The organism is Pseudomonas fungipugnans (assembly GCF_029955235.1).
GTDB classification, from domain to species: Bacteria; Pseudomonadota; Gammaproteobacteria; order Pseudomonadales; family Pseudomonadaceae; genus Aquipseudomonas; species Aquipseudomonas fungipugnans.
On record NZ_JARBWL010000002.1, the window covers coordinates 1,996,249 to 2,053,919 of the forward strand.

A 57,671-nucleotide genomic window follows, 5' to 3' on the forward strand; every position below is an offset into this window, starting at 1 on the left:
ACACCACCGACGGCAAGCCGGCGCAAGCCGATGCCGGCGTCAAGCTGGTGTCCGGGTTCCTTCAGTCGAGCAACGTCAATGCCGTGGAAGAGATGACCTCGGTGCTGGCCTTGTCCAAGCAGTTCGAGCTGCACATCAAGATGATGAACACCGCCAAAGACGATGACCAGGCCATGGCTCGGGTCTTGCAGATCAGCTAATTATCAGAACGTCGCGCCGTAAAACAGGCGCACGAGGAGAATCGAATGCTTCCGGCTCTATGGGTTGCCAAAACAGGTCTGTCCGCCCAGGACACCAACCTGACCACCATTTCCAACAACCTGGCGAACGTCTCGACCACGGGTTTCAAACGTGACCGCGCCGAGTTCCAGGACTTGCTGTACCAGATCAAACGCCAGCCTGGCGCCCAGTCGACCCAGGACAGCGAACTGCCGTCCGGTCTGCAATTGGGTACCGGTGTACGCATCGTCGGCACCCAGAAAAACTTCACCGCCGGCAGCCTGCAAACCACCGAACAGCCACTGGACCTGGCGGTCGACGGTCGCGGTTTCTTCCAGATTCTGCAACCGGACGGCACCACGTCCTACACCCGTGACGGCACCTTCCACCTCGACTCCAACGGCCAGATCGTGAACGCCAGCGGTTTCGCCCTGGAGCCGGCCATTGTCATTCCGAACAATGCCCAGAGCTTCACGGTCGGTACTGACGGTACGGTGTCCATTACCGTTCCCGGCAACGCAGCCACCCAGGTGATCGGCAATCTGCAAACCGCCGACTTCATCAACCCGGCCGGTCTGCAGGCAGTGGGTAACAACCTGTTCCTGGAAACCGCCGCCAGCGGCGCGCCGCAAATCGGCACGCCAGGCCTGAACGGTTTCGGCACCACGCTGCAGAACACCCTGGAAGGCTCCAACGTCAGCACCGTTGAGGAGATGGTCAACATGATCACCACTCAGCGCGCCTACGAGATGAACTCCAAGGTGATCTCCACCGCCGACCAGATGCTCTCGTTCGTAACGCAGAATCTGTAATCAAGTCTATGAGGCGGCATGAAGCCGCCTGCAGCACCGTGAGGTAGGGTCATGAAACGCTTTGTATCTGTTTTGGCACTGAGTGGGGTGGTCTCGCTCGCGGGCTGCGTCGCGCCGACGCCCAAGCCCAATGACCCGTACTACGCCCCGGTGTTGCCGCGAACGCCGCTGCCGGCTGCCGCCAACAATGGCTCGATTTATCAGGCCGGTTTCGAACAGAACCTGTACAGCGACCGCAAGGCATTCCGGGTCGGTGACATCATCACCATCACCCTGAACGAGAAGACCCAGGCCAGCAAGGGCGCCAACTCGCAGATCGACAAGACCAGCAAGACCAGCATTGGCCTGACGTCGTTGTTCGGTGGCGGCCTGACCACCAATAACCCGGTGGGCAGTGGTGACTTGAGTCTCAACGCCGGCTACAGCGGCGACCGTGCCACCAACGGCGCCAGCAAATCCGGGCAGAGCAACAGCCTGACCGGTTCGATCACCGTGACCGTCGCCGACGTGTTGCCCAACGGCATCATCGCCGTGCGTGGCGAGAAGTGGATGACGCTCAACTCTGGTGACGAACTGGTGCGCATCGCCGGTCTGGTTCGCGCCGATGACATTGCAACCGACAACACCGTTTCGTCGACTCGCGTCGCCGATGCGCGCATCACCTACTCGGGCACCGGTGCGTTTGCCGATGCGAGTCAGCCAGGCTGGTTCGACCGTTTCTTCCTCAGTCCGCTGTTCCCTTTCTAGGTGGCTACGTTGAATCTTAAACACCTGATGGCGGCCGCGCTGTTGATGTCTTTGTCCCTTGGCGCTCAAGCCGAGCGGCTGAAAGACATCGCCAGTATTTCCGGCGTGCGGACCAACCAATTGATCGGTTACGGCCTGGTGGTCGGGCTTAACGGCACCGGCGACCAGACGACGCAGACCCCGTTCACGCTGCAGACCTTCAACAACATGCTCTCGCAGTTCGGGATCAAGGTGCCGGCGGGTTCGGGCAACGTGCAGTTGAAAAACGTCGCGGCGGTATCGATCAGTGCCGATTTGCCGGCGTTCGCCAAGCCGGGGCAACTGGTGGACATCACCGTGTCGTCCATCGGTAACTCCAAGAGCCTGCGCGGCGGCACCTTGCTGCTGACGCCACTTAAAGGTATCGACGGCAACGTCTACGCCATCGCCCAGGGCAACCTGGTGGTCGGCGGTTTCGATGCCGAAGGTCGCGACGGTTCGAAGATCACCGTCAACGTTCCGTCGGCCGGCCGTATTCCCGGTGGTGCGTCGGTCGAGCGTTCGGTGCCGAGCGGCTTCAACCAGGGCAACAGCCTGACCCTGAACCTCAACCGTTCAGACTTCACCACTGCCAAGCGCGTGGTCGACAAGATCAACGACATGCTCGGCCCTGGCGTGGCCCAGGCCATCGACGGCGGCTCGATCCGCGTCAGCGCGCCACTGGACCCAAGCCAGCGGGTCGACTACCTGTCGATCCTGGAAAACCTTGAAGTCGATCCGGGTCAGGCGGTGGCCAAAGTCATCATCAACTCCCGTACCGGCACCATCGTCATTGGCCAGAACGTGAAAGTGTCGCCGGCCGCCGTGACCCACGGCAGCCTGACCGTGACCATCACCGAAGACCCGATTGTCAGTCAGCCGGGCCCGCTGTCCAACGGCCAGACCGCCGTTGTGCCGCGCTCGCGGATCAATGCCCAGCAGGAAGCCAAGCCGATGTTCAAATTCGGCCCGGGCACCACCCTCGACGAAATCGTGCGTGCGGTGAACCAGGTCGGCGCGGCGCCGGGTGACTTGATGGCCATCCTCGAAGCACTGAAACAGGCCGGCGCGTTGCAAGCCGACCTGATCGTGATCTGAGGACGGCGACCATGGACATGCGCAAGGCCGGCACGCTCAGTACCAGTGATTCGGGGTCCTATTCGGACCTCAATCGCTTGAACCAGCTCAAGGTTGGCGACAAGAACAGCGATGCGAACATGCGCAAGGTGGCGCAGGAATTCGAATCGCTGTTTCTCGGTGAAATGCTCAAGTCCATGCGTTCGGCCACCGAAACGCTGGGCAAGGACAACCCGCTGAACACGCCGGCAGCCAAGCAGTATCAGGAAATGTACGACCAGCAGTTGGCTGTTTCCATGTCTCGCCAGGGCGGTGGTATCGGTCTGGCCGACGTGCTGATGCGTCAGATGTCGAAGAACAAACCGCTGGCGCCGGGTGAAGCAGCAGCGGCATCCGCTGCCAAGCAGGAGGCGGCGAAAGCGGCCGTGCAGACGCCGATTGCGGCCGGCACGACAGCCACCAATGGTCCGCTGTCGCGCCTCAATGGCCAGCGTCCGCTGTGGGCGTCGCGCTCGGGCAGGGTGCCGGCGCACGCCGCCGATCACACCAATGATGTGGCGATGCTCAATCAGCGGCGGCTGGCTTTGCCGCCGAAACTGGCGGACCGTTTGCTCGCCGGGCTGGTGCCGTCGGTCACGAACACGGCGGCCACCGCGCAGAACAAAATCCAGGTGCCGCAGAGCGGCAAGACCGGTGTCGGTTCGCTGTACAACGGCGACTGGCTGGCCTTGCAGACCGACACTTCGTCGAGCGGGCAGATGCAGATTTATGGCCGCGCCATGGCGCAGATTCCGCTGGCGCCGGCGAAGAAAGCCTTCAGTTCCGCCGACGACTTCGTCAACACCATGCTGCCGCTGGCCAAGGAAGCCGCCGACCGCATCGGCGTCGATCCGCGTTATCTGGTGGCTCAGGCGGCGCTGGAAACCGGTTGGGGTAAATCGGTCATGCGCGCCCAGGATGGCAGCAGCAGCCACAACCTGTTCGGCATCAAGGCGACCAGCAGTTGGACCGGTGATTCGGCGCGGGCGATCACCAGCGAGTTCAGGGATGGCGCGATGGTCAAGGAGACGGCGCAGTTCCGTTCCTACGCCTCGTACAAGGACAGCTTCCACGACTTGGTGACTTTGCTGCAAACCAATAATCGCTATCAAGATGTCGTGAAGGCGGCCGATAACCCAGAACAGTTTGTACGCGAGTTGCAGAAGGCCGGTTACGCAACCGACCCGGACTACGCAAGCAAGATTTCGCAGATAGCCAAGCAGATGACGAGTTACCAAAACTACGCTGCGGCGGGCGCTTCCACCACGCCTCTATAAGGCACCAGGAATAAGGTCTGAACCATGAGTTTGCTCAATATCGGGATGTCGGGTCTGGCGGCTAGCCAGTCCTCTTTGGCCACGACAGGCAACAACATTGCCAACGTCGACACCGCCGGTTATTCACGCCAGCAAACCGTGCAGAGCACCAAAGGCTCGCAGCAGGTCGGTAATGTATTTATCGGTACGGGCACGACCCTGGCCGACGTACGCCGTGTGTACAACTCCTACCTTGATTCCCAACTGCGCACCGCCACATCGCTGGACAGCCAGGCGTCGTCGTACCTGGCCCAGGCCACTCCGCTGGACTCGACGCTGTCCGACACCAACACCGGCATGACCGGCGTGTTGCAGAAGTTCTTCACCTCGATGCAGGGCGTCTCGACGTCGGCCACCGACGACACCTCGCGCCAGTCGGTGCTGACCGGTGCCCAGGCGCTGACCAGCCGTTTCAACACCATTGCCCAGCAGTTGAACGACCAGAACACCACGCTCAACGGCAGCCTGACCGACATGGCGTCCCAGGTGAACAAGCTGGCGACTTCGATTGCCCAGCTCAACCAGAAGATTGGCGAGATCACCACCAGCGGCGGTCAGCCTAACGACTTGCTCGACACCCGCAGCGAAGCACTGCGTCAGTTGTCTTCGCTGGTTGGCGTGCAGGTTGAGAGCAGTGGCTCCAGCGTCAACGTCAACCTTGGCAGCGGCCAGCCGCTGGTCATCGGCAATACCGCCAATAGCCTGAGCACCATGCCGAGCAAGGACGATCCGTCGCGCATGGGGTTGCAGATGAACCTCGGCTCCAGCTCCCTTGACGTCACTTCGGTGATCAGTGGCGGTCAAATCGGTGGTTTGCTCACCTATCGCAACGATGTACTCAATCCCTCGCTCAATGAGCTGGGGCGTGTTGCGCTGGTGATGGCTGATCAGGTCAACAGTCAGCAGGCTCAGGGCATCGACAAGAACGGTGATTTTGGCGCGCCGATTTTCAGCAATATCAACAGTGCCGCCCTGATCAGTCAGCGCAGCATTGCCCAGTCGGGCAACAGCGTGGGTTCAGGCAACCTGAATGTCACCATCAACGACACCGGCAAGCTGACCACCAGCGATTATCAGGTGACGTTCAGCAGCCCGACCGACTACAGCGTCAAGCGTTCCGACGGCACTGACATGGGCTCGTTCAGCACCACCACCACGCCACCGCCGGTGATCGACGGTATCAGCCTGGCCCTCGACGGCAGCGGCCCGATGGCTGCCGGCGACAGCTTCAAGGTGACCCCGACCCGTGGCGCGGCGGCCAGCATCCAGACCGTGCTCACCGACCCGAAAAAGATCGCGGCAGCCGCCCCCCTGACGGGCGTGACCAGTGCCAACAACACCGGCACCTACACCCAGCCGGCGCTCACCAGCACCATCGACATCTACAACCCGGCCTCCCAGGCTGAGATGCAGACTGCGCTCAAGTATTCGACGCCGGTCAAGATGATTTTCGGTGCCGCCAGCGGTGGCAGCCAGAGCTATAACCTGGTCGATGCCCAAGGCAACCCGTTGGGCAGCGGCACGATTGTTCCAGGCCAGAGCAACACCGTGAACCTGAACGTCGGCATGGTGGATGCCAGCGGCAACAAGGTCATGGACAACAGCGTCACACCGCCGGTGCAGAAAACCTTCACCGTGCAGACCACGGTGGGCGGCACCCCGGCTACCAATGAGAGCTTCACCATTTCCATGACCGGTGCGGCGTCTTCGGACAACCGTAATGCGCAAGCCCTGGTCGGACTGCAAACCAAGCAGACGGTGGACACTGGTTCGGCGAGCAAGGGCATCAGCCTGGTCGACGCCTACGGCACCCTGGTCACCAACGTCGGCACCAAGGCCGCCCAAGGCAAGTCCGACAGCGACGCGACCACGGCGATTCTGACGCAAGCCAAAGGTGCCCGCGATTCTCTGTCCGGGGTCGACCTGGATGAAGAAACCGGCAACCTGGTCAAATACCAGCAGTACTACACCGCCTCTTCGCAGATCATCAAGGCTGCGCAGGAAACTTTCAGCACGCTGATCAATAGCCTTTAAGGAGTCGTAATTCATGCGCATTTCTACCGCCCAGTATTACGAGACAACCGCTGCCAACTATCAGCGCAACTTCAACAATGCTATCGCCACCAGCGCCGAAGCCAGCAGCATGCAGCGCATCAACACCGCCGCCGATGATCCGATTGGTGCCGGGCGTTTGCTGAAATTGGGTCAACAGAGCGCGGCGCTTGATCAGTACAGCACCAACATTGACAACACCAAGAGTTCGTTGAGCCTGCAGGAAACGACCCTGACGTCCATCGGCACCGCCTTGCAGCGCGCCAAGGAAATTGCCCTGAGCGCCTCCAGTGGCAACGCCACCGATGCCGACCGTAAAGCCTATGCAGCGGAACTGGGTCAGTTACAGCAGCAAGTCGTGGGGTTGATGAACTCCAAGGACTCGAACGGCAACTACCTGTTTTCCGGCTCCAAGACCGACACACCACCGTACGCGCAAAACTCCGACGGTACCTACACCTACACCGGTGATCAGACCAGCATCAACCTGGCCATTGGCGATGGTCAGTCGATGGCCACCAATACCACGGGCTGGGACGCTTTTCAGCAGAGCATCAATACCAGCCGCACGCAGGTCAGCATGACCTCGCCGGCAGTGGATGATGGTCGGGTCGTCCTGTCCAATGGCGAGGTCGGCAGCAGCACGACCTACAATGCAAAGTTTGCCTCAGGCCAACCGTATACCGTCAGTTTCGTCAGCAGCACTCAGTTGAAAATCACCGACGCGTCGGGTAACGACGTGACCGCCGAAGCGACTCAGGGCGGTGTGGTCAGCAACACCAACAACTCGAGCCAGACCGTCAGTTTCCGTGGCATCGACATGAACCTGAACATCAACCTCAAGTCGGGTGATACCAACCCGGATGCGGCGATTGCAGGTCATAGCTTCCAGCTGACGGCCAAGCCGGACACCTTCAACACCGCGCGCAGCCCGGGCAACACGTCGACGGCGGTGATCACCGGCTCGACGGTCACTGATCCGGTGGCTTACAACAATGCGTTTCCTGCCGGCGGAGCGGTGCTCAAGTTCACCAGTGCCACCAACTTCGACCTGTACGCGGCGCCGGTCACATCGGACAGCCGGCCAGTGTCCTCGGGCACCATGGTCGGCGGTAACGCGACCGCCGCGGGCGTAACATTTGCGGTGGGCGGTACTCCGGCGGCTGGCGATCAGTTCACGGCCCAGTCCAACAACCACCAGACCCAGAATGTCCTCGACACCCTGGGGCAGATGGTCACCGCGATGAGCGTGCCGATCGACAATGATCCGCTGGCCAAGCAGAAGTTTCAGGCCTCCATCGATTCGGGGCTGAACAACCTGACCAGCGCCACCGATCAATTGGGTACGGCAATCAGCTCAATTGGTGCACGAGGCGCAACGCTCGATGATCAGACCACCACCAACCAGAGCCTGAGTCTGGCGAACACCACGACCCAGTCGTCGATTCGCGATTCCGATCCGGCCGAGGTGATGACCCGCCTGACGTTGCAGCAGACCATGCTGCAAGCCGCGCAACTGGCGTTCAGCAAGATCACTTCGCTGGGTCTGTTCAACAAGATCTGATGCTGTTCGGGCGCGCCAGCGCCCGTTTGCCCTGATCCTCAATTCGATTTGTCTTTTGCGGTTTCAAGGGCTCGCTTCTCTGAGCGGGCTCGCACCGCCTGTGAGCCCGCCGTGAATTCACTCCCCCTCGTCAGCCTGGTCATTCCCGCCTTCAATCCGCGTTTTTTTGATGATGCGTTGCGCAGTGCCGTAAGCCAGAACTACAGCAATCTCGAGATCATTGTTTGCGACGACAGCCGCGGTAACGAGATCGAAAACATTGTCATGACGGTGGTCGAGCAAACAGGGCGTGCGGTGCGCCATGTGCGCAACCCACGTACGCTGGGGTTGGTTGGCAATCTGCGAGCCTGCCTGGAGGAGGCGCAAGGCGAGTTCATCAAGTTTCTTTGCGATGATGATCATCTGTTCAGCGCGTGCATCGAGCAACAGGCTCAGGTGCTGATTGATCACGATGAGGTCAGCCTGGTGCTGGCCCAGCGGTTGTTCTGGGATGCCGACGATATGGTCTTGCCGTCGCGCCTGGAGAACAGCCCGTTTTCCCCTGAAAGCGGCCTGTTCAAAGGTGATGACCTGCTGGCCATTTTCGAGAAGTTTCCGGTCAACATCTGCGGTGGCTTCAGCAACGCCCTGTTCCGTCGGGCGGACGTGGCGCAGTTGTTGCCGGCATTGACTCAGCCGGGCCACTGCTTTGTAGCGACCCTGGATTTCGCCTTGTATGTCTGCCTGCTGCGCCGGGGCAATCTGGTGATGTCCAACAACATTCTCGGTGTCGAGCGCTTGCATCCGGAGCGTTTGAGTTCGCAGCAGTCGATCAAGGATGTGGTGGAGGTCGAGCGCGAATGGATCTTGCAGATGCTCAAGGCTCGCAGTGGCGAGTCCGCGCCAGCGTCAGGCTGGGTACGCCAGGTGTTGTTGACCGAGGCCGGCACGTTGCCTCGTGTCTGGAAAGAGTTGCCGCTGAGCCGGACCCTCGGCACAAAACAGGCCACTCAGCAGTGGTATGTCGGCGCGACCAGCGAGAGTTTTGCCCAGGTCTACGCCCAATGGCTGGCGTGCCGTACCCTCACCGAAGACCAGCGCACGCTATTGCCGGACACGCTGGCGAACTGGCCGCGCCAGCCCAAGATTGTTCCGGTCATCATTGACGAGCAAGGCAGTCGTTCCGCGCTGGAGCTCACCTTGCAAGCGCTCGCGGCACAGGATTACGCGCCTGAACTGACACTGGTGCTGTCCGCCGCCTGTACCGAGGCCGAGCTGGATGGGCGGGTATTCCGTTTACCGCTGCAGGATGACGGGCTGGCGCAGATCAATGCACTGCTGCCACAACTCGATGGCGCTGACTGGTTCTACCTGTTGCGCGCCGGCGATCATCTGGTGGCGTCGGCCTTGCTGGTGATGGCGGAGCGCATTGCCTTCGCACCCACTCTGGCGTGTCTGTACAGCGACGAAGGCAGCCTGCATCAGGGGGAGTCGGCAAGGCCGGCATTCAAGCCTGATTTCAATCTCGACCTGATGCGCAGTTATCCCTACGTCGGGCGAGCCCTGGCATTCGAGCGCGAGCGCTTTCTGGCGTTGGGCGGTTTTGATTCGGCGTTTACCGAGCTGGCCCCCCACGATGTGCTCTGGCGCATGGTCGAGAGCGATGGCACTCAGGCAGTGGGGCATATTGCAGAAGTGTTGCTGGAGTCGGCGCTTGATTTGTCCGCATGGCTGGCCCTGCCTGACGTCGTGGAGAACAGCTCGCGGCTGCTGGAGGCTCACCTGCAGCGCCTTGGCATCGCCCACACCCTTCGCAACGGCAGTTCCGAGTTGCTCAATCGGGTGGATTACCACCATGAAGATCGGCCGTTGGTGTCGATCATCATTGTCACCAAAGATCAGACGGCTGCTTTGCAGCGCTGCGTCGAGAGTCTGTTGGAGAAGACCGCTTACGGCCACTACGAACTGTTGCTGGTCGATAACGGCAGCGAAAGCGCCGAGGCCCGCGCCTGGCTGAGCGCAATGACGCAATTGGGCAGCGAACGCATTCGCGTGCTGGCATACCCACAACAGGGGAATGGCGCAGCGGTGCGCAATTTCGCCGTCGGGCAGGCCCATGGCGACTATGTCCTGTTACTGGATCCCTATACCGTCATCACCCAGAGCGATTGGCTGGATGAGTTGCTCAATCATGCTCAGCGCCCGGAAGTCGGCGTGGTCGGTGGCTTGCTGTTCAATCCGGACGGTCGGGTACTGCACGCGGGTCTGATTCTCGGCTTGCAGGGACCGGTCGGTGCGCCGTTTTATGGCACGTCCCTGCAGACTGCGGGTTACATGTTCCGCTTGCAGGTGGCGCAGGACCTGAGTGCGGTCGGCGGCGATTGCCTGATGATCCGCAAGGCCGTGTTTGACGCGGTGGGTGGCCTGGATGAGCAGAACCTGGCGCGGACCCTGAACGAGACAGACCTGTGTCTGCGGGTCGGCCAGGGTGGGCACCTGGTGGTGTGGACGCCTTATGCCAGGCTCGCGCTGGGCGCACGACCGGCTGTGCCGATGCAGGAGGCTGAACAGGCATCCTGCGATCAGGAAAGGGACGTGTTCTATAAGCGTTGGTTGCCGAGCATCGCCCGTGATCCTGCCTACAATATCAACTTGTCATTGCAGGGGCCGAGTGGGTCGAGCTTCGGGCTTGAACCGGGCCTGCGTACCGGTTGGCGTCCATTTGCCACCGCGCAAATGCCTGAGGTCCTGGTCCTGCCGATCAATACCTCTGCTGTCGCGCACTACCGCATGACGCAGCCCATGATCGAGTTGGAGGCCGCGGGAAGGGCGCAGGGCATTATTCGCTACAACATGCCGACGATCATTGAGGTCGAGCGGCAGTCCCCCGACGTGATTGTTCTGCAGGGGCGTTATTCCGAAAGCTCCATCAAAGACATTCCGCCGATTAAAACCTACTCCAATGCCCGGCGGATCTACGAGCTGGATGACTACGTCATCAACGTTCCCCATAGCAATGCGCATATTCGCAACATGCCGAACGGGGACGAGATGGAGCGTCTGGTACGCCATGCCATCGGCATGTGCGACCGTGTGGTGGTCTCTACCCAGCCGCTGGCCGATGTGTTGTCGGACATGCACCACGACATTCGTGTCGTACCGAACATGCTGTCCAAACACCTTTGGAACGACATGGGCAGCCGGCGCCGCACCTCGAAAAAACCTCGGATCGGCTGGGGCGGTGGCACCAGTCACCACGGCGACCTGGCGGTGATTGCCGACGTGGTCCGCGAACTGGCCAACGAAGTCGACTGGGTATTCTTCGGCATGTGCCCGGATGATTTGCTGCCCTACATGCATGAGTTCCACGGCGTGATCGCGTTGGATATTTATCCGGCAAAATTGGCCAGCCTGAATCTGGACCTGGCGCTGGCGCCGCTGGAATTCCACATTTTCAACGACTGCAAGAGCAACCTGCGGCTGCTGGAGTATGGGGCGTGTGGCTACCCGGTGATCTGCACCGACACCAAGGCGTATCAGGGCTATTTGCCCGCCACCCGGATCAAGACCAACACCACCGATGAATGGCTGCAAGCCATCCGCATGCACCTGGCCGACCCCGATGCCAGCTACCGCATGGGCGATGAATTACGTGAAGTCGTGATGCGTGATTACGTATTGCGCGGCGATAACTTGCGGTACTGGGAAAACGGCTGGTTGGCGGACTGATTGCTCCCGGCGTCCCAGGGGAAAAACGGGCGACCTTGGGTAGTGCCGGTCAGTCAAGGATTTGAACACCGCAGGGTTGACGGTGTTCAAATCCCTGACTGACCGGCATTACCTGACCAGGGTCCCTTTTTTACTCCACTAGCCAGCCAACTTCCGGTCTGCCACTGGCTTGAAAGAGCTGGCGCGTTTCCTGCAAGACCCCCTCCATATCGCCATAAAACGAGCATCGGCGGCATAGCCGACAGTGCCCGCGACGGCGTTGAGCGTTTTATCCAGATGGCCCGCAAAAGCTTGATAAAGCTTGGCCGGGCCCTGTGACGAACAAGAGGGGAAGAGGATGAAGGCAGTTATTTTGGCGGGTGGCCTGGGCACGCGCATCAGTGAGGAATCGCACCTCAAGCCCAAGCCGATGATCGAGATCGGCGGCAAGCCAATTCTCTGGCACATCATGAAGCAGTACTCCGCGCACGGAATTCACGATTTCGTGATCTGCCTTGGCTACAAGGGCTACGCGATCAAGGACTTCTTCGCCAACTACTTCCTGCATACCTCTGACGTCACCTTCGACATGTGCAACAACCGCATGGACGTTCACCAGAATTACAGCGAACCATGGCGTGTCACGCTGATCGATACTGGCGAAGACACCATGACTGGCGGCCGTCTGCGCCGCGCCGCGCGTTATCTGGAGGGCGAGCAGGCCTTCTGCTTTACCTACGGCGATGGTGTCTCGGACCTGAATATCGGCGCCCTGGTGGATTTCCACCTGGCCCACGGCAAGCTCGCCACCGTAACGGCCGTACAACCGCCAGGACGTTACGGCGCGCTGGAACGCGACGGTGACAGCGTCAAGGGCTTCGTCGAGAAGCCACGCGGTGACGGCGGCTGGATCAATGGCGGGTTCTTCGTGCTGTCGCCCAAGGTGCTGCCGTACATCGCTGACGATCAGACCTCCTGGGAGTCCGAGCCGCTGGCCGCTTTGGCCAGCGAAGAACAATTGCAGGCCTTCCAGCACGACGGCTTCTGGCATCCGATGGACACCCTGCGTGACAAGAACCACCTCGAAGCGCTGTGGCTGAGCGGGGAGGCCCCATGGAAGCAATGGGACTGAGCCCGCAATTCTGGCGCGGCAAGCGGGTGCTGGTCACCGGCCACACCGGTTTCAAGGGCAGTTGGCTGACGTTGTGGCTGCAAAGCCTGGGTGCCGAGGTCAGCGGCTTTGCCCTCGACCCGTCGACCGAGCCGAGCCTGTTCGAACTGGCCCGGGTGCACGAAGGCATCAACGATCAGCGCGGCGATTTGCGTGACCTTGGTGCCTTGCTTGAGGTCATCGCCGACACTGAGCCCGAGATCGTCCTGCACCTGGCGGCGCAACCGCTGGTGCGCGAAGGTTATCGCGATCCGTTGGGCACCTATTCCAGCAACGTCATGGGCACCCTGAACCTGCTCGAAGCGATTCGCCAGGTCGGCTGCGTCCGCGCCTGTGTGCTGGTGACCACCGACAAGGTCTACGCCAACAAGGAATGGCTGTGGCCGTACCGCGAAGACGAAGCTCTGGGCGGTCACGATCCCTACAGCAGCAGCAAGGCCTGCTGTGAATTGCTGGCGCAGTCCTATGCCGCGTCATTCTTTGCCGCCGATCGTTATGACGAGCACGGCTTGGCGCTGGCAACGGCTCGCGCCGGCAACGTGCTGGGTGGCGGCGACTTCGCCCCGGAACGGCTGATCCCGGATGTGCTCAAGGCCTGGTCTGCCGACGAACCCGTGACGTTGCGCTACCCGCAAGCCGTGCGCCCATGGCAGCACGCGCTGGAGCCGCTGGCCGGTTACCTGCAACTGGCTGCCGGCCTCTACGAGCAGGGTCCGGATTTTGCCGGTGCGTGGAACTTCGGCCCCAGCGAAGCGGACATGTGCAGCGTCGGCGAAGTGGTCGAACTGCTCGCCAGCCGCTGGCCGCAAGCCCGTGGTTTGCGCATCGAACCGAGCGACCTGCATGAGGCGGGTTTGTTGCGTCTGGACAGCAGCCGTGCCCGCCAGCTGCTGGCCTGGCAGCCGCGCTGGTCGTTGCAGCAATGCCTGACCCAGACCCTTGACTGGCACCTGGCGTGGCAAAACGGTGACGACATGCGCGCCGTCACCCTGAACCAGTTGAACCTGTACCGAGGCGCGCTGTGAGCGAATTCCTGTTACAGGCATTGCCGCTGAACGGCTTGTTCAGCGTGCAGCACAAGCGTTTCGAAGACGAGCGCGGGCATTTCGCCCGGCTGTTTTGCGAGGGCAGCCTGAGCGCCTTCGGCCAGGCGTTTCATATTCGTCAGATCAACCATTCGTGCACTCGCGAGCGCGGCAGTGTGCGCGGTCTGCATTACCAGGACGCCGATGCGCCGGAAGCCAAGCTGATTACCTGCCTGCGCGGCGAAGTCTGGGACGTGGCGGTGGATTTGCGCCCCGGCTCCGAGACGTTCCTGCACTGGCACGCCGAGCACCTGCGGGCCGGCGACGGTCGCAGCCTGTTGATCCCGGCCGGGTTCGCCCACGGCTTCCAGACGCTGACCGACGATGCCGAGCTGCTTTACTTGCACAGCGCCGACTACACGCCTGCCCACGAGGGCGGTTTGTCGGTGAACGATCCACGGCTGGCGATTGCCTGGCCGTTGTCTGTCAAAAATCTGTCAGCCAGGGACGCCAGCCATCCCTTGCTCGATCAACACTTTGCTGGAGTGCGTGTATGAACTGCCGTGGTTGCGGGACTTCGCTGGCGTTGCCGCTGATCGATCTGGGCACCTCGCCGCCGTCCAATGCTTACGTACGCGCCGATCAGCTGGAGCAAGCCGAGCAATGGGTGCCGCTCAAGGTTGCCGTGTGCCAGCAATGCTGGCTGGTGCAGACCGAGGACTACACCCGCGCCGACAGCCTGTTCGACGCCGAGTACGCCTATTTCAGTTCGTTCTCCAGCACCTGGCTGGCCCACGCCGAGCGTTATGTGGCCGAGATGGTCGAGCGCTTCGGCCTGACCGCCGACAGCCGCGTGGTGGAAATCGCCGCCAACGATGGCTACCTGTTGCAGTACGTGGCCGGGCGCGGCATTGCGTGCCTGGGCGTCGAGCCGACCCGCAGCACCGCGCAAGCGGCCCGGGAAAAAGGCCTGGAAATTCGCGAGCTGTTCTTCGGTCGCGAAACCGCCTCGCAACTGGTCAGCGAAGGCTGGTCCGCCGACCTGATGGCCGCCAACAACGTGCTGGCCCATGTGCCGGACATCAATGATTTCCTTGCCGGTTTTGCCACTCTGCTCAAACCCACCGGCGTGGTGACTTTCGAGTTTCCGCAATTGCTGACGCTGATGGCCGGCCAGCAATTCGACACCCTGTATCACGAGCACTATTCCTATCTGTCCCTGACTGCCGTGCAGACCTTGTGCGAGCGCAATGGCCTGCACGTGTTCGACGTCAGCCCGCTCTCGACCCATGGCGGTTCGTTGCGGGTGTTTGTGCAGCGCATGGACGGCGAACGCCGTGACGTACAGCCAGCGGTGCAGCAACAGTTGCACGCCGAATTGGCGGCAGGTGTGAAAACCCCCGAGTACTACGCGACCCTCGCGCCTGCCGCCGAACGCATCAAGCACGATCTGCTGCGTTTCCTGTTGCAGGCCAAGGCTGATGGCAAGCGCGTGGTCGGCTATGGCGCTGCGGCCAAGGGCAACACCTTGCTCAACTATGCCGGGGTCAAGCCGGACCTGCTGGCCTGGGTCGCCGATGCCAACCCGCACAAGCAGGGCAAGTACTTGCCGGGCAGTCGTATTCCGATTGTGTCGCCCGCGCTGATCAATCTGGAAAAGCCCGATTACGTGCTGGTGCTGCCGTGGAACCTGTTGCACGAAGTCAGTCAGCAATTGGCCCAGGTGCGCGAATGGGGCGCTCGCTTCGTGATCGCCGTGCCCGAGTTGACCGTCCTGTGAAGGTGCTGGTCACCGGTGCTACCGGGTTTGTCGGGCGGCATCTGGTCGCGGCGCTGCTCGCCCGTGGCTGCGAAGTGCGTGCTGTGGCACGGAATGCCGAAACGGCGGCGAGCCTGCCGTGGATCAATGCCGTGGAATTCATGGCGGCGGATATTCACGCCGCCGACCTGGACATCACCGCGCTCGCTGATGGCATTGATGTGCTCGCGCACCTGGCGTGGCCCGGTTTGCCGAATTATCAGGCGCTGTTTCATTTCGAACACAACCTGATGGCCGACTACCGGTTCATCAAAGGGGCGGTCGAGGCGGGCGTGTCGCAGGTACTGGTCACCGGCACCTGTTTCGAATACGGCATGCAGAGTGGACCGCTCACCGAGCAGACCTCGGCGCAGCCGGCCAATCCCTATGGCTTGGCTAAAAATACGCTACGTCTGTTCCTGGAAAATTTGCAGCGTGTGCAACCGTTCACCTTGCAATGGGCGCGGCTGTTTTACCTGCATGGCGAGGGCCAGAACCCCAACAGTTTGCTGGCCGCGCTGGATCGGGCGATTGATGCCGGTGACGCCACCTTCAACATGTCGGCGGGTGAACAACTGCGTGATTATCTGGCGATCGGCACCGCTGCCGCTCACCTCGGCGCCATCGTGCAACAACGGGATTTCAACGGGCTGGTCAATTGTTCCAGCGGTCAGCCGATATCGGTCAGGGCACTGGTGGAACAACGCCTGCGTGAGCGCGGCGCTTCGATCAGTCTGAACCTGGGCCACTACCCATACCCGACCCACGAACCGATGGCGTTCTGGGGCGTGGCGGACCGTTTGCAACAGCTACTGGGAGCAGAGCATGAGGCATGAACTGTATCGGGTCGCCGACCTGCCGGTGTTGCAGAATCGCACCTTCGCCGACCCGCAGTCGGCCAGGGCGTCGGCCAGCGCCGACATGGTGCTGGTGCAGGATGAAACCAGCGGGCTGATCTTCAATCAGGCATTCGATGCCGACAAGCTCAGCTACGACGCCGACTACCAGAACGAGCAGGCGCATTCCGGCCAGTTCCAGCAGCACCTGAACGATGTGGAAGGGATTATCGCCCGCCACTTCAAGGGCCGGGAACTGATTGAAGTCGGCTGCGGCAAAGGCTATTTCCTGGAGTTGTTGAAGGACCGTGGCTACGCCATCACCGGCATCGACCCCGCTTACGAAGGCGACAACGCCGACGTGATCAAGGCGCCGTTCACCCGTGGCCTGGGCCTGGCGGCGGACGCCATCGTCCTGCGCCATGTGCTGGAACATATTCAGGACCCGGTGAGTTTTCTGGTGTCGATGGCCGAAGCCAATCAGGGCGGGCAGATCTACATCGAAGTACCGTGTTTGGACTGGATCCTCGACCATCGCGCCTGGTTCGACCTGTTCTACGAACACGTCAATTATTTCCGCCTCGATGACCTGCGCCGGATGTTCGGCACCGTGCACGAGGCCGGCCACCTGTTCGGTGGCCAATACCTGTACATCGTCGCCGATCTTTCGACCTTGTGCCTGACCCCGGAACAGCCGGTGCCGCGCCTGCAATTGCCGGATGATTTCACCGCCAGCCTCGAGCGTGCGGTGCAGATCATTCAGGCCGCTCCCGAGCAGGGTTCGGCGATCTGGGGCGCATCGTCCAAAGGCGTGATTTATTCGCTGTTCCTGCAACGGGCCGGGGTGGCGGTGGATCGCGTGGTGGACATCAACCCGGCCAAGCAGGGGCGTTACCTGCCACTGAGCGGCGTGCGGGTGTCGTCGCCGCAAGAGGCCATGGATGCGTTGCCCGAAGGCGCCAACCTGTTTGTGATGAACTCCAACTATCTCGAAGAAATCAAGCGGATGACCGGTGGACGCTACGTCTATCACGCCGTCGACAGCGCTTCGTTCCAGTGACTATTGAGACTTTCAAAATGACTGACAACACCATCAATAAAGCCTTCGAAGCCGAGTGCCAGGCAGAAATCGCCCGTCAGGGCGACGACCAGAAACTGACCGGTCTGGCCCGGGATTTCTTCAACGAGTCGGCCAGACACAAGTACAGCTATCACTTCTCGTGGATGGGGCGTCCGATCATCCAGCTGCCGCAAGACATGATGGCGATGCAAGAGATCATCTGGCAGGTCAAGCCGGACCTGGTGATCGAATGCGGCATCGCCCACGGCGGCTCGATCATCTACTACGCCTCGCTGCTGGAGCTGCAAGGCCATGGCGAAGTGCTTGGCATCGACCTGGACATCCGCCCGCACAACCGCGAAGCCATCGAAAGCCACCCGATGAGCAAGCGCATCAAGATGATCGAAGGTTCGAGCATCGACCCGGCCATCGCCGCTCAAGTGCGTGCCGCCGCCGAAGGCAAGAAAGTCATTCTGGTGCTCGATTCCAACCACACCCACGACCACGTGCTGGAAGAGCTGCGCCTCTACGCACCCCTGGTGTCGGTGGGCAGCTATTGCGTGGTGATGGACACCGTCGTTGAAGACATGCCGGCCGACTTCTTTCCGGACCGTCCATGGGGCCCGGGCGACAACCCGAAAACCGCCGTGTGGAAGTACCTGGAAGAGAACAAGCATTTTGAAATCGACCAGCAGATGCAAAACAAGCTGCTGCTCACCGTGGCACCGGACGGCTACCTGCGTCGCGTTCGTTGATTCAGCACCATTATTCAAGCGTTAATCAGGCGTTTCGCCGGTTGTGGGGAGAGGTTATGCAAGGCAAGTCCGTTTCTGAGCACACGTTGCCACTCAATGAGTTGCTGACGGTGGTGTTGATTTCCCACAACCGTCCGGCTTTCTTGCGCAGGGCGATGAAGTATTACGGTGCCTTTCCTTGCAAAGTGCTGGTACTGGACTCTGCTACCGAGCATTTCCAGGGCGAACTCCCGGAGGTTGAATACCGGCACGTACCGCAATTTGCCTACAGCGGCTTCCAGGCCAAACTGGCCTATGGCGTGGATCAGGTGACCACCCCGTACATGGTGCTGGCGGCCGATGATGACTTTATCCTGCTGGACGCATTGTTCGAGTCGCTGGGCTTCCTGGAAGCCAACCAGGACTACGGGATGTGCCACGGCTACTGCCTGATGTACCTGGCGCTCGGCGGCAGCGTGAACTACTACCGCCGCGACAAGAAGGTCTGCGAGGACTATGCGTCCGAGCGGCCTCAGGATCGCGTGGTCGACTACATGCGCCAGTACCTGCCACCGTTCTATGCGGTGACTCGCACTTCGCTGATGAAGTCCTGGTATTCGCTGTTGCCGCCGGGTACCAGTTTCCAATGGCAGGAAATCGGTCACGTGTATTACATGCTGGCGTGCGCCAAGGCGCGGATCCTGCCGATGGCCTACGTGGTGCGTGAGATCAACTACGGTAACTCCGAGCACAACACCGAGGTCTATCACACGCTGACCTACACCGATGCCAAATCGGTGGCCGAACGTGAAGCCTTTGCCCAATTCCTGGGGGCGTTGCCGACCGCCATCAAGGACCTTGACGCCGAGCAAGGCAAGGCGTTTGCCCTGGAAAGCTTCGAGGCCATGGTCGACAGTCTGCAAACCGGGCGGGCGCTGACCGCAGAGCTGATCTTCGAGTCCAACTGGAATCAGTCCCTCAAAGTCCCGGAGCGTCGTTTCGGCCCCAAGCAGTACGTCGAAATGCCGTTTTACAATCAGACGTTTTTCGATTTCCTGACCCGGCTGGAATTCATGCTGCACGCCATGCCGGCTGGGCGCGTCCAGTTGCAACGCCTCGAAGGCGTATGGACGCAGCAGGCCCACTTGCTGCGTGCGCGTAACAACGATACGCCGGAAAGTGTGGTCGACCGTTTGTGGCAAGCCCATGACCGCAACGCCTTCAACCTGACGGTGGTCAAGCGTCTGGCGGCACAACTGCAACTGCTGGGCGAGGACGACGAGGCGCAGACCATGGGCGAATGGATCGCACGCCTTGAGGCGCTGTCGGTCGAGGATCATCCCCCGGCGTTCGACAACATGCAGTCGGGTCGTCTGCTGAAATGGCTGGAGACGCGCGAGCCCGATGCACAGCAGGCCGAGTCGATTGCCGGGCACCTGGCAGCCAACAATGGCGGTCCGCAGTTCGGTATTTTCCTGCTGGACCTGGACAACGACATCGACAAGTTGCAGGCCACCCTCGACAGCCTGGTCGAAGGTTGCAGCAAGGCCTTCAAGATCGTCGTGTTCACCACCGGCGAACCACCGGCGGCGACCACCGCGCAAAACACCCTGCACTTTGTCCGGGTCACGCCAAACAATTTCGTCGACAAGCTGAATCAGAGCGCCCGTCAGTCGCCGTGCGACTGGCTGCTGCTGGCGCAAGCGGGTGACGAGTTCACCGCCGGCGGCCTGTTGCGCGCCAGCCTGGAGCTGATGTCTGCTGCTGACATTCGCGCCGTGGCCACCGACGAAATCCAGCGCACCGCCGAAGGCGCGCTGGTAGACGTGTTCCGTCCGGGCTTCAACCTCGACCTGCTGCAAAGCATACCGGCGCTGATGGCGCGCCACTGGCTGATTCGTCGGGACGTGTTGATCGAGGTCGGTGGTTATCAGGCCGACTTCAGCAAGGCGCTGGAACTGGACTTGCTGCTGCGCATCATCGAGCAGGGCGGCCTTGCCGGCCTGGCGCACCTCGACGAACCGCTGCTGATCACTCAGGCACCGGTGCTGGAAGAAAATGCCGACGAACGTCAGGCATTGCTGCGTCACCTGGGCAATCGCGGCTACAAGGCGAAGATCACCTCGCAGGAGCCAGGCACCTATCAGGTCGATTACCGTCACGCCGAGCGCCCGATGGTGTCGATCATCGTGCCCGCCGGGGATGACCAGCCTGCGCTGCAACGCTGCCTGGACGGCGTGCTGCTCAGAACGCGTTACACCCGCTATGAAGTGCTGATTGCGGCTAATCCGAATCAGTCGGCTGCCATCAACGACTGGTTGGGCACCCTGCACAATGCCAGGGTGCGGGTGCTGTATGCCGATCAACCGTTGAGTGAAGTGGCTTTGTGCAACGCTGTGAGCCAGGAGGCGCAGGGCGAATACCTGGTGCTGATGGCCGCTGATGCTGAAGTGGTCAACCCGAACTGGATCGAGTCGTTGCTCAACCACGCCCAGCGTCCGGAAGTGGGCATCGTTGGCGCCAAGCTGGTCAACCGCGACGGCAAGATCGCTCAGGCCGGCCTCATTCTGGGCATGAACGGTGGTGTCGGTTCGGCCTTTGTCGGGGAAAAGCACGACGCCAGCGTGTACATGCAACGATTGGCCGTGGAGCAGAACTACAGCGCCGTATCGAAGGTATGCCTGATGGTGCGCAAAGAGCTGTTTGACGCTTTGGGTGGCCTTGATGAGGTGACTTTCGCCGACGGTTTCAGCGACGTTGATCTGTGCCTCAAGGCCGGTCAGGCCGGTTATCTCACGGTGTGGACGCCGCTGGTTCAGGTCCTTCACAACGGCAACCTGCCGCAAGCGCCAGAGTCGCTCGCTGCACTGCGTGAAAAATGGTCCACTGCCTTCGCTCAGGACTCTGCCTATAACGCCAACCTGGCCCTGACCGGCAAAGGTTTCACGCTGGGCGAAAGCACCCCGATCAACTGGGCGCAGTTGCTCGCATAGAAGGATTCCCGGCATGTTCAACGGCAAATCGATTTTCATCTCCGGTGGCACCGGTTCGTTCGGGCGCAATTTCATCCGCCGCTTGCTGGAGCAATACCAGCCCAAGCGGGTGGTGGTGTTCTCCCGCGACGAGCTCAAGCAGTACGAGATGCAGCAGACGTTCAACGCACCGTGCATGCGCTATTTTCTTGGCGACGTGCGCGACGCCGAGCGTTTGCGCCAGGCCATGCGCGGTATCGATTACGTGGTGCATGCCGCGGCCCTCAAGCAGGTGCCGGCAGCGGAGTACAACCCCACCGAATGCATTCGCACCAACGTCAATGGCGCGGAAAACATCATCGCCGCCGCCATCGATAACGGCGTGAAGCAAGTGGTGGCGCTGTCCACCGACAAGGCGGCCAGCCCGATCAATCTGTACGGCGCCACCAAGTTGCTGTCGGACAAACTGTTCGTCGCCGCCAATAACATTGCCGGCGAACAGCAGACCCGTTTTGCCGTGGTGCGCTACGGCAACGTGGCGGGTTCGCGGGGCTCTGTCGTGCCGTTTTTCAGCAAGCTGATCAACGAAGGCGCAACCGAACTGCCCATCACCGACGAGCGCATGACGCGCTTCTGGATCACCCTCGATCACGGTGTGCAATTTGTCCTCGACAGCTTTGCGCGGATGCACGGTGGTGAAGTGTTCGTGCCGAAAATCCCGTCGATCCGCATCGTCGATCTGGCGCTGGGCATGGCCGGGCATCTGCCGCACAAGCACGTCGGCATTCGTCCGGGGGAAAAACTCCACGAGCTGATGGTGCCGCTGGACGATGCGCGCATGACTCTGGAATTCGCCGATCACTACACCATTCAACCGTCGATTCGCTTCACCAGCGTCGACGTGGATTTTGCCGTGGACAAGTTGGGCGAGCAGGGCCGACCGGTGAGCGAAGATTTTGAATACCGCTCCGACACCAACCCGCAGTTCCTCTCGGTAGGGCAGATTGCGGACCTGCATGCGAGCCTGCCGGCATGATTCCCTATGGCCGGCAAAGCGTTGATCAAGCGGACATAGACGCAGTGGTCGCGGTGTTGCAGTCCGACTGGCTGACCCAGGGGCCGACCATCGAGCGTTTCGAGCAGGCCATGGCCGAACGCTGCCAGGCAGACTTCGCGGTGGCGGTGTGCAATGCCACCGCGGCGTTGCACATCGCTTGCCTGGCGGCGGGACTTGGTCCAGGTGATCGGTTGTGGACCACGCCCAATACCTTTCTCGCTTCGGCCAACTGCGGGCGTTATTGCGGCGCCGACGTGGATTTCGTCGACATCGACCCCCTGACCTGGAACCTCGACGCTTATGCGCTGAAAGCCAAGCTGGAAGCGGCCGAAGATAACGGCACGCTGCCCAAAGTGCTGGTGGCGGTGGCGTTTGCCGGGCAGAGCTGCGACATGCGCATGATCGGCGAACTGGCCGAGCGTTATGGTTTTACCGTGATTGAGGACGCGTCCCACGCGGTCGGTGCGTCTTACGCCGGGCGGCCGGTAGGCTGTGGTGAGTTCGCGGTGATGACGGTGTTCAGCTTTCACCCGGTGAAGATCATCACCAGCGCCGAGGGCGGCATGGTGCTGACCAATCGCCCCGAGCTGGCGGAGCGCTTGCAGCGCCTGCGCAGCCACGGCATGACCCGCGACCCGCAGCAGATGACCGAACCCAGCCACGGCCCCTGGTATTACCAGCAAGTGGAACTGGGCTTCAATTACCGCATCACCGATCTGCAAGCGGCGCTTGGGCTGTCGCAGTTGGGCAAGCTCGATGATTTCATCGCTCGGCGTCAGGAGCTGGTGGCGCGTTACGATCGCTTGCTGGCGTACTTGCCGCTGACCTTGCCCAGTGCCCAGCCGGAAGCCGGATCAGCCTGGCATCTGTACGTGGTGCGCTTGCAGCTGGATCGCATGAGCCTCAGCCATCGTCAGGTATTTGAAGGCTTGCGGGCCGCCGGGGTCGGTGTGAATCTGCACTACATTCCGGTGCATATGCAGCCGTATTACCGTGACCTGGGTTTTGCCGACGGTGATTTTCCCGAGGCCGAACGATATTACGCCGAGGCCATTAGCCTGCCGCTGTTTCCGTTCCTCAGCGATGAGCAGCAGGATTATGTGGTCGAGCAATTGCGGCGGCTGACTGAGTAGATATAGGTCCATGTGGCTACTGCTTTAAGTCAGGCTGCAATCCCTGTGGGAGCGAGCCTGCTCGCGAAGGCGGTGTAACAGTCACCAATGACGTTGAATGTCATGCCTCTTCGCGAGCAGGCTCGCTCCCACAGGGGATGGGCCTGACTCAAGGCATGTGCCCTGACCGTTGATGAGAGTTGAGTAATGCGTGAACTAAGCGAGCAGGAAACATTCTGGCAGGGCGACTTCGGCAATCAATACGTCGAGCGCAATGTCGGGCAACCGCTGGTGGCGGCTAACCTGGCGATGTTCGCCAAGGCGCTGACCCGGGCCGGGCGTATCGAGAGCCTGGTGGAGCTGGGCACCAATGCCGGCAATAACCTGCAAGCGTTGCGTCAGTTGCTGCCGCAGTGCGAGCTGTTTGGTGTGGAGATCAATGCCAGCGCTTTTGATCAGGCGCAGGCGTTGGGGATTGCACAGGTCTGGCACGGCTCGCTGTTCGATTTCCCCCGCGAGCGCACCTACGACCTGACCCTGAGCAAAGGCGTGCTGATTCACCTGGCACCCGAGCTGCTGGCGGCCGCCTATGCGCAGTTGTATGAGTTGAGCCAGCGCTACATCCTGATCGCCGAGTACTACAATCCGGCACCGGTGGAAGTGTCTTATCGCGGTAACAGCGGCAAGCTGTTCAAACGCGACTTTGCTGGCGAAATGCTGGATCGCTATCAAGATCTGCAACTGCTCGATTATGGTTTTGGTTATCACCGCGACCCGCAATTCCCGGTGGACGACATCACCTGGTTTCTTCTGGAAAAACGCCCTTGAACAACGTCGCAATCATCCCGGCCCGTGGGGGCAGCAAACGCATCCCGCGCAAGAACCTCAAGCCGTTCGACGGCGTGCCGATGATTGCCCGTTCGATTCAGGCCGCGCTCGGTTCGGGGCTGTTCGCCCAGGTGGTGGTCAGCACCGATGATGAAGAAATCGCCGAGGTGGCACGGGCGTATGGTGCTCAAGTACCGTTCATGCGCCCGTCAGCATTGGCCGATGATTTCACCGGCACGGCAGCGGTGATCGTTCATGCCCTGCAAACAATGCCGCGTCAGGATTTTGATCTGGCCTGCTGCATCTACGCCACGGCGCCGCTGTTGCAGACCCGGTTTTTGCGTCAGGGACTGGAACTGCTGGAGCAGCACCCCGACAAGTCCTTTGCATTCTCGGTATGTGACTTTGGCTTTCCCGTGCAGCGCGCCCTGACCGTTGACGAGCGGGGCGCACTGACGGCGTTGTACCCGCAGTTTCGCGACACCCGCTCCCAGGATCTGCCGCCGGCCTATCAGGACGCCGGGCAATTCTACTGGGGCCGCCGCGAGGCATGGTTGCGCGCTGATGTGTTGTACTCAAACCAGAGCCTGCCAGTGATCCTGCCGCGTTATCTGGTGCAGGACATCGACACGGTTGAAGACTGGAAGCGCGCCGAATACCTGTATGCCGCGTTGCGCGCCGGCGGTGAATTGCAATGAGAGTGCTGATTCGCGCCGACGCCTCGCCGACCATTGGCAGCGGCCATATCGCTCGCTGCCTGACCCTGGCCAGGGTCTTGCGTCAGCAGGGCAGCCATGTGGCGTTTGCCTGTCGCCAATTGCCAGGGCATCGCCTCGACAGTCTGGCGGCTGAAGGTTTCGAGACGTTTGCGCTGCCGGACCGCTATCGCGACGAAGACCCGCAGCAGGCCATCGAGTCGATGTTGCCCTGGCAGGCGGACATTGCCGCGCTGGGGCAGGCGTTGGATGATCGTCCTGCTTTCGACTGGATCATTGTCGACCACTATGGCCTCGACCATCACTGGCAGACCGCCGCCCGTCGCTGGGCGCCACGGATCGCTGCCGTGGATGACCTCGCCACCCGCCAGTATCGGGTGGACCTGCTGCTCAACCAGAATTTATCGGGCACCGCACAAGCCTATGCTTCGCTGCTGGGTGCCGACTGCCGGGCCCTGCTTGGGCCGCGTTTTGCGATGCTGCGTGAGGAGTTCCGCTGCCCGGCAATTGCGATCAAGCCTCAAGCCCGACGCGTGCTGGTGAACTTCGGTGGTTTTGATGCCGCGATGCAGACTCACCACGCGATGTTGGCGCTGGCGGACTTTGACGCGTTGGAAGTGGATTTCGTCGCGGGCGCCGACAACCCGGCCTGGGAGCAGATGCAGGTGTTGGCAGCCACACGTCCACACTGGCGTCTGCAGTGTTTCGTCAGTGACTTTTACCGGTTGATGACCGAGGCCGATCTGTTCATCGGTGCCGGTGGCGGCACCAGCTGGGAGCGGGCGGCCATGGGGCTGCCGACGATCTGCATTGCGGTGTCGAATAATCAGCAGGCCAACGGCGAGGTGATGGCGGCGGCGGGGGCGCATGTGTTTCTCGGGTCGCGAGAGCAGGTCAGCGTCGAGCAACTGCGCCTGGCTATTGGTTTTGTCGTGGGTAATCAAGGGTTGCGCCAGAGCCTGGCCGAGCGTTCCCGGCAACTGGTCGACGGCCGTGGTGCGCAGCGCGTCGCTGCAGCGCTGGCCGGCGCGGTGCTGGCGGTGCGCAAGGCGACGGCTGCGGATGCGCGTCTGTTGTTTGAGGGGCGTAATGCCGAGGCTGTGCGACGGGTTTCCGTGGACTCGCGGGTGATTGACTGGGCTTCCCATCAAGCGTGGCTGGCCGCCAGTCTGGACAACCCGAAACGATTGCTGTTGATTGCCGAGGCCGATGATGGTCCGGTGGGCGTGTTGCGCTATGACCTTGAAGGTCAAGCCGCCGAGGTTTCGATTTATCTGTTCGAAGACCGTTTCGGTCTGGGCTGGGGCAGGGCGCTGTTGGTGCGAGGCGAAGCCTTTGCCCTGGCCCATTGGCCACAGCTGCACACTCTCAACGCTCAGGTTCTGCCCGACAACCAGCCGTCGCTGAAGGTGTTTCGCGAAGCCGGTTTTACCCAGCATGCCTGCGCGTTCAATCGCGTATTGAAGGATTAAGTCCATGACCCGTTTCAAGATTGGTGACCGTCTGATCGGTGCCGACGCGCCGCCGTTCATCATTGCCGAGATGAGCGGCAACCATAACCAGTCGCTGGAAGTGGCGTTACAGATCGTTGAAGCGGCGGCCAAGGCGGGCGCGCATGCCTTGAAGCTGCAAACCTATACCGCCGAGACCATGACCCTGGACCTCGACGAAGGCGAGTTCTTCATCAAGGACCCTGGCAGCCTGTGGACCGGCACCTCGTTGTACGCGCTGTACGAAAAGGCCCACACGCCTTGGGCATGGCATGCGCCCATTTTTGCCCGAGCCAAAGAACTGGGGATGCTCGCCTTTTCGACGCCGTTCGATGACAGCGCCGTGGATTTTCTCGAAAGTCTCAATGTACCGGCTTACAAGATCGCCAGCTTCGAGAACACCGATTTGCCGTTGATCCGTCGGGTCGCCGCCACCGGCAAGCCGTTGATCATCTCCACCGGCATGGCCAGCATCGCCGAACTCGACGAAACCGTGCGCGCTGCCCGCGAGGCCGGATGCAGGGATCTGGTGTTGCTCAAGTGCACCAGCACCTACCCGGCAACACCGGCCAACAGCAACGTGCGCACCATTCCCCATCTGCGCGAACTGTTTGGCTGTGAAGTCGGTTTGTCCGATCACTCCATGGGCGTTGGTGTGTCCGTGGCCGCCGTGGCGCTGGGGGCGACGGTGGTGGAAAAGCATTTTACCCTTGATCGCGCTGCCGGTGGCGTGGACGCCAGTTTCTCGCTGGAGCCGGCAGAACTGGCCAGCCTGGTGATTGAAACCGAGCGCGCCTGGCAGGCGATGGGGCAGGTGCATTACGGCGTCACCGAGGCCGAGCGCAAGTCCCTGGTGTACCGCCGTTCGCTGTACGTCACCCAGGACATGGTCGCTGGTGAGCCCTTCAGCAGCGCCAACCTGCGGGCCATTCGCCCAGGCCTCGGGCTTGCCCCCAAGCATGCCGAAAGCGTTCTCGGCCGTGTTGCCAGCAGGGCTATCAAGCGCGGAACCGCGCTGGACTGGTCATTGGTCGAATAACCCTTGTCGGGCAGATTCGGCAAAATAGCGTGACCTGCGAGTCATAACGCGCATCTTCACTGTATTGTATTGACCGGGAAGATGGCGCCTGGCCCTTTATCGGGCTGGTTTTAGCCCTTTACGTTTCTCGCTGCCGCCCGTACGGGCGGCTGAAAATCTCTGTATGTCGGCGCCCCTCGATTCCTTGCGAGCGGTGGTATTGGGCTGTTTATTATTGGGAAGCCGTAATGATTGGCATAAAAAGCATTGCGAGCTACGTTCCTGTAGCCGGCGTGGACAATTACGCACAAGGTGCAAAATTCGAGAAGGATGAAGAATTCATCCTGGGCAAGATCGGTTCGGCCTTCCTGCCGCGCAAAGACGCCGGCCAGGAAACTTCGGACCTGTGTGTCGAAGCAGTCAATGCGCTGTTCGCCAACAACCCTGATTTGAAGCGTGAATCGATCGACGTGCTGATCGTCGTCACCCAGAACGGCGATGAAGAAGGCCTGCCGCACACTGCCGCCATCGTTCAGGACAAACTTGGCCTGCCAACGACCGTTGCAGCGTTCGACATTTCCCTGGGCTGCTCGGGTTACGTCTACGGCATCTACGCGATCAAGGGCTTCATGGAAGCCGCCGGCCTGAAAAACGGCCTGCTGGTGACCGCCGATCCGTATTCGAAGATTGTCGACCCCGAAGACCGCAACACCACCATGCTCTTCGGCGATGCCGCCACCGCCACCTGGATGGGCGAAGACGCGCCTTGGCAACTGGGCAAGGCCAAGTTCGGCACCGACGGTTCCGGCGCGCCGCATCTGAAGGTCACTGATGGCGTGTTCTTCATGAACGGGCGTCAGGTGTTCAACTTCGCGTTGCTCAAAGTCCCGGCGCATCTGCACGAGCTGCTGGATGAGTCGAGCCTGACCGCCGACGATATCGATGCCTTCTGCATCCATCAGGGCAGTGCGGCGATTGTCGACGCTGTGGCCCGTCGCTTCGAAGGCGCGCCAGAGAAATTCATCAAGGACATGGTCGAAACCGGTAATACCGTGTCGTCGAGCATTCCATTGCTGCTGGAAAAACATGTGCTCGATTCCAGCTGGAAGCGCGTGGCGTTGAGCGGATTCGGCGTGGGACTGTCCTGGGGCTCGGCGATTATCTATCGTCCTTGAGCCAAGACCGAGATACAAAAATAGCGTTCAAGGGTTAACCTTGAACGCTATTTTTTTGCCTGTATGAAATGCGAGGCGGCATGAGCGAATGCTTTGACGACAATGCCCAGGTGATCCAGCGGCGCTGGCCGACGCTGTTTGCGCGATTGCTGAGCGAAGACAGCGCGGCTATCCAGGCTGAACTGACTGAAGGCCTGGGTTCGACCCTGAGCGTGGCCGGGATTCAATTGACCAGTCGCCATGATCGGGTTCACGAAGCCCGGGTGCAGGCGGCGAGCCTGCCACTCGACAAGCCCCAACTGCATGTCTACGGCACAGGGCTCGGCGACTTGCCAACCGTGCTGCTGGAGCGTGCCGGGCTTGAGCGTTTGTACGTGCACATCCTCAACGGCGCGCTGTTTGCGCTGGTGTTGCAACTGCTCGACCAGCGGCCATGGCTCGATGATCCGCGGGTAGAGCTGCTGTACGCCGGGGATCTGCCGGATATCTGCACGCCGTTTTTTGCCTTGCCTGCCGAAATGCTGCTGGCGGATGACTTCAACGCCAAGATTCGCGATCGACTGGTCAGCGAAGTGCACATGAGCTTCAACAACCGTGAGTTCGACCCACAGTCGCCATTCATTCAGCAGCGCCTGCAGGACTGCCTCGATGTGCTGCTCGCCGATGACGATGTGGCGCAATTGTTCGGCACCTGTACTGGCCGTGAAATCTATGTCATTGGCACCGGGCCGACGCTGGAAGGGCATTTCGAGCAGTTGGCGGCGATTCGCGCGCAGGCCGTGCGGCCACTGTTCATCTGTGTCGATACGGCTTATCGCCCGCTGCGTGAACACGGGATCGCCCCGGATCTGGTGGTGAGCATCGATCAGCGCATCAGCTTTCGGCACCTGCCCTGCGAGGAGTCGGATGGCATCCCGCTGGTGTACCTGCCCATGAGCGACCCGGTGGTGCTGAAGGCCTGGAAGGGCAAGCGCTACGGCGGTTACTCCGCCAGCCCGGTCTATGCCGCGCTGCGTCAGCAATATCCACGGGGGCAACTGCATGTGGGGGGCAGCGTGATTCACCCGGCGGTGGACCTGGCCGTGAAGATGGGTGCCGCGCGCATTACTCTGTTCGGCGCCGATTTCGCCTTTGCGATGAACAAGACCCACGCCAGCTGGAATGACGGTGACCTGGGGCCTGCCGTGAATCAGGCCCGGCACTGGGTGCGGGACGGACATGGCGAGCGGGTCAGGACCCAGCTGAATTTTCGCGGCTATCTGTGTGTGCTGGAACGCTACATCGCCGCGCACCCGCAGGTGCACTTTTTCAACAGCAGCCGGGCAGGGGCGATGATTGCCGGGACGCAGTTCAACCAGGAGTTTGTGCAATGAATGCGCCGGTGACGTGCGTCAGCCAATGCCGTCAGTGCGCCGGGTTGTTTCGACTGGGGCGCGATGTCGAGGCTGCGCTGACCATGGTTGATGTATTCGATGAGGCGCAACAGCTTTTAGTGTCTGCGCCAAAAGAGATTCAACAGTCCTGGGCATCCGTGCTGACGCAAATGCTCGCCTGCCAGGAGCGCCAGGACTGGTTGGGGCTTGCCGATTTCATCGAGTACGAGTTGGTTGAACTGCTGCAAAACGTTCAGGGCTGAAGGCGACCGACGGCCCTGGCGCGCAGGTTGGCGAAGAGGACAGTTTTATGACGTCATTTTTTCGCTGGAGGGAGGGCGCCAAGTCCTTGTTTTTCAGGGGGTGGCAGGGTGATGGCAAATTTTTTTCAAAAAGCCCTCAAGCAACCTGCCAACCCGACGATAACTATTACGAAGGTTCTCTAGGCCATACCCGGCGGTTGCCAGGGCCGGAAGCCGCAGTACCCAACCAACGAGGAATTCGTCATGGCTTTAACAGTAAACACCAACGTAACGTCTCTGGCAGTTCAGAAAAACCTGAACACTGCTGCTGATGCTCTCTCTACCTCGATGACCCGTCTGTCTTCCGGCCTGAAAATCAACAGCGCTAAAGACGACGCTGCCGGCCTGCAGATCGCTACTCGCATGAGCAGCCAGATCCGTGGTCAGAACGTTGCGGTTAAAAACGCCAACGACGGTATCTCGATGGCTCAGACCGCTGAAGGCGCTCTGCAAGAATCGACCAACATTCTGCAACGTATGCGTGAACTGGCTGTACAAGCACGTAACGGCACCAACGGCACTGCTGACCAGACCGCAACCAACGCTGAATTCGCTCAGATGTCTGACGAACTGACTCGTATCGCGGCTTCGACCAACCTGAACGGCAAAAACCTGCTGGACGGTTCGGCTGGCACCATGACCCTGCAAGTGGGCGCCAACGTTGGTACTGCCAACCACATCGACCTGGTACTGAGCTCCAAGTTCGACGCCGTCAGCATGTCTGTGGACAAGGCTACTCTGGCCCTGACCGGTGCTGCTGGTACTGGTGCTGGTTCCGCTTCCCTGAACATCGACAACGCGATCACCGCGATCGACGCTGCAATCGCTCAGATCGGCGCAACCCGTGCAAACCTGGGTGCTTCGCAAAACCGTCTGACCAGCACCATCTCCAACCTGCAAAACATCACTGAAAACGTTACTGCTGCTCAAGGTCGCGTACAAGATACCGACTTCGCCGCAGAAACCGCTAACCTGACCAAACAGCAAACTCTGCAACAAGCTTCCACCGCTGTTCTGGCCCAGGCTAACCAGCTGCCATCCGCTGTACTGAAACTGCTTCAGTAATATCGGGTCGGGTTTTGGCGGGGGAGTGCGCTTGCGTGCTCTCTCGCTTTTTACTTTCTAAGAGGTGATGGTCATGGACATGAGCGTTAAGCTGAATCTGTCTTACCCGGCCGCAAAACCGGCGGTCAATACTACCGATACGCCGACAGATGCGCCTCGTGTAGACGATGCCAAGCCAGCCTCTGCGACAAGTAATGGCTCGGATTCGGATAGTTCGGACAAGTTGAAAATGGCCGTTCAGGAGATCGAAAAGTTCGTTCAGTCGGTCAAGCGCAATCTGGAGTTTTCCATTGACGAGACGTCCGGTCAGGTCGTTGTCAAAGTCATCGCCAGCGAGTCTGGTGAAGTGGTACGACAGATTCCGTCGGCAGAAGCCTTGAAATTGGCTGAAAGCCTGCACAACGCCAGTAATGTTTTGTTTGATGCCAAAGCCTGACACTGGCATGAAACGTGTTTGTACGATCATTGATCGCTGACAGTGGTCAAAAGACCGGCGACATACAGAGAGGGAGATGCACATGGCAAGTCCAATTTTACCGGGTACGGGTCTGGGTTCCGGGCTCGATATCGGTTCGATCGTCACGGCGCTCGTCAACGCTGACAAGTCAGCCAAGCAGACTCAGATCACCGATCAGACGACTACCACCACCGCGAAGATTTCCGCGACAGGTGCAGTGAAGTCGGCCCTGACGGCTTTCCAGACGGCCCTGACCACCCTCGGCAGTACTAGTACGCCAGCCTTTGCCGGTTTTTCGGCAACGTCGGGTACGCCCACATCCCTGTCGGTGACTTCGGACAATACTGCGGTTAACGGCAGTTACAACGTGCTGGTGACTCAGCTTGCCACTGGCTCGAAAGTGGCCACTGCTGCCTTTTCCGGCGGCGCCAGCAGTGCCATTCCGACTGGTACCCTGACCATCAGTCAAAATGGTATTGCCTACCCTGTCACCGTTGCAGCCGGCGCGACCTTGCAGTCGACCCGTGATGCGATCAACAGCACCCTGCAAACCAAGGGTATTACCGCCAACATTGTGACCGACGCGAACGGCTCACGGCTGGTCGTGGGTTCGACCACCACCGGTGCCGGCTCTGACATTTCCATGAGCGGGATCGCCGGGCTTGAAGTCAACGGCGCTACCAAGATGGACGGTACCGCGACTGGTGCCGGCTACATTGGTGCCTTGGCCCAGGACGCCTCCTATAGCGTCGATGGTCTGGCGATGACCAGCAAAAGCAATACCATCAGCGGGGCTGTAGGCGGTATCAGCATGACCCTGTTGGCGGCTAATCCGACGGTACCGGTTGTCGTCACGGTAGGCACCAACTCTGATGGCCTGAAAACCAGTCTTCAGAGCTTTATCGATGCCTACAACAAAGTCATCAGCACGCTGACCGCCTATACCACGCCAAGCCTGGACAGTGACGGCAATCCGACTGTTTCCAACGCGATGACCGGTGACTCGTTGCCGCGTAACCTGATTCAGGCCATGCGCGACCAGCTGACCACCGTTCCCTCCGATGCGGGCGGCAGCCAATTGGCGGTACTGGCGCAGTTGGGTATCACCACGGATCAGAAAGCCGGGACCTTGAGTCTCGACACCACCAAGTTCGCCGACGCAATGACGAACAAGGGGATGGGTGGTCAGGTGCAGGCGCTGTTCAGCGGCACCACAAGCACCAATGGCTTGCTCGCGCGCATGAGCAATGCGGTCAACCCTTACTCTCAGACTGGCGGCATTCTGGATCAGCGGACCACCACTCTGAACATGAATCAGAGCGATCTGACCAATCAGCAAGCGGCTCTGGACCTGCGTGTCACCAACCTGACCGCCTCCCTGACGGCCAAGTACAACGCGATGGACCTGCTGGTCGGCCAGATGAAGGCGACGGCTGCCAACATCACCGGCTTCTTTGCGTCGTTGAACGCTCAGAAGTCCAGCTAGTCATGAGCTGACGACAAAAACCCGGCTACGCTTTTCGGCGTGCGCCGGGTTTTTGTCTTCTGATCTAAAGTTTTTTGATTCGCAGGCGATACACTGGTCATACGAGTCATTGTGGCAATGAGGTAGAGCATGAATCCGATGTTAGCCCTTCGGCAATATCAGAAGGTAGGCGCCCAGGCGCAGACGTCCGAAGCCAGCCCGCACCGTCTGGTGCAGATGCTGATGGAAGGCGGCCTGGATCGCATCGCCCAGGCCAAAGGCGCCATGGAGCGCAACGACATTCCTGGCAAGGGCGTGTCGATCGGCAAGGCCATCGGCATTATCGGTGGCCTGCGTGAAGGTCTGGATCTTGAAAAGGCGGCCGAAACGGTCGGCGAACTGGATCGCCTTTATTCGTACATGATGAAGCGCCTCGCCGAGGCGAACATCAAAAGCGATCCGCGAATTCTTGATGAAGTCGCTGGTTTGCTGCGCACGGTCAAAGAAGGCTGGGATGCCATCGCCGCGCCAGGTCCGCAGTTCTAAGGAGATCACCATGAGTCTTGTATTGCAGCGAATCGAACAAACCCGTGAAGCGCTGGTCGGTGCCCTGGCCGAGCGCAACTGGGAGGCGATCGGTCAATTGGACCTGGATTGCCGTTCCTGCATGGAAGACGTCTTGAGTGAGGCTTCGCTGGACGAGGAGGCGTTACGCGGGAATCTGGAGGAGCTGCTGTATGTCTACAAGCAGCTGCTTGAGGTGGCCATGGGCGAGAGGCAAGCGATAGTCGACGAGATGTCTCAGATCCAGCAAGCGCGCAACGCCGCAAAGGTTTACCATCTGTTTGGTTAATTGACACTCGGTTAAACCAGACATGCGCGCCATAAATTTGACTGTGCACGGTTTTTTGACTTAACTAGTGGCTGGTTACAGATTTCAGGCGTCTACAGGCATAACGTGTCTGCAAGCGTCTAGCTTGCCCCCTCATTTCGGGCATTGAGTTGACTAGGGAAGTTGCTATTGCATGTGGCGTGAAACCAAAATTCTGCTGATTGATGACGATAGCGTCCGCCGCCGCGATTTGGCGGTGATTTTAAATTTTCTCGGCGAAGAAAATTTACCCTGCGGTAGCCATGACTGGCAGCAGGCGGTCGGCTCTTTGTCATCCAGTCGTGAAGTCATTTGTGTCCTGATCGGTACGGTCAGTGCCCCTGGGGCACTTCCGGGCTTGTTAAAGACACTCTCAACCTGGGATGAGTTCCTTCCGGTTTTGTTAATGGGCGATAATTCTTCCGTTGACTTGCCCGAGGACCAGCGTCGCCGGGTGCTTTCGACCCTGGAAATGCCGCCCAGCTACAGCAAATTGCTTGACTCCCTGCACCGTGCCCAGGTCTATCGCGAGATGTACGACCAGGCCCGCGAGCGCGGCCGTCACCGTGAGCCCAACCTGTTCCGCAGCCTCGTCGGCACCAGTCGCGCGATCCAGCACGTGCGCCAGATGATGCAGCAAGTGGCCGACACCGACGCCAGCGTGCTGATCCTCGGCGAATCCGGCACCGGCAAGGAAGTGGTTGCGCGCAATCTGCACTATCACTCCAAACGCCGCGATGCGCCGTTCGTACCGGTCAACTGCGGGGCGATCCCGGCCGAGTTGCTGGAAAGCGAACTGTTCGGCCACGAGAAGGGCGCCTTTACCGGGGCGATCACCAGCCGTGCCGGGCGTTTCGAACTGGCCAACGGCGGCACCCTGTTCCTCGACGAAATCGGCGACATGCCACTGCCGATGCAGGTCAAGCTGCTGCGCGTCCTGCAAGAACGCACCTTCGAGCGTGTGGGCAGCAACAAGACCCAGAGCGTCGACGTGCGCATCATTGCCGCCACCCACAAGAATCTCGAAAGCATGATCGAGATCGGTACGTTCCGCGAAGATCTCTACTATCGCCTGAACGTGTTCCCGATCGAGATGGCGCCGTTGCGCGAGCGTGTCGAAGACATCCCGTTGCTGATGAACGAGTTGATCTCGCGCATGGAGCACGAAAAGCGCGGTTCGATCCGGTTCAACTCGGCGGCAATCATGTCCCTGTGCCGTCACGGCTGGCCGGGCAACGTCCGCGAGCTGGCCAACCTGGTTGAGCGCATGGCGATCATGCATCCGTACGGGGTGATCGGTGTGGTCGAGTTGCCGAAGAAATTCCGCTACGTCGATGACGAAGACGAGCAAATGGTCGACAGCCTGCGCAGCGATCTTGAAGAGCGTGTAGCCATCAACGGCCACACCCCGGACTTCACGGCCAACGCACTGCTGCCGCCGGAAGGTCTGGACCTGAAGGACTACCTCGGTGGTCTGGAGCAAGGCCTGATTCAGCAGGCCCTGGACGACGCCAACGGTATCGTGGCCCGCGCCGCCGAACGCCTGCGTATTCGTCGCACCACGCTGGTTGAGAAGATGCGCAAGTACGGCATGAGTCGTCGTGAAGGTGATGAACAGGCAGATGATTGACGCCTGTTTTTCAACTAGCTGATTTATAGGCGGTTTTTTTTAGGCACGGGTATTGCTACATCACTCGCAACGTTCCGTTTAACTGACGGTCAGCCAAGCGAGAGACCACGATGCCCCAAGCCGCCCAGATGTCTTCTGTCCCTGACACTTCGGGGCAACCGTCGTCCGTAGAGCAGGCAAGCCGTCTCGGTCTCGAGCAGGCTTTTGCCCTGTTCAATCAGATGTCGAGCCAATTGACTGACTCCTACAGCATGCTCGAAGCCCGGGTCACCGAGCTCAAGGGCGAGCTGGCAGTCGTCAGCGCTCAACGTATGCAGGAACTGGCGGAAAAAGAGCGCCTGGCCAACCGTCTGCAAAACCTCCTTGATCTGTTACCCGGTGGCGTTATCGTCATCGATGCCCAGGGCATGGTGCGCGAAGCCAATCCGGCGGCGTGCGAACTGCTCGGTCTGCCGCTTGAAGGCGAGTTGTGGCGACACGTTATTGCCCGCTGCTTTGCGCCCCGTGAAGACGACGGCCACGAAATTTCTCTCAAGGACGGTCGCCGCCTGTCGATCGCCACTCGCTCGCTGGATGCCGAGCCCGGTCAGTTGGTGCTGCTCAACGACCTCACCGAAACTCGTCAGTTGCAAGGCCAGCTGGCTCGCCACGAGCGACTGTCGTCGCTGGGGCGCATGGTTGCGTCCCTGGCTCACCAGATTCGTACACCGCTGTCGGCGGCACTGCTCTACGCCAGTCATTTGACTGAGCAGGCGTTGCCGGTCGAAACCCAGCAGCGTTTTGCCGGGCGTCTCAAAGAGCGTTTGCACGAGCTTGAGCATCAGGTTCGCGACATGCTGGTGTTTGCGCGTGGGGAACTGCCGCTCACCAATCGCGTGACGCCCAAGGCGTTGATGCAGGCGCTGCAAGCAGCGGCGCTGACCCACGTCCAGGAGTTGTCGGTTCGCTGGCAGTGCGACAGTCATTGCGGTGAGTTGCTGTGCAATCGCGACACCCTGGTCGGCGCCATTCTCAATTTGATCGACAACGCGATTCAGGCCAGCGGCGGCAATGTACGCCTCAAGGTGCACCTCTATACCCGTGGCAACATCCTGCGCTTGTGCGTCAGTGATAGCGGCAGCGGTATCGAGGCGGCCGTACTGGCGCGCCTGGGCGAACCGTTTTTCACCACCAAGACCACCGGAACCGGCCTGGGCCTGACCGTGGTCAAGGCAGTGGCCCGCGCTCATCAGGGAGAATTGCAGTTGCGCTCGCGGCTCGGTCGCGGCACCTGTGCGCTGATGTCCCTGCCGTTGTTTTCCAGCGCTCAGGAAATGGAGTAAGGACATGCCCATCAAGGTTCTACTGGTCGAGGATGACCGTGCGCTGCGCGAAGCGCTGGCCGATACACTACTGCTTGCGGGACACGACTACACGGCGGTCTGTTCGGCGGAAGAGGCGCTGATGGCGGTGTCTGCCGAGGCGTTCAGCCTGGTGGTCAGTGATGTCAACATGCCTGGCATGGACGGCCATCAATTGCTCGGCTTGCTGCGCAGTCGCCAGCCGCAATTGCCCGTGTTGTTGATGACCGCGCACGGCGCGGTCGAGCGCGCCGTGGATGCCATGCGTCAAGGCGCATCGGATTATCTGGTCAAGCCGTTTGAGCCCAAGGCGCTGCTGGATCTGGTGGCGCGTCACGCCTTGGGCGGTCTCGGTGCCGCCGAAGGTGAAGGGCCTGTGGCCTTCGAGCCCGCCAGCGCTCAGTTGCTGGAGCTGGCCGCTCGGGTGGCGCGCAGCGATTCCACGGTGTTGATCTCGGGCGAGTCCGGCACCGGCAAGGAAGTGCTGGCGCGCTACATCCACCAGCATTCTCATCGCGCCAGTCAGCCATTCATTGCGATCAACTGCGCAGCGATCCCTGACAACATGCTCGAAGCCACCTTGTTCGGCCATGAAAAGGGATCGTTCACCGGAGCGATTGCGGCTCAGGCCGGCAAGTTCGAGCAGGCCGATGGCGGCACCATTCTGCTCGATGAAATTTCCGAAATGCCCTTGGGGCTGCAAGCCAAGCTCCTGCGCGTTTTGCAGGAGCGCGAAGTCGAGCGTGTCGGTGCGCGCAAGCCCATCGCCCTGGACATTCGCGTGGTCGCCACCACCAACCGTGATTTGGCCGGTGAAGTGGCGGCGGGGCGCTTTCGTGAAGATCTTTACTATCGGCTGTCGGTTTTTCCGCTGGCCTGGCGCCCGTTGCGCGAGCGCACCGCCGATATCCTGCCGCTGGCCGAGCGCCTGCTGGCCAAACACGTCAATAAAATGAAGCATGCTGCCGCCAGGCTGTCGGCCGACGCTCAGGCGTGCCTGATCGCCTACCCATGGCCGGGTAATGTGCGCGAACTGGACAACGCCATTCAGCGGGCGCTGATTCTGCAGCAGGGCGGCTTGATTCAGCCGCAGGATTTTTGTCTGTCGGGGACGGTGGTTTGTGCGCCATTGCCGACCCTGGCGCCTGCATCGGCGCGCGTGGTGGAAGTCGAGACGGAATCCGCTGGGGCTTTGGGCGATGACCTGCGCCGCCGGGAGTTCCAGATGATCATCGACACCCTGCGTTCCGAGCGCGGTCGTCGCAAAGAGGCGGCCGAGCGGCTGGGCATCAGCCCGCGTACCTTGCGCTACAAACTGGCGCAGATGCGTGACGCCGGCATGGACGTGGAAGCGTATCTGTTCGCCACCTGAGGCCTGACTGAAACAACCCCGATCCAAATGTGGGCGCGAGCCTGCTCGCGAAAGCGGTGTGACAGTTACATAAAATTTGACTGACCCGACCTCTTCGCGAGCAGGCTCGCTCCCACAGTGGTTTGTGGTGATTCACGGTGAAGACAAAGCCCAGGGAAGGCTTTTGTGAAACAAGGCCACGGAGCTGGCACCCTTGTTGCTAACACCTCACTACCCGCCGAGTGAGTGTCAAAAAATTGCGGGTCGTCAAAGACGTAGCTCGTCAAAGAGAGAAACCATGAGCCAAGGTATTGAATTCAATCGGTTGATGCTGGATATGCGTTCCATGCAAATGGACGCCATGTCGGCACCGAAATCGACTGCGGCAGTCCCCGAGTTGGGCGGCAGCAGCTTTGCCGACATGCTCGGTCAGGCCGTCAATAAAGTGAACGACACCCAACAGGCTTCCAATCAGTTGGCCAGCGCCTTCGAGATTGGCAAGAGCGGCGTCGACCTGACGGACGTAATGATTTCTTCGCAAAAAGCCAGCGTGTCGTTTCAGGCGCTGACGCAAGTGCGTAACAAGTTGGTTCAGGCATACCAAGACATCATGCAGATGCCGGTTTAAGGACGAGATTGAGTCATGGCAGAAGCAGTCGCCGATAATGTTCCGGCCAAGGGCACCCCGATAGACGGCAAACCGCCGCTGTTCGGCCTGTCCTTCCTGGAAAACCTCTCCGAGATGACCATGCTGCGTCAGGTGGGCCTGTTGGTCGGCCTGGCTGCGAGCGTGGCGATTGGCTTTGCCGTGGTGTTGTGGTCGCAGCAGCCGGACTATCGGCCTCTGTACGGCAGTCTTGCCGGTATGGACGCCAAGCAGGTCATGGAAACCCTGGCCGCCGCCGACATCCCTTATACCGTTGAACCCAATTCCGGTGCCTTGCTGGTCAAGGCCGATGATGTGTCGCGCGCGCGGCTCAAGCTCGCAGCCGCTGGTGTCACTCCCAGCGACGGCAACATCGGTTTCGAGATCCTCGACAAGGAACAGGGGCTGGGCACCAGCCAGTTCATGGAAGCGACCCGTTATCGTCGCGGCCTGGAAGGTGAACTGGCGCGGACCATCTCCAGCCTGAACAACGTCAAGGGCGCTCGCGTGCACCTGGCGATTCCGAAAAGTTCGGTATTTGTGCGCGATGAGCGCAAACCCAGTGCTTCGATTCTGGTTGAACTGTATTCCGGCCGCTCCCTGGAGCCGGGCCAGGTACTGGCGATCATCAATCTGGTGGCCACCAGCGTTCCCGAGCTGAGCAAGTCGCAGATTACCGTCGTCGACCAGAAGGGCAACCTGCTGTCCGATCAGGCAGAGAACTCCGAACTGACCATGGCCGGCAAGCAGTTCGACTACAGCCGCCGCATGGAAAGCATGCTGACTCAGCGCGTACACAACATTCTGCAACCGGTGCTGGGCAACGATCGCTATAAAGCCGAAGTGTCGGCTGATGTGGATTTCAGCGCCGTCGAATCGACCTCCGAGCAGTTCAACCCGGACCAACCGGCGTTGCGCAGCGAGCAATCGGTCAACGAACAGCGTACCGCCAGCAATGGCCCGCAAGGCGTGCCGGGGGCCCTGAGCAACCAGCCACCGTCGCCGGCTTCTGCGCCACAAAAAACCGGTGGTGCGCCTGCGGCGGCCGGCATGGTGCAGCCCGGTCAGCCCTTGCTCGATGCCAATGGTCAGCAAATCATGGACCCGGCCACCGGCCAGCCTATGCTTGCTCCTTACCCGGCGGACAAGCGTCAACAATCCACCAAGAACTTCGAGCTTGACCGCTCCATCAGCCACACCAAGCAACAGCAGGGGCGTTTGAACCGTCTGTCGGTGTCGGTGGTGGTCGATGACCAGGTCAAGATCAACCCGGCCAATGGTGAAACCACCCGCTCGCCGTGGAACGCCGACGAATTGGCGCGCTTCACCCGCCTGGTGCAGGACGCCGTCGGTTTCGACGCCAGTCGTGGTGACAGCGTCAGCGTGATCAACATGCCGTTCTCCGCTGAACGCGGCGAAGTGATTGCCGATATTCCGTTCTACTCCCAGCCCTGGTTCTGGGACATCGTCAAGCAAGTGCTGGGTGTGTTGTTCATCCTGGTGCTGGTGTTTGGCGTGCTGCGTCCGGTGTTGAACAACATCACCGGTGGCGGCAAAGGCAAACAGCTGGCCGGCCTGGGCAGTGACGTCGAGTTGGGTGGCATGGGCGGCCTGGATGGCGAACTGTCCAACGACCGCGTCAGCCTCGGCGGCCCGCAAAGCATCCTGCTGCCGAGCCCGAGCGAAGGCTATGACGCACAGCTGAATGCAATCAAGAGTCTGGTGGCAGAAGATCCGGGTCGCGTGGCCCAGGTCGTGAAAGAGTGGATTAACGCAGATGAGTGATAACCGAGCCGCTGTCGCCAAACTGTCCCGGGTCGATAAAGCCGCGATTCTGCTGCTGTCCCTGGGTTCAACCGATGCCGCGCAAGTGCTGCGCCACATGGGGCCCAAAGAGGTCCAGCGTGTGGGTGTGGCCATGGCCCAGATGGGCAACGTGCACCGCGAGCAGGTCGAGCAGGTGATGAGCGAGTTCGTCGACATCGTCGGCGATCAGACCAGCCTGGGTGTCGGTTCCGACGACTACGTGCGCAAAATGCTTACCCAGGCCCTGGGCGAAGACAAGGCCAACGGCCTGATCGACCGTATCCTGCTGGGCGGCAACACCAGCGGCCTCGACAGCCTGAAGTGGATGGAGCCGCGCGCCGTCGCCGACGTGATCCGTTACGAGCACCCGCAGATCCAGGCGATAGTCGTGGCCTACCTCGACCCCGACCAGGCCGGTGAAGTGCTGGGCAACTTCGACCACAAGGTGCGTCTGGACATCATTCTGCGGGTTTCCTCGCTGAACACCGTGCAGCCAGCGGCGCTGAAAGAACTCAACCAGATTCTCGAGAAGCAGTTCTCCGGCAATTCGAACGCCTCGCGCACCACCCTGGGTGGCATCAAGCGTGCAGCCGACATCATGAACTTCCTCGACAGTTCGATCGAAGGTCAGCTCATGGACTCGATCCGCGAAGTCGACGAAGACCTGTCCGGTCAGATCGAAGACCTCATGTTCGTGTTCAACAACCTGTCCGATGTCGACGACCGTGGCATTCAGGCGTTGCTGCGCGAAGTGTCCTCCGACGTGCTGGTGCTGGCCCTCAAGGGTTCGGACGAAGGCGTCAAGGAGAAGATCTTCAAGAACATGTCCAAGCGGGCGGCCGAACTGTTGCGCGACGACCTGGAGGCCAAAGGCCCGGTGCGTGTCAGCGACGTGGAAACCGCACAGAAAGAAATCCTCACCATTGCCCGCCGTATGGCCGAAGCCGGAGAAATCGTTCTCGGCGGGAAGGGCGGCGAAGAGATGATCTAAGGTCACTATGTCGTCCAAACATGATGAGTCCCAGACCGACCTGATCCGTGGCAAGGGCGTCGGCACTTTCGACGTCTGGTCGCTGCCCAGTTTCGACCCGTTTGTGCCCGAGCCCGAGCCGGAACCCGAGCCTGAACCGCCGGAGATGGAAGAAGTGCCGCTGGACGAAGTCCAGCCACTGACCCTCGAAGAGCTCGAAAGCATTCGCCAGGAGGCCTATAACGAAGGCTTCGCCATTGGCGAAAAAGAAGGCTTTCACAGCGCCACGCTCAAGGTCCGTCAGGAAGCCGATGTGGCCCTGTCGGCCAAGATCGTCGGCCTGGAACAACTGATGGCCAACCTGTTCGAGCCCATCGCCGAGCAGGATTCCCAGATCGAAAAGTCGCTGGTCGACCTCGTGCAGCACATCACCAGGCAAGTGATTCAGCGCGAACTGGCCATCGATTCGACGCAAATCGAACACGTCATGCGCGAGGCTCTCAAGCTGCTGCCGCTGGGCGTGGGCAATGTGCGGCTGTACATCAATCCGCAGGATTTCGAACAGGTCAAAGCCCTGCGCGAGCGCCATGAAGAAACCTGGCGCATCGTCGAGGACGAAGCGCTGTTGCCGGGCGGTTGCCGGGTCGAGACCGAACACAGCCGCATCGACGCGACCGTGGAAACCCGCGTGGCGCAGGTCATGGCCAAGCTCTTCGATCAGTTGCACGAACAGGCGCTGCACCCGGCTGAGCCGGACCTGAGCCTGGAGTTGCCCGAGGCCGCCAAGCCTGAGGTCGACCCTGGCGTCGAAGCCGATGCAGCGCTGCAAACCCCGCCGGACACCCCCGATGCGCCTTGATCGCACCAGCTTCGCCAAGCGCCTGAGCGGTTACACCGAGGCCGCCACGCTTGCCGGTGCACCGATTCTTGAGGGCCGCTTGCTGCGCATGGTCGGCCTGACCCTCGAAGCCGAGGGCTTGCGCGCGGCCATGGGCAGTCGCTGCATGGTCATCAATGACGACAGTTATCACCCGGTGCAGGTCGAAGCCGAAGTCATGGGCTTCTCCGGCAGCAAGGTATTTCTGATGCCGGTCGGCAGCGTCGCCGGTATCGCCCCCGGCGCTCGTGTGGTGCCACTGGCTGATACCGGCCGCCTGCCGATGGGCATGAGCATGCTCGGCCGGGTACTCGACGGTGCCGGTCGGGCCCTCGATGGCAAAGGTGGAATGAAGGCCGAAGACTGGGTGCCGATGGACGGCCCGACCATCAACCCGCTCAAGCGCGAGCCGATCAGCGAGCCGCTGGACGTGGGCATTCGCTGCATCAACGGTTTATTGACGGTCGGTCGCGGCCAGCGTCTTGGCCTGTTCGCCGGTACGGGTGTCGGTAAATCGGTGTTGCTCGGCATGATGACCCGCTTCACCGAGGCCGACATTATCGTCGTCGGGCTGATCGGTGAGCGGGGCCGCGAAGTCAAGGAATTCATCGAAAACATTCTCGGTGAAGAAGGCCTCAAGCGCTCGGTGGTCGTCGCGTCCCCGGCGGACGATGCGCCGCTGATGCGTTTGCGAGCGGCCATGTACTGCACGCGCATCGCCGAATATTTCCGCGACAAGGGCAAGAACGTCCTGTTGCTGATGGATTCACTGACCCGTTTCGCCCAGGCCCAGCGGGAAATCGCCTTGGCCATTGGCGAGCCGCCGGCGACCAAGGGTTATCCGCCGTCGGTATTCGCCAAGTTGCCGAAACTGGTGGAGCGCGCCGGTAACGCCGAGAAGGGGGGTGGTTCGATCACCGCGTTCTACACCGTATTGTCCGAAGGCGATGACCAGCAGGACCCGATCGCCGACTCGGCTCGGGGCGTACTCGACGGCCACATCGTGCTGTCCCGGCGCCTGGCTGAAGAAGGCCATTACCCGGCCATCGATATCGAGGCGTCCATCAGTCGGGTCATGCCATCGGTGGTGTCGCCGGAACACATGGTCCGTGCCCAGTACTTCAAGCAGCTGTGGTCGCGTTATCAGCAGAGTCGCGACCTGATCAGCGTCGGCGCCTACGTCGCTGGCGGTGACCGGGAAACCGACCTGGCGATTTCGCTGCAACCGCAACTGGCCAAATACCTGCGTCAGGGCCTTAACGACAGCATCAGCATGGGCGAAAGCGAAGCCTATCTCGGCACGATCTTCGCCCCGGCGGCCGGCGGCTAACCGGCCATGGCCCAGAGTCGCGCAGGGCGCCTGGCGCCCGTGGTGGAAATGGCCGAAAAGGCCGAGAAAACCGCGGTTCAGCGTCTGGGGCACTTTCAGGGCCAGGTGCGCCTGGCAGAGAGCAAACTTGCGGACCTGGAAGCTTACCGCCTGGATTACCAGGAGCAATGGATCATACGGGGCAGCACCGGCGTTTCCGGGCAGTGGCTGCTCGGTTACCAGGGCTTTCTGGCGCAACTGGGCACCGCCATCGACCAACAGCGGCAGAGCCTGGTCTGGCATCAAAACAACATGACCAAGGCCCGTGACGCCTGGCAGCAGGCGTTTGCCCGGGTCGAAGGCCTGCGCAAACTGGTGCAGCGCTACGCCGACGAGGCGCGGGCGCTTGAAGACCGGCGTGAGCAAAAGTTGCTGGACGAATTGTCCCAGCGCTTGCCGCGTCAGGATCCGTATTGAGTCAGTTGCACCGCGTTATCGTTCTTCGCGAGCAGGCTCGCCCCCACATTGGAATGCACGCACCCTGTGGGGGCGAGCCTGCTCGCGAAAACGTCGGCATGTTCACCGCAAGTTTCACTGACCGTCGGTACTTCACACCTTGCCCGGCTCCTCGCCAGATGCTAAACCTTGTACACGTTCTTCAATGACAAGGAAGCCGTTCAATGTCAGTCGTTACAGAAGTCTCCCCGGATGGACAAAAGCTGACGATCTCGATCAGGGGGCGATTCGATTTCGCCAAACATCAGGAATTTCGCGAGTCCTATGAGCGTCCCGACGGCCAGATGCCGAGTTCGGTGGTGGTTGATTTGAAAGACGCCACCTACCTCGACAGCTCGGCCTTGGGCATGTTGCTGTTGCTGCGTGATCACGCCGGTGGCGACAATTCCGATATTCGCGTCGTCAACAGCAGTTCCGACGTGAAAAAGATCCTGGCCATTTCCAATTTCGACAAGCTGTTCGACATCAGTTGACCGCCATGCAGGCGCCCTTCGAGCCGCTGACGATACTGATCGCCGAAGACAGTGCAGCCGACCGGATGCTGCTGTCGAGTATCGTCCGCCGTCAGGGCCACCAAGTGCTGACCGCCTGTAACGGTGCCGAGGCGGTTGAGGCTTTCCGCCAGCAGGCACCGCAACTGGTGCTGATGGACGCCATGATGCCGGTGATGGACGGTTTCGAGGCGGCGCGGCAGATCAAGGCGCTGGCCGGGGAAACCCTGGTGCCGATCATCTTTCTGACCTCGCTCACCGAAAGTGAAGCCCTGGCGCGTTGCCTGGAGGCGGGCGGCGACGATTTTCTGGCAAAGCCCTACAACCAGGTGATTCTGGGCGCAAAGATCAAGGCCATGGACCGCCTGAGGCGGTTGCAGGCCACCGTGCTGGAACAGCGTGACCTGATCGCCCGGCATCACGAGTACCTGCTCAACGAGCAGCGGGTGGCCAAGGCGGTGTTCGACAAGGTGGCCCACTCCGGTTGCCTGAATGCGCCGAATATCCGCTACCTGCAATCGCCTTATGCGCTGTTCAACGGTGACCTGTTGCTGGCGGCGTTCACCCCGGCTGGCGACATGCACGTGCTGCTCGGCGACTTTACCGGCCATGGCTTGCCGGCTGCAGTGGGTGCCATGCCGCTGGCCGAGGTGTTCTATGGCATGACCGCCAAGGGTTATGGCCTGTCCGAAACCCTGCGGGAGATGAATGCCAAGCTCAAGCGTATCCTGCCGGTCGACATGTTCTGCTGTGCAACCCTGCTGTGCCTGAGTTTTCAGCGGCGTTCGGTTGAGGTCTGGAATGGCGGCATGCCCGATGGCTACCTGCACTGTGTGGCCAGTGGCGTGCGCACGCCGTTGCCGGCCCGGCATTTGCCGCTGGGCGTGCTGAGCCCGCAAACGTTCGATGATCGCACCGACGTCTTGACGATGGCCGTGGGCGACCGGGTGTTTCTGTTGTCCGATGGTGTCATCGATACGTGTGACGCCAACGAGCAGCTGTTTGGCGTGGAGCGGTTGCAGCAGGTGTTTGCTGCCAATCATCAGCCTGCCACCTTGTTCGAGGAGATCGAGCAGGCCTTGCGGGACTTTCGCGGTGAGGCGCGCGACGATGTGAGCATGGTCGAGGTCAGCCTGCTGGAGGCGGCCAAGCTGACCCCGCCGGCGCTGGTGTATTCCGACAGCGGCCAGTCCTGTCCGCTGGACTGGTCGGTGAGCTTCGAGTTTCGTGCCGCGACCCTCAAGCGCTTCAATCCGCTGCCGTACATGCTGCAACTGTTGCTGGAGGTGCATGGTCTGCGTGCGCAAAGCGGCGCGTTGTACAGTGTATTGGCAGAGTTGTATTCCAATGCGCTGGAACACGGCGTATTGGGGCTCGATTCCAGCCTCAAGCGTGATGCGTCGGGTTTTGCGCGCTATTATCAAGAGCGTAACGCCCGTCTGGATGCGTTGCACGATGGCTATGTCCGGGTGCACATGCAGGTCGTGCCCAAGGGCGAGGGCGGTTGCCTGGCGATCGAGGTGACTGACAGTGGTCAGGGTTTTGATGTAACACGAGTGATGGAGCGACCGCTGGACGGCGTCCGTTTGTCGGGACGCGGGGTCAGCCTGATCCGCCAGTTGAGCCGTAGCGCGAGTTGGTCCGACGATGGTCGTACTGCCCGCGTGGAGTTTTACTGGGAGGCTCTGGCATAATCCGCGAATTCTTGATCAAGGAGTGAGCAAGTGGCTGACACACATCTGGACCACAACGTGCTGAGCGCGTTGCAAGAGGTCATGGAGGATGAATATCCGGCGTTGCTGGATACCTTCATCGTCGATTCCGAAGAACGTTTACGCTTGCTGCGAAAGGCGGATGATGCCGCGCAGTTGATGAATGCGGCGCACAGCTTCAAGGGCAGCAGCAGTAACATGGGCGCCATCCGCCTGGCCGAGTTGTGCCATGAACTGGAGCAGCGGGCCAAGCAGCGAAGCCTGAGTGGCATCGAACAACTGGTCGGTGAAATTGACGGTGAATTCGCTCTGGTGCGCCCTCTTTATGAAGCCGAGCGCCTGCGTTCATTGGCGCTCCATGCCACCGCCCGGCGCTTTTAGCGCCGCCCCGGCAAACATGGCGCGGCCCTTGCAGTAATCTCTCCAACTGTACCTACGATCCCGTGCAGCGGAGACCGCGTCATGTCCGTTACCCCCAATATGCTCCTTCAGGCCGCTTCGAAGGCCAAGGCTCAAGCGGCCCCCGCCAATACCCCGGCGCAGCCTCTAGAGTCAGGGGTCAAGGCGCCCAGCTTCGCCAAAGTCTACGCCAATCAGGCCCAGAACAAGCCGTCTGCAGTGCCTGATACAGCGCCAAAACCGGTGCGGGATAAAACCCCCGAGGGGCATGCAAAGAAGGACGTCAGCCACGACAAGTCTGCCGCTGCGGACCCTGCCGTTGCCGATAGCGGCAATACCTTGCCCGCTGACAATTCGACGACCGCCGACGACAAGACCGCCAGTGATAGTGACAGCGATACGGATACCACTACCACGCCGGTAGCCGTTGATCCCGCGCCGATTGATCCGACGCTGGACCCTGCATTGGTTCAGGCGGCTCAGCCAGTGGTTCCAGTGCCAGCGCCACCGGTCGCACCGGTGACGGCCGCCGTTCAGCCGCAAGTCGAGGCCCCGGTGGCCGCTACCGTGACTGCCGCGCCAGTTCAGGCTGCTGTCGCCGCGACCGATCCTGCTTTCGACCCGCAAGCCGATCCGCTGGACTCGCTGCCGGCAGTGCGCATGGCCATGGAGCAGAGTGGCCACGTGTCTGCCTCCAGCCAGTCTCAACCCAAGTCCGCACCGACTCAGGACTCGGCTGACAGCAGTGACCTGACATCGGCACAATCCTTTGCTGCCGGCATGGCCAGCATGCTCGACGTGCAAGCCGACAAGGACAGCACCAGCCAGGGTGGCGACAAGGCATTCAGCAGCTTGATCGATGGCGGCCTCAAGGATTTGAAGTCCGCCACCAGCGACACCCGTGTTGATGACTTTGCCAGTCGTCTGGCGGCGCTGACCCAGGCTGCCACGCCAAAAACCGCCAATGCCTTGCCGGTCAATCAGCCGATTGCCATGCATCAAAGCGGCTGGACCGATGAAGTGGTCAATCGGGTCATGTACCTGTCCAGCGCCAACCTCAAGGCGGCGGATATCCAGTTGCAGCCGGCTGAGCTGGGGCGCCTGGATATCCGGGTGAACATGGTCCCGGACCAGCAGACTCAAGTGACATTCATGAGTGCACACCCAAGCGTTCGCGAAGCGCTCGATGGGCAGATGCACCGCCTGCGTGACATGTTCGCGCAGCAGGGCATGGGCCAGGTCGATGTCAGTGTGTCCGACCAGTCCCGAGGCTGGAATGGCCAGGGGCAGCAGGACCAACAGGCACAGCAACAGGCCCAGAGCGGTCGTACCAGCGCCGGCGGTGGTCGTGTCGATGGCATGGAGGAAGAATTGGCGCCAACGGCGGCCGAAGTGGCGGCCAGCACCACTACCGTCATCGGCTCCAGCGCCGTCGACTACTACGCCTGACTGCACACATTCCCCCTGTGGGAGCGAGCCTGCTCGCGAATACGGTTTTACATTCAACATTTATGTCGACTGTCACACTGCATTCGCGAGCAGGCTCGCTCCCACATTGGTTTGTGACACCTCGCTCTCTTTCCGCCTGACCCTATTGCCGACACTTCTGGCATAACACTTGCTCTTGCCTTGCCGTGCGACTGTGAAAACCTGAATAGTGACGGATTATTGGCATGGCGAAGAGCGAAGCTGCAGCGGTAGTAAAAGATCCCGCGACCAAAGGCAAAATAAAGCTGATCATTGCAATCGTGGTGGCTGTGCTGCTGGCGATCGGCTTGTCCGTGGGGGCGACCTGGTACTTCATGCACAGCGCCCAGAGCAAGCCTGCCGAGGCGGCGCAAACAGCCCCCGTCGGCAAGCAGCCGGCGATCTTCGAGCCAATGGCCCCCGCCTTCGTGGCCAACTACAACCAGGCCGGTCGTCAGCGCTACATGCAGGTGAGCATCACCATGCAGGGCCGTAATCAGGCCGACATGGACGCGCTCAAGGTGCACATGCCGGTTATCCGCAACAATCTCGTGATGCTGTTCTCCGGTCAGGATTTCGCCACGCTGGCGACGCCGGTCGGCCAGGAGATGCTGCGTCAGAAGGCCACCGCCAGCGTCCAGGAAGTGGCGCAGAAAGAACTCGGCAAAGTGGTGATCGAACAGTTGCTTTTCACTAATTTCGTACTGCAGTAGGAACACGACATGGCCGTGCAGGACCTGCTGTCCCAGGATGAGATCGACGCGCTGTTGCACGGCGTCGACGATGGTCTGGTACAGACCGATACCGCCGCCGAACCCGGCAGCGTCAAAAGCTACGACCTGACCAGTCAGGATCGCATCGTCCGTGGACGCATGCCGACCCTGGAAATGATCAACGAGCGTTTCGCCCGTTACACCCGCATCAGCATGTTCAACATGCTGCGCCGCTCGGCGGACGTTGCTGTCGGTGGTGTGCAGGTGATGAAGTTCGGCGAATACGTGCACTCGCTGTACGTGCCGACCAGCCTCAACCTGGTCAAGATCAAACCGTTGCGCGGCACCGCGCTGTTCATCCTCGACGCCAAACTGGTGTTCAAGCTGGTGGACAACTTCTTCGGCGGCGACGGCCGTCACGCAAAGATCGAAGGGCGTGAATTCACCCCCACCGAACTGCGTGTGGTGCGCATGGTGCTGGAGCAGGCTTTCGTCGATCTGAAAGAAGCCTGGCAGGCGATCATGGAAGTCAATTTCGAGTACATCAACTCGGAAGTGAACCCGGCCATGGCCAACATCGTCGGCCCGAGCGAAGCGATTGTGGTCTCCACCTTCCACATCGAACTCGATGGCGGCGGCGGCGACCTGCACGTGACCATGCCGTACTCGATGATTGAGCCGGTGCGCGAGATGCTCGATGCCGGTTTCCAGTCGGACCTCGACGACCAGGACGAGCGCTGGGTCAACGCCCTGCGTCAGGACGTGCTGGACGTGGATGTGCCAATCGGCGCCACTGTTGCCCGTCGCCAGTTGCGTCTGCGCGACATCCTGCACATGCAGCCGGGGGACATCATCCCGGTGGAAATGCCCGAAGAGATGATCATGCGCGCCAACGGCGTGCCGGCCTTCAAGGTCAAGATGGGCTCGCACAAAGGCAACCTCGCGTTGCAGGTGATCGAGCCGATCGAGCGCCGTTGACCGGCGCTTCAACCCCCATTTAATACTGGCTGCTTCTAGTTGAAGAGCTGCCCGCCGAGGACACATGATGAACGACGATATGAACGCTCAGGACGACCAGGCACTGGCCGATGAATGGGCTGCGGCCCTGGAAGAGACCGGTGACGGCCAAGCCGATATCGACGCCTTGCTGGCGGCGGACACGGGCGGTTCGGCGTCCAACCGTCTGCCGATGGAAGAGTTTGGCAGCGTGCCGAAAAACAACGACCCAGTGACCCTCGACGGTCCGAACCTGGACGTGATCCTCGATATTCCGGTGTCGATCTCCATGGAGGTGGGCAGTACCGACATCAACATCCGCAACCTGCTGCAACTCAACCAGGGCTCGGTGATCGAGCTGGATCGCCTGGCCGGTGAGCCGCTGGACGTGCTGGTCAACGGCACACTCATCGCCCACGGCGAAGTGGTCGTGGTCAACGAAAAGTTCGGCATCCGCCTGACCGACGTGATCAGCCCAAGCGAACGCATCAAGAAGCTGCGCTAAGTGAAAAAGGTTCTGGGTTTTTTGGCGGGATTGGTGTTGGCGCTGCCGCTGAGCGCGATGGCGGCCGAACCGGTGGCAACGGCGACTGCCGCTGCCGCTGCCGTGCCGGCGGTCAGCAGTGGCGTGGCCGGGCAATTGACGCAACTGGTGTTTGGCCTGCTGCTGGTGCTGGGATTGATCTTCCTCCTCGCCTGGTTGTTGCGTCGGGTTCAGCAGCACGGTCCCGCCGGCAAAGGGCAGGTCATCGAGCTTATCGGCTCGCGTGCCCTGGGCCCTCGTGATCGCCTGATGCTGGTGCAGGTCGGCAACGAGCAGATTCTGCTTGGCCTGAGCCCCGGCTCCATCACCGCGCTGCACGTGCTCAAGGAGCCGGTGCAGGTGCCCAGCGGCACTGAAAAAGCGACCCCGGAGTTTGCCCAGCGCCTCATGGAGCTGATGGGCAAGGATCATAAGGATAAGAAGTAATGGGTGCGTTACGCATCGTCTTGACGCTGGCCCTGATGCTGGCCGCGCCACTGGCGTTCGCCGCCGATCCGTTGTCGATCCCGGCGATCACCCTGGGCACCAACGCCAACGGCGCGCAGGAATACTCGGTCAGCCTGCAGATCCTGCTGATCATGACCGCGCTGAGCTTCATCCCGGCATTCGTCATGCTGATGACCAGCTTCACGCGAATCATCATTGTCTTCTCGATCCTGCGTCAGGCCCTGGGCCTGCAACAGACGCCGTCGAACCAGATCCTTACCGGCATGGCATTGTTCCTCACCATGTTCATCATGGCACCGGTGTTTGACCGGGTGAACAACGACGCCTTGCAGCCGTACCTGGCGGAAAAACTCACCGCGCAGGACGCCGTGGCCAAGGCCCAGGTGCCGATCAAGGACTTCATGCTCGCCCAGACCCGCAGCAGCGATCTGGAGCTGTTCATGCGCCTGTCCAAGCGTACCGACATCGCCACCCCGGATCAGGCGCCGCTGACCATTCTGGTGCCGGCGTTCGTCACTTCGGAATTGAAAACCGCGTTCCAGATCGGTTTCATGATCTTCATCCCGTTCCTGATCATCGACCTGGTGGTCGCCAGTGTGCTGATGGCCATGGGTATGATGATGCTCTCGCCGCTGATCATTTCGCTGCCCTTCAAGATCATGCTGTTCGTGCTGGTGGATGGCTGGGCGTTGATCATCGGAACATTGGCCAGTAGCTTCGGTGGCGTTTCCCCATGACTCCAGAAGTAGCGGTAGACATCTTTCGCGAGGCGCTCTGGCTGACCACCATGATGGTCGCCGTGCTGGTTATCCCGAGCCTGCTCGTGGGTTTGCTGGTGGCGATGTTCCAGGCCGCTACCCAGATCAACGAACAGACCCTGAGCTTCCTGCCGCGTCTTCTGGTGATGCTGGTGACACTGATCGTTGCCGGCCCGTGGCTGATCCAGACTTTCATGGAATACATCCTGCAGTTGTACGGCAGTATTCCTCAGGTCATCGGCTAAACCATGTCGCTGTTGCAGCTGACCGATACCCAGATCAGTACCTGGGTGGCGACGTTCATGTTGCCGCTGTTTCGCGTCGGCGCCTTGCTGATGGTCATGCCGATTTTCGGCACGACCCTGGTGCCCAAGCGGGTGCGCGCCTACCTCGCCCTGGCGATCACCGTGGTGATTGCGCCGGGGTTGCCGCCGATGCCACCGGTCAATCCGCTGGACCTCAGCGGCCTGCTGTTGATTGCCGAACAGATCCTGGTCGGTGCCGTGCTGGGCTTCTCGCTGCAGCTGTTCTTCCAGGCGTTCGTGGTCGCCGGGCAGATCGTCGCGATCCAGATGGGCATGGGTTTCGCCTCGATGGTCGACCCCACCAACGGCGTCTCGGTGGCGGTGATCGGGCAGTTCTTCACCATGCTGGTGACGCTGATGTTCCTGGGCATGAACGGCCATCTGGTGGTCTTCGAAGTGCTGACTGAAAGCTTTACCACGTTGCCGGTGGGCAGCGGTTTCCTGGTCAATCACTTCTGGGAGCTGGCCGGTAAACTGGGTTGGGTGCTGGGGGCGGCGCTGTTGCTGGTGCTGCCGGCCATCACCGCATTGCTGGTGGTCAATATCGCGTTTGGTGTGATGACCCGCGCCGCGCCGCAGCTGAACATCTTCTCCATCGGTTTCCCGCTGACCCTGGTGCTCGGGTTGTTCATCACCTGGGTCGGGCTGGCGGACATGCTCAACCAGTTTCAACCGCTGGCCGCCGAGGCCTTGCAGCTCTTGCGCGAACTGGCACAGGTGAACTGAGCCATGGCTGAGAGCGAAAGCGGTCAGGACAAAACAGAAGACCCCACGGACAAAAAGAAAAAGGACGCCCGGGAGAAGGGCGAGGTTGCGCGCTCCAAGGAACTCAATACCCTGGCAATCATGCTGGTCGGTGCCAGTGCCTTGCTGATTTTTGGCGGCGCCCTGGCCCAGGACCTGATGGAGCTGATGCGCCTGAATTTCTCGCTGCCGCGAGAGGTGATTCTCGATCAGAAATACATGAGTACCTACCTGATGCATTCGGGGCAGGTCGCGTTGTGGGCGATTCAGCCGATCATGATCTCGTTGGTGCTGGCGGCGCTGATCGGCCCCATTTCACTGGGTGGCTGGCTGTTCTCCGCGGGCAGCATGGCGCCCAAGTTCAGCCGCATGAACCCGCTCAGCGGCCTTAAACGAATGTTCTCCAGCAAGGCGCTGGTCGAGCTGCTCAAGGCCCTGGCCAAATTCATCATCATTCTGTTCGTGGCGCTGGCGGTGTTGTCATCCGACATCGACGACCTGCTGCGCATCGCCCACGAACCGCTGGACCGGGCCATCATCCACAGCCTGCAAGTGGTGGGCTGGAGTACCTTGTGGATGGCCTGCGGGCTGATCATCATCGCCGCCGTGGACGTGCCGGTGCAGCTGTGGGAAAGCCACAAGAAACTGCTGATGACCAAGCAGGAAATACGCGACGAACACAAAGACCAGGAAGGCCGACCCGAGGTCAAACAGCGGATTCGCCAACTGCAGCGCGAAATGTCCCAGCGCCGCATGATGGCCGCGATCCCCGATGCCGACGTGGTCATCACCAACCCGACCCACTACGCCGTTGCGCTCAAGTACGACCCGGAGAAGGGCGGGGCACCCATGCTCATCGCCAAGGGCAGTGACTTCCTGGCGTTGAAGATCCGTGAAATCGCCGTGGCCAACGAAGTATTGCTGCTTGAGTCCCCGGCGCTGGCGCGTTCGATCTATTACTCGACCGAACTGGATCAGGAAATTCCGGGTGGGCTCTATCTGGCCGTCGCCCAGGTCCTGGCCTACGTTTACCAGATCCGCCAGCACCGCGCCGGCAAGGGCAAACGCCCGGATCCGCTGAAGGGGGATTTGCCGATCCCGCCGGATTTGAGGCGTGATTCGTAAAGGAATGTGAGAGGGTTAACTTTCAAAATACTTGGATCGGATTCGTTGCGCCTCATTTCTAAGCTCACCAACGTGTTGATCGGTGACTGATTTTATCCGTGCCTTATACGAATCTACGAGTTTCTTATCGAAGGTGTTGAAAAAAGATGGAGTTGTGAGTTTTTCATAAATATTACGGGATCCTTGGTTGTTTAAATTTTGTAATAGCGGTACGTAACTTGCCTGCTCAAATTTTACTGAGTTTTCTATTATCGACGAATGAGGTCGTTGGAATCTACTCGTTATGACTTCCGGGTTTTCAAATATATTGGAAAAGTCGGGGCGTAATTGTTCGTAAGCGAGTTGTTCAAGTTGCCCAGGGCTATTGGGGCGGGAGTTCTCGGCTGCAAGTGCAATGCGTTTGTCTTTTTCGAGTGTTGTTGCTTGTATGTGTTTTGTTCGGCCGGATATCGCTTTAAGTATGTTTACTATTTTTTTGTACTTGGCTTGCGCTTTTTCCGCTGTAATGCCTTTCTTTGACAATAATCCGTGACTAAATAAAAACTGCTTGTCTAGTGTGGTGAAGGTGGGTTTAAACATGTGTCCTGTTGGGTCTGTGAGATTGATGGGGTCTCCTGAGCAATACGCATAACTATTCAATCCGCCCTTCCCAAACGGACTCAAACTGTCCGGGCTATTAAATCGCATCAACACCGGATTAAACGCCCGATACCCATTCCCCAACAAATAATGCCCGGTCACCGGGTCTCGCCGTTCGCCATTGAAGCCTAGCAAGCTGGTCAACCCGTTTTCATCAGGGCGATGGCCATAGGGCGAATAAGCAATAGGTTGTCGCTGTTGGCTGGCTTCAAGGGTCTGCAGCACCGAACGCTGCTGATCGGTGGCCAGCAACGTGGTGTTAATCGCATCATCCTGACGCCGTAGTTGCGCCAGCAGCAGATCATCGTGCTGCACAATGGAATGCCCGGTCGTCCCCTGTATTTCGGTGGCCAACCGGCTTTTGCAATAGAAACGCTGAAGCGTGGGTGTGTTCGGCTGAGCGTGGTCAGTCAGCCGGTCGAGGGGGTCGTAGCGATATTGGCAAAGCAGGGTTTCGCGTGGCGCTGGCATAAGGGGTGCTCCGAAGATTGAAAGTGCTGGCGTTCAGTATTGGCGCGATTGCAGTGGCTGGGTACTAGCAGAACTGTCAGGTTCGCTGTTTGTCTGTTCCGCGCTCTATTGCGAGTAGCACCTGTGGCGAGGGAGCTTGCTCCCGTTCGGCTGCGCAGCAGTCGTTAACCTCCGTAAATGGAGTTTTGTCTGGCAGGCCGCGGTTGCGGGTTTGGGGTCGCTGCGCGTCCCAGCGGGAGCAAGCTCCCTCGCCACAGTGAAGATCGCTTGCAGCTTGCGCAGGTCTGAAGTGCTGGCGTTCAGTATTGGCGCGATTGCAGCGGCTGGGTACTAGCAGAACTGTCAGGTTCGCTGTTTGTCTGTTCCGCGCTCTATTGCGAGTAGCACCTGTGGCGAGTAGCACCTGTGGCGAGGGAGCTTGCTCCCGTTCGGCTGCGCAGCAGTCGTTAACCCCCGTAAATGAAGTTTTGTCTGGCAGGCCGCGGTTGCGGGTTTGGGGCCGCTGCGCGTCCCAGCGGGAGCAAGCTCCCTCGCCACAGTGCAGATCGCTTGCAGCTACCCACCATTTCCGGTCCGCGTAAAAGTTGGAAGGCTTCTTGCAGTAGCCGCCCTGCGTCTGCTTCAGGCGTCAAAAGTTTGCTTTAAGGAACGGGGAAAACCGGTGGATCGCTCTCAGTTACTCAACAGTGCCCGCACAAACCTGAATGACCTCTCGCGAGGCAATCTGGGCGTGCCGTTGTTGCTGCTGGTCATGCTGGCAATGATGATGTTGCCCATCCCGCCGTTCCTGCTGGACGTGTTTTTCACGTTCAACATTGCCTTGTCCATCGTTGTGTTGCTGGTCTGCGTCTACGCCTTGCGGCCGCTGGATTTCGCGGTGTTCCCGACCATATTGCTGGTGGCGACGTTGATGCGCCTGGCGCTGAACGTGGCCTCCACGCGGGTGGTGATGCTCCACGGGCAGGACGGCCATGCCGCTGCCGGTAAGGTGATTCAGGCCTTCGGTGAGGTGGTGATCGGCGGCAACTACGTGGTCGGTATCGTGGTGTTCGCGATCTTGATGATCATCAACTTCGTCGTGGTGACCAAGGGCGCCGGGCGGATTTCCGAGGTGAGCGCACGTTTTACCCTCGATGCGATGCCCGGCAAGCAGATGGCCATCGACGCCGACCTCAACGCCGGCCTGATCGACCAGAACCAGGCCAAGCTGCGCCGGATGGAAGTGGCCCAGGAGGCCGAGTTCTACGGTTCCATGGACGGTGCCAGCAAGTTCGTCCGGGGTGACGCCATCGCCGGCCTGCTGATTCTGTTCATCAACCTTATTGGCGGCATGGCGGTCGGCATCTTCCAGCACGGCATGAGCTTCGGCGATGCTGGCAAGGTTTACGCGCTGTTGACCATCGGTGACGGTTTGGTGGCGCAATTGCCATCACTGCTGCTGTCCACCGCTGCCGCGATCATGGTGACCCGTGCTTCCGGCTCCGAAGACATGGGCAAGCAGATCGGCCGCCAGATGTTCGCCTCGCCCAAGGCGCTGGCCGTCGCGGCCGGGCTGATGGCGGTGATGGGCATCGTGCCCGGCATGCCGCACTTCTCCTTCCTCAGCATGGCGGCCCTGGCGGCTGGCGGTGCTTACCTGTTCTGGAAGAAGCAGAACGTGGTCAAGGTTCAGGCCTTGCAAGAGGTCAAGCGTCAGCAGGAGCTGCTGCCTTCCCCGGCCCGCGCTCAGGAAACCAAGGAACTTGGCTGGGATGACGTGACCCCGATCGACATGATCGGCCTGGAAGTGGGCTATCGCCTGATTCCGCTGGTGGACCGCAATCAGGGTGGCCAGTTGCTGGCGCGGATCAAGGGCGTGCGCAAGAAGCTGTCCCAGGACCTGGGCTTCCTGATGCCGACGGTGCATATACGTGACAACCTCGACCTGGCGCCCAGCGCCTATCGCCTCACCCTGATGGGTGTGATCCTTGCCGAAGCGGAGATTTACCCGGACCGCGAGCTGGCGATCAACCCCGGACAGGTCTACGGCACGCTCAACGGCATTACCGCCAAAGATCCGGCTTTTGGCCTGGAGGCCGTCTGGATCGAAATCAGCCAGCGCGCCCAGGCTCAGTCCCTCGGTTACACCGTGGTCGATGCCAGTACGGTAGTGGCAACCCACTTGAACCAGATTCTGTACAAGCACTCCAGCGAGCTGATTGGCCACGAAGAAGTCCAGCAACTCATGCAATTGCTGGCCAAAAGCTCGCCAAAACTGGCAGAGGAGCTGGTGCCGGGCGTGGTGTCGCTGTCGCAATTGCTCAAGGTCTTGCAGGCGCTGTTGGCCGAACAGGTGCCGGTACGGGACATTCGCAGCATT

The 57,671-nt window shown here is 60.5% G+C and carries 53 protein-coding genes (2 of these 53 only partly in view); 52 read left to right on the forward strand and 1 reads right to left on the reverse strand.

Features of this window, described 5'->3' with window-relative positions:
- The 51 genes from POF45_RS24230 to flhB all read left to right on the forward strand — a co-directional run.
- On the forward strand, positions 1-200 hold the final stretch of the coding sequence (locus tag POF45_RS24230; RefSeq protein WP_259500657.1) for a flagellar basal body rod protein FlgF. Its footprint begins 541 nt before the window's first position; the window shows 200 of its 741 coding nt (coding positions 542-741); its start codon lies off the left edge, out of view; its stop codon occupies positions 198-200.
- A gap of 45 nt (positions 201-245) precedes the next feature.
- Positions 246-1,031 (forward strand): flagellar basal-body rod protein FlgG, encoded by a 786-nt coding sequence (gene flgG / locus POF45_RS24235; protein WP_259500659.1) that lies wholly within the window; start codon positions 246-248, stop codon positions 1,029-1,031.
- Positions 1,032-1,082: 51 nt separating this feature from the next.
- Positions 1,083-1,778, forward strand: coding sequence for a flagellar basal body L-ring protein FlgH (flgH, locus tag POF45_RS24240; protein ID WP_259500661.1), 696 nt, complete (start codon positions 1,083-1,085; stop codon positions 1,776-1,778).
- A gap of 27 nt (positions 1,779-1,805) precedes the next feature.
- Positions 1,806-2,894: a flagellar basal body P-ring protein FlgI gene (locus tag POF45_RS24245; RefSeq protein ID WP_259503117.1), complete on the forward strand. Its 1,089-nt coding sequence runs from the start codon at positions 1,806-1,808 to the stop codon at positions 2,892-2,894.
- An 11-nt stretch (positions 2,895-2,905) separates the two neighbouring features.
- Positions 2,906-4,189 carry a flagellar assembly peptidoglycan hydrolase FlgJ gene (gene flgJ / locus POF45_RS24250; protein WP_282316938.1) on the forward strand — a complete coding sequence of 428 codons (1,284 nt, stop codon included), beginning with the start codon at positions 2,906-2,908 and terminating at the stop codon, positions 4,187-4,189.
- Positions 4,190-4,213: 24 nt separating this feature from the next.
- Entirely contained in the window at positions 4,214-6,262 is a 2,049-nt protein-coding gene (gene flgK, locus POF45_RS24255) for a flagellar hook-associated protein FlgK (RefSeq protein ID WP_259500665.1), read from the forward strand.
- A gap of 13 nt (positions 6,263-6,275) precedes the next feature.
- Positions 6,276-7,844, forward strand: coding sequence for a flagellar hook-associated protein 3 (locus POF45_RS24260; RefSeq protein WP_259500667.1), 1,569 nt, complete (start codon positions 6,276-6,278; stop codon positions 7,842-7,844).
- Positions 7,845-7,955: 111 nt separating this feature from the next.
- Entirely contained in the window at positions 7,956-11,552 is a 3,597-nt protein-coding gene (locus POF45_RS24265) for a glycosyltransferase (protein WP_282316939.1), read from the forward strand.
- 337 nt (positions 11,553-11,889) lie between these two features.
- Positions 11,890-12,663, forward strand: coding sequence for a glucose-1-phosphate cytidylyltransferase (gene rfbF, locus POF45_RS24270; RefSeq protein ID WP_259500671.1), 774 nt, complete (start codon positions 11,890-11,892; stop codon positions 12,661-12,663).
- Complete coding sequence (gene rfbG / locus POF45_RS24275) at positions 12,645-13,727, forward strand: CDP-glucose 4,6-dehydratase (protein ID WP_259500673.1); 1,083 nt, start codon at positions 12,645-12,647, stop codon at positions 13,725-13,727. The genes rfbF and rfbG overlap by 19 nt, the downstream gene beginning before the upstream one ends.
- Positions 13,724-14,284: a dTDP-4-dehydrorhamnose 3,5-epimerase family protein gene (locus tag POF45_RS24280; protein WP_282316940.1), complete on the forward strand. Its 561-nt coding sequence runs from the start codon at positions 13,724-13,726 to the stop codon at positions 14,282-14,284. The genes rfbG and POF45_RS24280 overlap by 4 nt, the downstream gene beginning before the upstream one ends.
- Entirely contained in the window at positions 14,281-15,507 is a 1,227-nt protein-coding gene (locus POF45_RS24285) for a class I SAM-dependent methyltransferase (RefSeq protein WP_282316941.1), read from the forward strand. Before POF45_RS24280 ends, POF45_RS24285 begins: the two co-directional genes overlap by 4 nt.
- Positions 15,504-16,361 (forward strand): NAD-dependent epimerase/dehydratase family protein, encoded by an 858-nt coding sequence (locus POF45_RS24290; protein ID WP_282317461.1) that lies wholly within the window; start codon positions 15,504-15,506, stop codon positions 16,359-16,361. The genes POF45_RS24285 and POF45_RS24290 overlap by 4 nt, the downstream gene beginning before the upstream one ends.
- A complete protein-coding gene (locus POF45_RS24295; RefSeq protein WP_282316942.1) occupies positions 16,351-17,421 on the forward strand; it encodes a class I SAM-dependent methyltransferase in 1,071 nt (356 codons plus the stop codon). Before POF45_RS24290 ends, POF45_RS24295 begins: the two co-directional genes overlap by 11 nt.
- 17 nt (positions 17,422-17,438) lie before the next feature.
- Positions 17,439-18,176, forward strand: a complete 738-nt coding sequence (locus tag POF45_RS24300; RefSeq protein WP_259500681.1) for a cephalosporin hydroxylase family protein — start codon at positions 17,439-17,441, stop codon at positions 18,174-18,176.
- 56 nt (positions 18,177-18,232) lie between these two features.
- Complete coding sequence (locus POF45_RS24305) at positions 18,233-21,148, forward strand: TIGR00180 family glycosyltransferase (RefSeq protein ID WP_282316943.1); 2,916 nt, start codon at positions 18,233-18,235, stop codon at positions 21,146-21,148.
- Between the two features lie 13 nt (positions 21,149-21,161).
- Positions 21,162-22,163, forward strand: a complete 1,002-nt coding sequence (gene pseB, locus POF45_RS24310) for a UDP-N-acetylglucosamine 4,6-dehydratase (inverting) (protein ID WP_259500685.1) — start codon at positions 21,162-21,164, stop codon at positions 22,161-22,163.
- On the forward strand, positions 22,160-23,317 hold the full coding sequence (pseC, locus tag POF45_RS24315) for a UDP-4-amino-4,6-dideoxy-N-acetyl-beta-L-altrosamine transaminase (RefSeq protein ID WP_259500687.1): 1,158 nt from the start codon (positions 22,160-22,162) through the stop codon (positions 23,315-23,317). Before pseB ends, pseC begins: the two co-directional genes overlap by 4 nt.
- 186 nt (positions 23,318-23,503) lie before the next feature.
- Positions 23,504-24,124 (forward strand): pseudaminic acid biosynthesis-associated methylase, encoded by a 621-nt coding sequence (locus tag POF45_RS24320; RefSeq protein ID WP_259500690.1) that lies wholly within the window; start codon positions 23,504-23,506, stop codon positions 24,122-24,124.
- Entirely contained in the window at positions 24,121-24,822 is a 702-nt protein-coding gene (gene pseF, locus POF45_RS24325; protein ID WP_259500692.1) for a pseudaminic acid cytidylyltransferase, read from the forward strand. The genes POF45_RS24320 and pseF overlap by 4 nt, the downstream gene beginning before the upstream one ends.
- Complete coding sequence (gene pseG / locus POF45_RS24330; RefSeq protein WP_259500695.1) at positions 24,819-26,312, forward strand: UDP-2,4-diacetamido-2,4,6-trideoxy-beta-L-altropyranose hydrolase; 1,494 nt, start codon at positions 24,819-24,821, stop codon at positions 26,310-26,312. The genes pseF and pseG overlap by 4 nt, the downstream gene beginning before the upstream one ends.
- Before the next feature lie 4 nt (positions 26,313-26,316).
- Positions 26,317-27,369: a pseudaminic acid synthase gene (gene pseI, locus POF45_RS24335; protein WP_259500697.1), complete on the forward strand. Its 1,053-nt coding sequence runs from the start codon at positions 26,317-26,319 to the stop codon at positions 27,367-27,369.
- Between the two features lie 227 nt (positions 27,370-27,596).
- Entirely contained in the window at positions 27,597-28,523 is a 927-nt protein-coding gene (locus POF45_RS24340; RefSeq protein WP_259500699.1) for a ketoacyl-ACP synthase III, read from the forward strand.
- A gap of 80 nt (positions 28,524-28,603) precedes the next feature.
- Complete coding sequence (locus POF45_RS24345; RefSeq protein ID WP_282316944.1) at positions 28,604-29,896, forward strand: motility associated factor glycosyltransferase family protein; 1,293 nt, start codon at positions 28,604-28,606, stop codon at positions 29,894-29,896.
- Positions 29,893-30,159: a hypothetical protein gene (locus tag POF45_RS24350; RefSeq protein ID WP_282316945.1), complete on the forward strand. Its 267-nt coding sequence runs from the start codon at positions 29,893-29,895 to the stop codon at positions 30,157-30,159. The genes POF45_RS24345 and POF45_RS24350 overlap by 4 nt, the downstream gene beginning before the upstream one ends.
- Before the next feature lie 243 nt (positions 30,160-30,402).
- On the forward strand, positions 30,403-31,263 hold the full coding sequence (locus POF45_RS24355) for a flagellin domain-containing protein (protein ID WP_259500705.1): 861 nt from the start codon (positions 30,403-30,405) through the stop codon (positions 31,261-31,263).
- A 73-nt stretch (positions 31,264-31,336) separates the two neighbouring features.
- Positions 31,337-31,699 carry a flagellar protein FlaG gene (locus tag POF45_RS24360; protein ID WP_259500707.1) on the forward strand — a complete coding sequence of 121 codons (363 nt, stop codon included), beginning with the start codon at positions 31,337-31,339 and terminating at the stop codon, positions 31,697-31,699.
- A gap of 82 nt (positions 31,700-31,781) precedes the next feature.
- Positions 31,782-33,206, forward strand: a complete 1,425-nt coding sequence (fliD, locus tag POF45_RS24365) for a flagellar filament capping protein FliD (protein WP_282316946.1) — start codon at positions 31,782-31,784, stop codon at positions 33,204-33,206.
- A 129-nt stretch (positions 33,207-33,335) separates the two neighbouring features.
- Positions 33,336-33,731: a flagellar export chaperone FliS gene (fliS, locus tag POF45_RS24370; RefSeq protein WP_259500712.1), complete on the forward strand. Its 396-nt coding sequence runs from the start codon at positions 33,336-33,338 to the stop codon at positions 33,729-33,731.
- Positions 33,732-33,741: 10 nt separating this feature from the next.
- A complete protein-coding gene (gene fliT / locus POF45_RS24375; RefSeq protein WP_259500714.1) occupies positions 33,742-34,038 on the forward strand; it encodes a flagellar protein FliT in 297 nt (98 codons plus the stop codon).
- A gap of 172 nt (positions 34,039-34,210) precedes the next feature.
- Positions 34,211-35,686 carry a sigma-54 dependent transcriptional regulator gene (locus POF45_RS24380; protein WP_259500716.1) on the forward strand — a complete coding sequence of 492 codons (1,476 nt, stop codon included), beginning with the start codon at positions 34,211-34,213 and terminating at the stop codon, positions 35,684-35,686.
- 128 nt (positions 35,687-35,814) lie between these two features.
- Positions 35,815-37,008: a sensor histidine kinase gene (locus POF45_RS24385; protein WP_259503119.1), complete on the forward strand. Its 1,194-nt coding sequence runs from the start codon at positions 35,815-35,817 to the stop codon at positions 37,006-37,008.
- A 4-nt stretch (positions 37,009-37,012) separates the two neighbouring features.
- Positions 37,013-38,398: a sigma-54-dependent transcriptional regulator gene (locus tag POF45_RS24390; RefSeq protein ID WP_282316947.1), complete on the forward strand. Its 1,386-nt coding sequence runs from the start codon at positions 37,013-37,015 to the stop codon at positions 38,396-38,398.
- Between the two features lie 277 nt (positions 38,399-38,675).
- Complete coding sequence (fliE, locus tag POF45_RS24395; RefSeq protein ID WP_259500719.1) at positions 38,676-39,005, forward strand: flagellar hook-basal body complex protein FliE; 330 nt, start codon at positions 38,676-38,678, stop codon at positions 39,003-39,005.
- Between the two features lie 15 nt (positions 39,006-39,020).
- A complete protein-coding gene (gene fliF / locus POF45_RS24400; RefSeq protein ID WP_259500720.1) occupies positions 39,021-40,808 on the forward strand; it encodes a flagellar basal-body MS-ring/collar protein FliF in 1,788 nt (595 codons plus the stop codon).
- On the forward strand, positions 40,801-41,820 hold the full coding sequence (gene fliG / locus POF45_RS24405) for a flagellar motor switch protein FliG (RefSeq protein WP_003184041.1): 1,020 nt from the start codon (positions 40,801-40,803) through the stop codon (positions 41,818-41,820). The genes fliF and fliG overlap by 8 nt, the downstream gene beginning before the upstream one ends.
- A gap of 7 nt (positions 41,821-41,827) precedes the next feature.
- On the forward strand, positions 41,828-42,658 hold the full coding sequence (gene fliH, locus POF45_RS24410) for a flagellar assembly protein FliH (RefSeq protein ID WP_282316948.1): 831 nt from the start codon (positions 41,828-41,830) through the stop codon (positions 42,656-42,658).
- The gene (gene fliI, locus POF45_RS24415) at positions 42,648-44,006 is read left to right on the forward strand and encodes a flagellar protein export ATPase FliI (protein WP_259500728.1); all 1,359 of its coding nucleotides are present in this window, start codon (positions 42,648-42,650) and stop codon (positions 44,004-44,006) included. The genes fliH and fliI overlap by 11 nt, the downstream gene beginning before the upstream one ends.
- A gap of 6 nt (positions 44,007-44,012) precedes the next feature.
- On the forward strand, positions 44,013-44,462 hold the full coding sequence (gene fliJ / locus POF45_RS24420) for a flagellar export protein FliJ (protein ID WP_259500730.1): 450 nt from the start codon (positions 44,013-44,015) through the stop codon (positions 44,460-44,462).
- A gap of 203 nt (positions 44,463-44,665) precedes the next feature.
- A complete protein-coding gene (locus tag POF45_RS24425; RefSeq protein ID WP_259500733.1) occupies positions 44,666-44,974 on the forward strand; it encodes an STAS domain-containing protein in 309 nt (102 codons plus the stop codon).
- A 5-nt stretch (positions 44,975-44,979) separates the two neighbouring features.
- Positions 44,980-46,686: an ATP-binding SpoIIE family protein phosphatase gene (locus POF45_RS24430; protein ID WP_282316949.1), complete on the forward strand. Its 1,707-nt coding sequence runs from the start codon at positions 44,980-44,982 to the stop codon at positions 46,684-46,686.
- A 30-nt stretch (positions 46,687-46,716) separates the two neighbouring features.
- Positions 46,717-47,085, forward strand: coding sequence for an Hpt domain-containing protein (locus tag POF45_RS24435; protein WP_259500737.1), 369 nt, complete (start codon positions 46,717-46,719; stop codon positions 47,083-47,085).
- A gap of 81 nt (positions 47,086-47,166) precedes the next feature.
- Entirely contained in the window at positions 47,167-48,552 is a 1,386-nt protein-coding gene (locus POF45_RS24440; protein ID WP_282316950.1) for a flagellar hook-length control protein FliK, read from the forward strand.
- 224 nt (positions 48,553-48,776) lie between these two features.
- Complete coding sequence (fliL, locus tag POF45_RS24445; RefSeq protein WP_259500740.1) at positions 48,777-49,283, forward strand: flagellar basal body-associated protein FliL; 507 nt, start codon at positions 48,777-48,779, stop codon at positions 49,281-49,283.
- Between the two features lie 9 nt (positions 49,284-49,292).
- A complete protein-coding gene (gene fliM, locus POF45_RS24450; protein WP_008024584.1) occupies positions 49,293-50,261 on the forward strand; it encodes a flagellar motor switch protein FliM in 969 nt (322 codons plus the stop codon).
- Between the two features lie 67 nt (positions 50,262-50,328).
- Positions 50,329-50,784: a flagellar motor switch protein FliN gene (fliN, locus tag POF45_RS24455; protein ID WP_259500745.1), complete on the forward strand. Its 456-nt coding sequence runs from the start codon at positions 50,329-50,331 to the stop codon at positions 50,782-50,784.
- Positions 50,785-51,249, forward strand: coding sequence for a flagellar biosynthetic protein FliO (gene fliO / locus POF45_RS24460; RefSeq protein WP_282316951.1), 465 nt, complete (start codon positions 50,785-50,787; stop codon positions 51,247-51,249).
- Complete coding sequence (gene fliP, locus POF45_RS24465; protein ID WP_259500749.1) at positions 51,249-52,007, forward strand: flagellar type III secretion system pore protein FliP; 759 nt, start codon at positions 51,249-51,251, stop codon at positions 52,005-52,007. Before fliO ends, fliP begins: the two co-directional genes overlap by 1 nt.
- The gene (fliQ, locus tag POF45_RS24470; protein ID WP_259500750.1) at positions 52,004-52,273 is read left to right on the forward strand and encodes a flagellar biosynthesis protein FliQ; all 270 of its coding nucleotides are present in this window, start codon (positions 52,004-52,006) and stop codon (positions 52,271-52,273) included. Before fliP ends, fliQ begins: the two co-directional genes overlap by 4 nt.
- Positions 52,274-52,276: 3 nt before the next feature.
- Positions 52,277-53,059, forward strand: a complete 783-nt coding sequence (fliR, locus tag POF45_RS24475; protein WP_259500752.1) for a flagellar biosynthetic protein FliR — start codon at positions 52,277-52,279, stop codon at positions 53,057-53,059.
- 3 nt (positions 53,060-53,062) lie between these two features.
- Positions 53,063-54,202 carry a flagellar biosynthesis protein FlhB gene (gene flhB / locus POF45_RS24480; RefSeq protein WP_259500754.1) on the forward strand — a complete coding sequence of 380 codons (1,140 nt, stop codon included), beginning with the start codon at positions 53,063-53,065 and terminating at the stop codon, positions 54,200-54,202.
- A 15-nt stretch (positions 54,203-54,217) separates the two neighbouring features.
- Here the strand turns inward: flhB and POF45_RS24485 are convergent, their stop codons facing one another.
- A complete protein-coding gene (locus POF45_RS24485) occupies positions 54,218-55,312 on the reverse strand; it encodes an RHS repeat-associated core domain-containing protein (protein WP_282316952.1) in 1,095 nt (364 codons plus the stop codon).
- 661 nt (positions 55,313-55,973) lie between these two features.
- Between POF45_RS24485 and flhA the strand changes: the two genes are divergently transcribed.
- A protein-coding gene (gene flhA, locus POF45_RS24490; RefSeq protein WP_259500760.1) for a flagellar biosynthesis protein FlhA crosses the window boundary here: on the forward strand, positions 55,974-57,671 show its 5' portion. 432 nt of this gene lie beyond the right edge of the window; 1,698 of the gene's 2,130 nt are visible here — the first part of the coding sequence; the start codon lies at positions 55,974-55,976; the stop codon falls past the right edge of the window.

Excerpts from the sequence above, each read along its gene's own strand:
- rfbF (WP_259500671.1), top strand. The coding sequence starts at position 11,890 with ATGAAGGCAGTTATTTTGGCGGGTGGCCTGGGCACGCGCATCAGTGAG.
- POF45_RS24355 (WP_259500705.1), top strand. The coding sequence starts at position 30,403 with ATGGCTTTAACAGTAAACACCAACGTAACGTCTCTGGCAGTTCAGAAA.
- POF45_RS24285 (WP_282316941.1), top strand. The coding sequence starts at position 14,281 with ATGAACTGCCGTGGTTGCGGGACTTCGCTGGCGTTGCCGCTGATCGAT.
- fliR (WP_259500752.1), top strand. The coding sequence starts at position 52,277 with ATGTCGCTGTTGCAGCTGACCGATACCCAGATCAGTACCTGGGTGGCG.
- POF45_RS24440 (WP_282316950.1), top strand. The coding sequence starts at position 47,167 with ATGTCCGTTACCCCCAATATGCTCCTTCAGGCCGCTTCGAAGGCCAAG.
- POF45_RS24380 (WP_259500716.1), top strand. The coding sequence starts at position 34,211 with ATGTGGCGTGAAACCAAAATTCTGCTGATTGATGACGATAGCGTCCGC.
- flgH (WP_259500661.1), top strand. The coding sequence starts at position 1,083 with ATGAAACGCTTTGTATCTGTTTTGGCACTGAGTGGGGTGGTCTCGCTC.
- rfbG (WP_259500673.1), top strand. The coding sequence starts at position 12,645 with ATGGAAGCAATGGGACTGAGCCCGCAATTCTGGCGCGGCAAGCGGGTG.
- fliQ (WP_259500750.1), top strand. The coding sequence starts at position 52,004 with ATGACTCCAGAAGTAGCGGTAGACATCTTTCGCGAGGCGCTCTGGCTG.
- pseI (WP_259500697.1), top strand. The coding sequence starts at position 26,317 with ATGACCCGTTTCAAGATTGGTGACCGTCTGATCGGTGCCGACGCGCCG.
- fliM (WP_008024584.1), top strand. The coding sequence starts at position 49,293 with ATGGCCGTGCAGGACCTGCTGTCCCAGGATGAGATCGACGCGCTGTTG.
- POF45_RS24260 (WP_259500667.1), top strand. The coding sequence starts at position 6,276 with ATGCGCATTTCTACCGCCCAGTATTACGAGACAACCGCTGCCAACTAT.
- fliJ (WP_259500730.1), top strand. The coding sequence starts at position 44,013 with ATGGCCCAGAGTCGCGCAGGGCGCCTGGCGCCCGTGGTGGAAATGGCC.
- pseG (WP_259500695.1), top strand. The coding sequence starts at position 24,819 with ATGAGAGTGCTGATTCGCGCCGACGCCTCGCCGACCATTGGCAGCGGC.
- POF45_RS24360 (WP_259500707.1), top strand. The coding sequence starts at position 31,337 with ATGGACATGAGCGTTAAGCTGAATCTGTCTTACCCGGCCGCAAAACCG.
- fliD (WP_282316946.1), top strand. The coding sequence starts at position 31,782 with ATGGCAAGTCCAATTTTACCGGGTACGGGTCTGGGTTCCGGGCTCGAT.
- POF45_RS24340 (WP_259500699.1), top strand. The coding sequence starts at position 27,597 with ATGATTGGCATAAAAAGCATTGCGAGCTACGTTCCTGTAGCCGGCGTG.
- flgK (WP_259500665.1), top strand. The coding sequence starts at position 4,214 with ATGAGTTTGCTCAATATCGGGATGTCGGGTCTGGCGGCTAGCCAGTCC.
- fliT (WP_259500714.1), top strand. The coding sequence starts at position 33,742 with ATGAGTCTTGTATTGCAGCGAATCGAACAAACCCGTGAAGCGCTGGTC.
- pseB (WP_259500685.1), top strand. The coding sequence starts at position 21,162 with ATGTTCAACGGCAAATCGATTTTCATCTCCGGTGGCACCGGTTCGTTC.
- fliN (WP_259500745.1), top strand. The coding sequence starts at position 50,329 with ATGAACGACGATATGAACGCTCAGGACGACCAGGCACTGGCCGATGAA.
- POF45_RS24425 (WP_259500733.1), top strand. The coding sequence starts at position 44,666 with ATGTCAGTCGTTACAGAAGTCTCCCCGGATGGACAAAAGCTGACGATC.
- POF45_RS24350 (WP_282316945.1), top strand. The coding sequence starts at position 29,893 with ATGAATGCGCCGGTGACGTGCGTCAGCCAATGCCGTCAGTGCGCCGGG.
- flgJ (WP_282316938.1), top strand. The coding sequence starts at position 2,906 with ATGGACATGCGCAAGGCCGGCACGCTCAGTACCAGTGATTCGGGGTCC.
- flgG (WP_259500659.1), top strand. The coding sequence starts at position 246 with ATGCTTCCGGCTCTATGGGTTGCCAAAACAGGTCTGTCCGCCCAGGAC.
- POF45_RS24300 (WP_259500681.1), top strand. The coding sequence starts at position 17,439 with ATGACTGACAACACCATCAATAAAGCCTTCGAAGCCGAGTGCCAGGCA.
- pseC (WP_259500687.1), top strand. The coding sequence starts at position 22,160 with ATGATTCCCTATGGCCGGCAAAGCGTTGATCAAGCGGACATAGACGCA.
- POF45_RS24245 (WP_259503117.1), top strand. The coding sequence starts at position 1,806 with ATGGCGGCCGCGCTGTTGATGTCTTTGTCCCTTGGCGCTCAAGCCGAG.
- fliL (WP_259500740.1), top strand. The coding sequence starts at position 48,777 with ATGGCGAAGAGCGAAGCTGCAGCGGTAGTAAAAGATCCCGCGACCAAA.
- flhB (WP_259500754.1), top strand. The coding sequence starts at position 53,063 with ATGGCTGAGAGCGAAAGCGGTCAGGACAAAACAGAAGACCCCACGGAC.
- fliI (WP_259500728.1), top strand. The coding sequence starts at position 42,648 with ATGCGCCTTGATCGCACCAGCTTCGCCAAGCGCCTGAGCGGTTACACC.
- POF45_RS24305 (WP_282316943.1), top strand. The coding sequence starts at position 18,233 with ATGCAAGGCAAGTCCGTTTCTGAGCACACGTTGCCACTCAATGAGTTG.
- fliS (WP_259500712.1), top strand. The coding sequence starts at position 33,336 with ATGAATCCGATGTTAGCCCTTCGGCAATATCAGAAGGTAGGCGCCCAG.
- fliH (WP_282316948.1), top strand. The coding sequence starts at position 41,828 with ATGTCGTCCAAACATGATGAGTCCCAGACCGACCTGATCCGTGGCAAG.
- fliE (WP_259500719.1), top strand. The coding sequence starts at position 38,676 with ATGAGCCAAGGTATTGAATTCAATCGGTTGATGCTGGATATGCGTTCC.
- POF45_RS24295 (WP_282316942.1), top strand. The coding sequence starts at position 16,351 with ATGAGGCATGAACTGTATCGGGTCGCCGACCTGCCGGTGTTGCAGAAT.
- POF45_RS24390 (WP_282316947.1), top strand. The coding sequence starts at position 37,013 with ATGCCCATCAAGGTTCTACTGGTCGAGGATGACCGTGCGCTGCGCGAA.
- fliG (WP_003184041.1), top strand. The coding sequence starts at position 40,801 with ATGAGTGATAACCGAGCCGCTGTCGCCAAACTGTCCCGGGTCGATAAA.
- POF45_RS24485 (WP_282316952.1), bottom strand. The coding sequence starts at position 55,312 with ATGCCAGCGCCACGCGAAACCCTGCTTTGCCAATATCGCTACGACCCC.
- POF45_RS24320 (WP_259500690.1), top strand. The coding sequence starts at position 23,504 with ATGCGTGAACTAAGCGAGCAGGAAACATTCTGGCAGGGCGACTTCGGC.
- fliP (WP_259500749.1), top strand. The coding sequence starts at position 51,249 with ATGGGTGCGTTACGCATCGTCTTGACGCTGGCCCTGATGCTGGCCGCG.
- POF45_RS24430 (WP_282316949.1), top strand. The coding sequence starts at position 44,980 with ATGCAGGCGCCCTTCGAGCCGCTGACGATACTGATCGCCGAAGACAGT.
- fliF (WP_259500720.1), top strand. The coding sequence starts at position 39,021 with ATGGCAGAAGCAGTCGCCGATAATGTTCCGGCCAAGGGCACCCCGATA.
- POF45_RS24385 (WP_259503119.1), top strand. The coding sequence starts at position 35,815 with ATGTCTTCTGTCCCTGACACTTCGGGGCAACCGTCGTCCGTAGAGCAG.
- POF45_RS24345 (WP_282316944.1), top strand. The coding sequence starts at position 28,604 with ATGAGCGAATGCTTTGACGACAATGCCCAGGTGATCCAGCGGCGCTGG.